This window comes from Gottfriedia sp. NPDC056225 (assembly GCF_042267765.1).
In the GTDB taxonomy this organism is placed as follows: domain Bacteria; phylum Bacillota; class Bacilli; order Bacillales; family Bacillaceae_G; genus Gottfriedia.
The window spans coordinates 1-57,671 of record NZ_JBHJTJ010000029.1; the positions used below are offsets into that span (position 1 = coordinate 1).

Sequence of the window (57,671 nt, forward strand, 5' to 3'; positions counted from 1 at the left end):
GAATAATAGTGTATTTTTCTACTATTAACCTATCTAATATGTAATAATATATAACAAAGATATTCTATTTACTTAAGATGAAAAAATAAATGAATTTATACTATAAATACAATAAATTTTGTATAATTGATAATGAGGTGATTTCTATGTTAGTAAAATCAAATCTACTTATTTCAAACTCAACTGATTTATTAGATGTAAATCAGAACGATTTTAGAGTAATAGAGTATTTAATAGATGAAACATACTTTCCTGAGCTATTACAAAGGAAGTTTGAAAATGAAAAAAATCATCGTATGATCTATGACGCTTTCACTGATTTAGAAATGATTTACTATTTTGTTCATCAAATAAAAGATATTCAAAAATCAAAGCAGCGAAAAGAAAGTACAAAAATAGAGTACATAAGAGAATTATTACAGTTTTATCGTTACTTATTAAAAAGTGAAGAATTTTTACGTAAAGACGTTGATTCATATATAGAGGAATCATTACTGAAAAATTTAAAACAGAGACATATCGAATCATATCAGCAATGGTTATCGAATTATCAATATGGTTCAAAGATGCAACAGTATCGAGTCACTACTCTCTCAAGGAAACTTGTCATATTAAAAAGTTTCTTTAAATTTTTATTTGATTCCAATTATGTTCAGGTTCCTCTATTTACAAGAATTTTGAACGCAAAAATAACAAAAGATGACTTACCAAATCGAGATTTAGAAGAAAGTGAAGTAAAATCATTACTGAATTTTTATAGAGGAAATATTTTAATCACTACTTTAATTAAATTACTGGCTACAACTGGTATGCGAATTCGTGAGTTAGCTGAGGCAAACTGGGGAAATGTTTCAAAGGATACAAATGGATACTGGCTCGAAATTGTCGGTAAAGGAAATAAAAAACGTGAAGTTAAACTACTAAATCATGTATTTATTGATTTATGTAAACTAAGGAGTCGACGTGGTTTTACAAATAGCATTTCAAAAACTGATATAAACCCATTTTTTCCAAACAAGCTAAATAAACATTATTCCTTCAAATATTTATCTAAGTATGTAATCGAAATTATAAAAGCCTCCGAATTGCAGTTTGTTTTAGATCATAATCGAACGAATAATATTAGTCCCCACTTCTTTCGACATCACTATGCATGTCGATCAATTGAAAAAGGTGCGAGCATTTATCAAGTAAGTCGAAGCTTAGGTCATGAAAGTATTCAAACTACAGAAATTTATTTAGCAAAAATGATGAATCGATCTCAGCATGCTAGTAATGTTTGGGATGATGAAGAGTATTAAATATAACCCCATTTTTTTAATGGGGTTATATTTAAACTTTTAGTTAACATAATAAAATTATATCAAACAATATTGAGCTAAATAGAAAAACAGACCCTTGGTCGAGTCTGTTCACTGGTCTAAATTTATTTGTGAGTCATCTATAATTAATACTCTCATTTCGATTATAAATTCTTCCTTTTGATGCGGAGAATAGTTATTATGTATTAATGACTCATAAATATTACTGTTAACGGTTATTTTATGATGCTCAATATATGTAATTAGTTTTTGTAAATTAGTAAAATAATCATTTGGCGTTAAACTTTTATACGTAATGCATATATAATTGCCTTCTGGAATTTTTGCAACTTCGGTATCTGGTAATAGTAATGTAGTTTGTTTTTTCGTTAAAACAGGTGTGAATAAATATTGATAAGATACTTCATTAACATGTTTATACGATTTATAAGGGTAAATTGCACCATAACCATTATTTCTAAATCCTTCTGTCGATGCAGCAAATTTTTTTAATTTACTATAAGAAGCATTTAAGATATTTTTAGGATCGATTCCATCTGCTTTTGTTTGAATGATCTGTATTTCTTCTTCATACGAAAAAAATACTTCTCCAAATTGAGGATACTGCTTCTGCCTCTGTATTCCTCTTTTAGCATTTGCTATGATTTTTTCAATTTCTGTTAAAGAATCAATTTTATCTTTTACGATGTTTTCTTGCTCCGTTAAAAAAGCATAAAACTCATCTCTCTCTAATCCTTGCACTTTTTTCATATCTTCTAAAGGAGTGCCAATATATTTAAGTGATTTGATTAAGTCAAGTAGATGGATTTGTGAGTCTTTATAATATCGATAATTAGTATCTGGATCGACATAGGCTGGTTTAAACAAGTTTATTTTGTCATAATATCGAAGTGCTTTTATTGAAATATTTACTAATTTTGAGACTTCACCTATTGTATAAAGTGTTTCTTTCACTTGATCACTCCTTATGTAGTATTTTTTTAAAGAAGCGTATTCTTTATTCGTTCTCAAAGAATACGCCTTTGCTTATTGATGATGTTCGATAACCCGGCATTTTCCAAGCAATTGTTAACCCAACACCGCTCGCAAGTAATACTGTTGCAAAATAGAATGGATAGTTTAAGTCAATATCAAATAGAATTCCACCAATTATAGGCCCTATTACATTCCCTATACTAGTAAACATTGAATTCATTCCGCCAACAAAACCTTGTTCATTTCCTGCAATTTTAGATAAATATGTTGTTACAGCAGGACGCATTAAATCAAAGCCTAAAAATACGGTAATTGTAACAAGTAAAATTGTAAAGTATGAATTCACAACTGTCATTAAAAACACTAGTATTGTAGAAAGAATTAAACTATATCGTATTAGGCCAATTTCACCAATCCATTTTGTTAAACGATCAAATAATGCGATTTGTGCAATTGCACCGATAATGCCTCCGCCTGTAATCATGATTGCAATATCCTTAGGTGTAAATCCAAATTTATGGTTAGTAAATAAAGAAAATAATGATTCGAAAGCTGATAAGCCAAATTGAGAAATTAATAAAACCATAAACGATATAAAATACATCGGAGCAAAAATTCGTTTAAAACCAGGTTTTTGTCCTTTAACCTCGATATTTTCTTGGTTACGTTCTGGTTCTGGAAGTATAGTAATAGATAATACACCTGCCAATATTGCTAATCCTGCCGCAAAGAAAAATGGTATGCGAGTACCAAACTCTGCTAAAAAACCTCCAATACCAGGACCAACAATAAAGCCCGTAGAAATGGCAGCCGACATATAGCCTAGTGCTTTTGCCCTTGTTTCAACTGTTGTAACATCAGCTATAAATGCAGTTACTGCTGGCATAATGAATGCGGCACTTATGCCTCCTAGCATACGTGAGATAAATAGAACTTCAACTGTTTTTCCCATACCAAATAAAAATTCTGAAAAACTAAAAATTATTAGTCCGATGATTATCATTCGTTTACGTCCGAACTGGTCTACCCAGCGTCCTGCAATTGGTGAAAAAAGCAATTGTGTTACAGCAAACGCCGCTACCATATAACCAACAATTGTACCGGATATATTTAACTCATTCATAATCGAAGGTGTGACTGGTACTACTAATCCTATCCCTAAGAAAATAATGAATAAATTCATTAAAACTAAAATCAACATTATGTTTTGTTTTTTCATTTTGTTCAACTCCCATTAAATACTCTACAAAACATAATGTAAAGCCTCCTCTGAGGGGAGAGTCAAACAAATATTAATCGAATTTTATTGTTTTAATTATGAATCCGTTTTCTTTTAAAAACTTTTCATGAAATATAAAAAGAGCTCCTTTTTGGGAAGCTCACAATTGTATTTTACATTCAACTAGTTTTAATAAAATTTTCAAGCATTCCGAGTTTTTCGAAACGAATTTAAAATGCTCGAAGTAACAAAACCAAGCACAAGCGCAAGCGATAAGTGCTGGTAAAGTCCAACGTTATCAGCTGCTCCCATATGATGCCATATATCGTTTGGTAGTGATTTCCATATAAACCAAAGAACTGTTGTTACGACTAATATAATTGTTGAAATTGTCTTTCGTTTCCCAAACGATGAAATAAGAAACATCATTAATGTTAAACCCAGGATCGGTGTACTTCCGAAAAACCATTGAAGTATATGAAAATCAATATGTTCCATTCATATCCCTCCTCATTTAAGTGTATGAGGAGATTTTGATAAAAAGAAATGAAGTTGAAAAAATAGAATGTTATTATTCTGATGAACATCTACTATAAAAAAATAAATAGTAAGTCTTAATAGTTTGACAATTAATTTCCAAGAATATCAGCGTAGTTGTGGGTATCCACTTCAGCCTGAAATGAAATGAGTATGTTATTAACAGCTACATGCTTATTTTTTCATATTTATGTTATTTTACTATCATGTGAACATTTCAAATTGATCTTAATTTAATTTTTCAATATTGAATAGGTATTATTTAAACACACTAAGGCAAGGGCCAAATGGCCTTGCCTTAGTTGTAGACAAAAATCTACTTAACAATTACTTTTCCTACCATTCCAACATTAGAATGGTACTTACATGTTAGGTCATATGTATTGGCTTGTTTTGGTAATACAGAAATAGTCGTTTCTTTTCCTGGTTGAACTTCTACATCAATATTAAGCATTTTCACTGTAAACGTGTGAGGATTAACTCCTTTATTTTTTAATAATAAAGTAGATTTTGTTCCATTCGGAATTGTAATGTTTTTTGGATTAAAGTAATTATCGTCCAACTCTACAACCATTACCGGTGCTCGATTATCACTTTGTGTAACCGCTGATTCTGCAAAAACTTTTATATTACTTGGTTTTGCCATCAATAAAAATGGAACAAAAGAAATAAGTAATACAGTTAGCCATTTTTTTGTTTTCACAAACAATCCCTCCTTTCCTATGCACTATTATTTTCCAATTATTGTATTATTATTAATTCAGATTAAATAAAAAAACTGCCTCCTTATTAGAAAACAGTTTGTTCCTTAAATTATTGATTATCTTCCCACTTCGCTAGTTCTTCTCGAACGATTGGTGCAACTTCATTTCCTAATAGCTCGATTGCTTTCATTACATCTGCATGTGGCATTGAACCAACCGGTACGTGTAGCATGAAACGTGTGATACCTACGTTTTTTCGAAGGTAGATGATCTTTTGTGCTACAAATTCAGGATCTCCAACATATAGTGCACCTTCCAAACTTCTTGCGGCATCGAAGGCTGATCGATCATAAAGCCCCCATCCTCTTTCCTTTCCAAGCTTATTCATTGCTTGCTGTGTTGATGGGAAAAATTTATCAGCTGCCGTGATTCTATCCTCAGCGATGAATCCATGCGAATGTGATGCAATCTGTAATTTATTTAAATCGTGACCAGCATGAGCTGCAGCCTTTTTGTATAATTCCACTAATGGAGCGAATTGAACAGGTCGTCCACCAATAATAGCAAGTACTAGAGGAAGTCCCAATAGTCCCGCACGAACGACCGATTCACTATTTCCACCACTTCCTATCCAAATAGGCAATGAATCTTGTACAGGACGGGGATATACACCGATATTATTTATCGATGGTCGATGTTTTCCATTCCAAGTTACGAATTCAGATTTTTGTAATGTTAATAATAGATCTAACTTTTCTTCAAAAAGTTCATCATAATCATTTAAATTATAGCCAAATAAAGGGAAAGATTCGATGAATGAACCTCGTCCCGCCATTATTTCAGCTCTTCCATTCGAAATGCCATCAAGTGTAGCAAAATCTTGAAATACTCGTACTGGATCTGCCGAAGAAAGTACAGTTACTGCACTTGTTAATCGAATGCGTTTTGTTTGTGATGCAGCTGCAGCTAAAACAATAGCAGGAGATGATGCAGCATAATCCTGACGATTATGTTCTCCAACACCAAATACATCTAATCCCACTTGATCTGCAAGTATGATTTCCTCAACGACTTCCCGTAATCGTTCTGCATGACTTATTGTTTCACCAGATTTAACGTCTGGTGTAGTTTCTACAAATGTACTGATTCCTATTTCCATTAATCTACTCCTCCAAAGCTTTAAAAATAGATGCAAATATTGACTTATATACTACCTTTTGCAACAAAAATTACTTTAGTTTTAATATACCTCAAATTCGAGATAAATTCTAATATTGGATTCCAATAGCTAAATTAAAGCAGAGTTGATAATCTATTGGGCCAAAACAATACATTTTCTGAATATTTCGAGTATAATAGAGTATTAGAATTTATCACGATTCCAACAGTGAGAAAGGAAGTTTAATGATGAGTCAGACAAAACTAACTGAAATAACAGTAGATGGATCCTTTAACAGACAAATAAATCGTTTTTCAACACCTTTTGGGAATAAGCCTGAAGAACTTCCTATAGAAGCTAATCGATATCGACTCATTTGGTCGGCAGCTTGTCCATGGGCACATCGTTCTGTTATTGTTCGAAAAGTCTTAGGTTTAGAAACTACTATTAGTTTAGGAACTGTAAGCCCCATGCGTCCAAGACTAGATCGTGTAGATTGGGAATTTTCGTTAGATGAAAATAGAGTAGATCCTATCTTAAAGACTCGTTATATGAGTGAAATTTATATTAATTCAGATCCAAACTATTCCGGTCGACCAACTGTCCCAGCAATTATCGATAGTAAATCAGGTAAAGTAGTTAATAACGATTATTTTAAACTAACAAACTATTTTGAAACGGTTTGGAAACCATTTCATAAGAAAAACGCACCAGACTTATATCCAGTTTCGATCCGTCAAGAAATCGACGCACTTAATGAAATTATTTTTACTGATGTAAACAACGGTGTATACAAATGTGGATTTGCACAATCACAAAAATCATATGAAGAAGCTTATGAAAAGTTATTCAATAGATTAGATGAGCTAGAGCAACGATTATCCAAACAACGATTCTTATTTGGTGATAAAATTACCGATTCGGATGTGAGACTCTATACAACACTTGTCAGATTTGATGCTGCCTACTTTTCTGCTTTTAATACAAATCGCAATTTAATTCGGGAATTTAAAAATTTATGGGGATATGTACGTGATTTGTATCAAACTTCAGGATTTGGTGACACGACTGATTTCGATGCGATTAAAAGACATTATCACTTATCTATTACAATTTCAACAGATAAGGAAGAACCAAAAGTTTTACCAAAGGGTCCTGAGCTTTCTTTATGGAATTCTCCACATAATCGAGAAAATTTAAGTGGACAAAAAGAGAAGTTCCTTATACATTAATTCAGAGGAGATGAGATGAAATAATGGTAAATATAGTAATTCAAAATGCAAAAAAAGAGATGTACCCATCCATTCGCCAACAAAGAATTGACGCTTATAATGAATATGCAAATGTTCTTCCTGTTGATCATTGGAACGCCTTAAAAAATTCAATTTCTTCAAAAGTTGATGAACAAGAAGGAGTCGAATTAATCGTTGCTACTATTCTAGGAAAAATTGCCGGAAGTGTTGCTTTATTTCCAGCAAAAACAAATGCCTATGAAGGATATGTTGAAGAACTTGATTATCCTGAAATACGTATGCTTGCTGTAGACTCAACTTGCCGTAGTCAAGGAGTTGCAAATGCGCTTATTTCAGAATGTATAAATCGTTCAAAAGAAAAAGGTTTCGATGCGATTGGCTTACATACTGGGGAATTTATGAAAAATGCAATTAGTTTATACGAAGGAATTGGTTTTAAAAGATTGCCAAAATTTGATTTCCAGTCAGCTGATGACGGTATTAACGTTAGAGCTTACCAATTGAAATTTAGATTAGAGGACTAAATTGTATATATAGGGCTATCTATCGTTTAGGCTTAAGATAAGATTCGCTTTCAATTTGTTTTGTTCATTTAATCATTTCAAATTAGTAATAAAAAGTACTTCTATCTAATCAAAGAAGTACTTTTTTTATTTTTAAATCATCTATACTTATCACCGTTGCAATGCTTAATCTGCAAAAAACACAGGCTAGAGTTATTTTCATAGGGTTTTTAATTTATTATCAATATGATCACCTGACAACAATCCGTTCAAATTCTATAACTATAAATGTTATAATTACTATTTCATTTGTTTCTATAACTGATACTTCTACATCCTTAATTTCAAATTTATTAAGGATACATTGAAATATTGCGTTCTATAGTAATTTTGTAATAATAAAACATAGTGTTATTTCAAGTAAGTTTTGCAGAACTTACTTTTTATTTTTTATAAAAGATATAAAAAAGGAAATAGCTCAATGTAACTAACACGAATAAAACATTTACAAATTTCCATTATAAAACTATTAGTTGGATTTAATCATCCGAATCCCAATCACTCTCATATGGATTTGCAAATAATTCTATTTCAATTGATGCTTCGATTTTTGAACAAAAATTAATGACATCTTGGTCATACCAAATGGCTGGACAACATCCATTTTCAATAATTGGAACTTGCATCAGAACAAATTCACATTCATATATTCTTTTAATCGCAATTAATTCATTTATTTTGCTTAAAAGAGACCCAATTATTTCCTTAGCTTGTTTATTTGCATCTAGTGTCTCAATGTAATTTGTGCTCAATTTCCAACTTGTATATGTTCTATACCGCCTTTTTATTGGGATTATTTTACGTTTTCTTGTTGTTATAATCTCTTCACCTTTACTATAAGAATTAGTTGGATTAATCTCTAACAATTTAGTTACATATTCTATTGGAAAGTTATCGCCTTTAATTTCAAAATATGTCATTACACTTGTATGATGCATATTTCGCTCCTCTATGTTATTTAACTCTAGTATACTTTTAAATTGGCACTTGAACTACTCACCACTTAATACCCCTACAGGTTGTTTGAAGTGGGAGTTTCTTGGGAACAGAGCATACTTGCTAGTGTATTTTTTGCCAGCAGTGGTTTCTCTTATTTACCAATCTACCCCCGTAGATTCCTACGGTTCTATGATTATTTATGCCAGAGCTAATGTTCGTAAGCCTTCAGCTAGAATGTTTTTACTGGCATTTATGTCTCTATCGTGATGTTCATGACAAATAGGACAGGTCCAACTTCTGATTTCAAGAGGTTTCTTGCCACTTTGGTGCCCACAATCGGAACAAATTTGACTGGATGGAAACCATTTACTTACTTTTATGATTGTTTTACCGTACCATGTAGCTTTGTATTCTAATTTCGTTACAAAAGCAGACCATGATACATAAGAAATTGACCTGGCTAATTTATGATTACGTAACATTCCTTTCGTATTCAGGTTTTCGATACAGATAATATCGTGGTTTTTGATAATTTCTGTATTCAACTTGTTAAGAAAATCGTCTCGTTGATTCATTACTCTTTCGTGTAATCTAGCAATTTTTCGTTTTTGTTTCTGATAGTTTTTTGCATCAAGAAGGTTAAACCCATTTTTTTTAGCTATTAACGCACGTCTTGAAAGTTTTCGCTGTTCGCGTTTTAGTTTCTTTCCCATTTTGGAAGTGAATTTATTGTTATCAATTTTGCGACCGTCAGAAAAAATTGCAAAATCAGTGTTGCCTAAGTCTATACCAATAGATGATTCAGTTTTCTTCAGTGATTGTACTTCTACTTCTACAAGAATGGATACAAAGTATTTACCACTTGGGTTTCGTCTAACGGTAGCATTAAGAATCCGTCCATCCACTTCACGACTTTTGGCAAAGCGAACAAGACCAAGTTTGGGCAATTTTATCTTGTTACCTACAATGGCAATATTTTCATTTGTATGCTTAGTTGTATAGGATTGTACATTGTTCTTTTTGGACTTGAAACATGGAGCATGATTTTGCTTGTTGAAAAAACGACTAAACTCTTCAGCAAGATTTTTGAGGGAGGACTGCAAGGATATGCTGTCCACTTCGTTCAGCCAGACTAGTTCTTTTTTTAGTTGCGTCAGCTCGGCAGAGCAAGTATTGTAAGTTAATCCTTGACCAGTTTCCTTGTATGCATCGTTCCATTTAGTTAAAAAAAGGTTGAAAACAAATCGAGAACAGCCAATAGTCTTTGCAATTAAGGTTTCTTGTTCCTTATTAGGATAGATCCGAAACTTATAGGCTTTGTTTATCACCACTGTTCTCACCTCGTTTTTTTCTTGTTATATTCTATATTTTACAAAATATTTAGGCTAAAGCCAACCGACATTTATCTCCACCTACCCACTGGGTTTTGCCCTTTACGTTCCTTGAGGAAAGGGTCTTCTGTCGGAAAAAGATAAAAAGATAATCATTAGTCTTTTTAGTGCAAAATAATAAAAGGACTGGTATGAATATAGCCAAATTTGATTAAGACACTATTTTGAAAAATCCACGTGGAAGCTGGCCCTCAAATAAGTAAAAAACCACAAAGGTTTGTCCAAAGATATTTCACTTTAAACAACCTATGTGATTTAATTATGTTTCTAATTCAAATACATTTCTTTTAATTTTTCACGATCTTTTGCAGTTAATCCAATGACTTTTTTGAAGTAATTATCGTATGAGCCATAATGTTCTTTAATTTGATCTAATGAAGCTTGTAGCCATTCTTTTTTTACTCCCATAATTGCTGTTACTACTTGCCTTTGTTCATCCGTTTTTAATAGAGGAGCCATTGCATCTAGTTGTTTTTGAATATAAACAGGGTTATTACTTAACAAATAGTCATCAAGTACTGTATTTTCTGGTACTCCAAGTGACAGTAATACAAGAGCAGAGCCAACTCCAGTGCGATCTTTGCCCGCTGTACAGTGTTGTAAAACAGCATCATTTTTTGATTTTAAAAGCAACTGAAATAATGTTCTGTACGCTTCTACATCTGGATCTTCAACCATTTCTCTTTGCATCTGTTTGAAAGTCTTGTCCAGTCCTGCCATGTCTAAATTAAAGATATCTAAAGTTGTACTGCCAGATTTTATAACTGGATCATTGATATTTGTTACACCCTTTATTACTGGATCAGGACTTTTTGCTATCTCATCTGCGCTTCGGTAATCGAGAATTGTTTTTAATCCAGAATTTTGTAAATAAGATATATCATTTTTTGTTAAGCCTACTAAAGCGTCTGAACGATATAATTTTCCCCATTGAACTGTTCTACCATCAACAGTTTCGTATCCACCTAAATCTCGGAAATTAAAAGTTCCTTGCAGAAAGACTTTACGCTCTGCAACAATTGTATGCATTCCATTTTCTCCAATAATATGAAAATACGGTCTAGCTTTTGGACTCGGATCGTCCAGCGTAATTGACGTACCAGAATTAACTTTAACTAGTAATTTCCCAATTTTATCTGGAGATGTTGACCAAAATATGCGTACTTTGTCTTTTTTATTTGATCCGTCCCATGAAAATTTCAATTTACCTTCCTGAGTACGTTCCACTTTAGCAATTAGTTGATTTTGTTGATTAATTACTGAAGTCTGTACTTGTTGTGATTTTACTCCATTAGTATTCATTACCTGAGCATGAGCAGTATTAGATAAAATTGATGAAGCTATGGCAAATGTTAAACTGTAACTAGCTAATTTTGACTTTTTCATATTCAGTTCTCTCCACTCTTTTATTCTATTAAATTTAAAGTTGTATTCACAAATCAGAAACTTTCACTTTTTTTGCAACTTGTGTTTCTTTCTTATGAATAATCCTTTACAAAAAAAGTATATAAATATTTCTTTAATCTCCTATATAAGTGGTGTAAAGAATGTGTAAAGAATATTTTTTAAAGTCAAAATTAATAGAAAACATTTTTTCAGTATGAAATCCAATTAAATGAAGAACTTCCCCCGATTGCACGTATTGACTGAATGAACGGATTCAAAACTAAATTGAGCTTTTTTCCGTCAACATAACGATCAATTGCCATAGAAAATCCTTCAAAAAAGAACTAACTAATCTAATTTGTGTTAATTAATTAGAAATAAAAAACAGCATTGGAATACTATCTTAATATGCATCTTTTAAATAAGAAATTTCTTAAAAAAGTTGGTGCGAATTAATTGTCAACTATAGACAAATCTACTATTCTGATCGAACCATGGAACGATGCAGATCTTAGTTTACTTATCTCCTTAAACACGAATAGAATGACTCAATATCTTGGTGGACTTGAGAGTTATAACCAAATTATGAGTCGTCACATGCATTATTTAGAAATGAGAAAAATGGGGACAGGTCAAATGTATGCGATAATATTACTTCCACATCGAACAAAAATAGGAACCGTTGGTTATTGGGATCGGAAATGGAATGACAAATGGATTTATGAAATAGGGTGGAGTATTTTACCTCAATACCAAAGAAAAGGTATTGCATCAATTGCTGTAAAAAAAGCAATTATAAAAGCTCAAGATGAATTAAAACATAACTATATTCACGCATTTCCTTCTATTAAAAATGTTCCATCTAACAAAATATGTGAAAAACTAAAATTCAAATTAATAAAAAAATGTAATTTCGAATACCCGATTGGTCATTTTATGGTATGCAATGACTGGCGATTAAAATTAAAGAAGAAAAAGTAAGTTAGTCTTATTAAGGCTTATTTCGGAATGTAGAAATATAAAATGTTCAAAAGTGAAAACATAAACAATTCTAGATATATGAAGTAAAGGTTATTTACTAGATTAATTAATTGCTTCTCTAATCTTTTTCAGAATGTAAAAATATTAATTGTTTGGTGAACTAATTCTAATAATTAGTTTATATCGATGTCGATTTTTAAAGATTTGCAAAGATGATGCGTATTTTATTGATATTTTTGCAAAACGAAATGATATTAATAATAATGTTTGTTCTATGCTTTTGTGTAAACGAAATTGATTGAAACGGAAGGTTCTCGACTCCTATGGGAAATGCGGGAAGGCTGAGACCCGACATGCTCGCCGAGGAGGATTAGGTCTCGCCCCTTGGAAAGCGAGAATCCTGTAGTGGAAATCAACATCAAATAGTTTCTTTTACATTGAAATATTGTTGACTAATTGAAAAATTCTTTATTCAACTGCGTGGTAAGTTAAGTCATACATTGGCTTAACTTTTTGTTTTAAAAATTCTAGTATTCTTAATAATTATTCATTATAATTAAAAAGTTACATAAAAAAGCCGAGCTCAATTTAACATTGGCTCAGCTTTATTTTTTAGTTTATTCAAAATAAAATAATGAATCGTGAGAAGTATTTGTCTGATAGTAGTTCATTAAATCTTCTACTGAAATTCCTCTAATTTCAGCAATATCATTAAAACTCATATCATAGTGATATGACAGTTCATGTAAAGATAATGCTGGATTATTTGCTAGTAACTCATAATCAGGTATATTTTCAAATTGTTGAGACATACTCATCACTTCCTTTTACAGTTTCTTACTATCCTTTCCTAAAAATTACAAATTTAGTCAAGATTGTCGAAAAGAAATGATGTGTACATAAAATTGATTAGTTAGGTGGTATTATGATTCAAACTATTTTACACGCAACTTTATTATCATTTGGTTTAATCCTACCTTTAGGGGTCCAAAACGTATTTATTTTTCAACAAGGTGCAACTCAAAAAAAGTTTATTAGAGCTTTACCAGCTGTATTAACTGCATCGCTCTGTGATACGTTATTAATTACATTATCGGTTACAGGTGTGTCTGTCCTTATTTTAACTTCACCATATTTAAAAACTGCGCTTTTAAGTTTCGGAATTTTATTTTTAACTTATATGGGCTGGCAAACATGGAAAGCTAAATCTTCTGAGATCACATCAAATCAAGACAATTTCTCAGTGAAAAAGCAAATATTGTTTGCTGCATCTGTTTCACTTCTTAATCCGCATGCAATCTTGGATACAATCGGTGTAATTGGAACGAACTCGCTTCAATACGATGGTAATGAAAAAAGTGCATTTGCGATTACTTGTATAGCCGTTTCGTGGATCTGGTTTATATCACTTGCAATAGCAGGTCGAACTGTCGGGAAAATCGATCAATCAGGTAAATTCATGATTATAATTAATAAAATTTCTGCGATCATCATTTGGTGTATTGCTATTTATTTATTAAAAGGTTTAATCATAGGCTAATAAATTTCTTTGTTTATTCTATAACATCAATAAAAAGCAGTATATAGATATTACTATATACTGCTTTTTTATCTCAACTTTCTTTACTACCTTTTAGAAATAATCCAAAGCAGTTAAAGTAAGAAATGCTTCTATTAATCTTAAGAGTTTTTCTTTTTCTTCGGAATTTAACATCTTATTCGCAGTACGTATCATGGTAGTACCTTCAATCCATTCATCTTCTTCGATCAAGGTTATTTTCTTTATAGACGACATCAAATTTTATATTACTATTTTTTTCATTCTTTGCGGGATTAAAAACTTCTTCTGAAATACTTTTAAATGGAACCTTCAATTCATCAGGTGCATTCACAATATAAGCACACCAAATTAGCTCCTCAGCATTACCACCTGTTACTTTTGCAATCGCTCTTGTTAATTTTTCTTCACGGGGGAGTTAGTTTCGCATTTTGCAGTTAATTTTCCAAAATAAATAAATTTGATAATTAAGTCTAAAGTACTAAAACCCGCTCAAAAATTTAAGCGGGCTTCTTTATACTCTAAAACGATTTTACCAATATTTATTTTTCGATTTGCTCTAACACTCTATTTTGAAGAATTTCAATTAATACTTCATCCATATACTGATAATCATCAGCGATATCTAGATTGACAACCGTTTTATGATTAAGCAAAATACCGAATTTTTCACGTATTCTTCTTAAATGCTTTTTCTCCATTACGAAAATGATATCTGCCCAGCCGATATGTCCTTCAGTCACCTTAGTTCTAGCACCAGATTCCGTACCAGCTGATCTTGCTTGATGTCCTTCATATAAGTGAAAGATTTTTTCAGCTGTAGGACTTCTCCATTGATTTTTACTGCATATAAATAGTAATTTGATTAGGATCACACCTTGAAAATTATTTGTTATTTTTTACTAAATAAATATGAGCTAAATGATGCTGACTATGCCAAGCATATAAAGCTAAAAGAAAATCAATGCTTATTTCTTGGTTCAGTTCAGGGTGAAAACATGTGCGTTTAAACTGTTCATCTGTTAATGATTCAAGTAAAACCACATATCTTTCGTGTATTCCTTCAATAATTTTTAAGGAACTTTGAAAATCATAATTTGAATCACTTAATGTTATCCAAGCATTTTCATCATAACCTTTGATTGTTGGGTTTTCTTCAGTTAATGCTAATTTTACTCTGATTAAGCTATTCATGTGGCTATCTGCAACATGATTTATAACTTGTTTTGGGGTCCATCCACCTTCACGATAAGGTGTATTTAATTGTTCTTCGTTTAGAGATGTTACTGCTTCCTTAAATTTAAAAGTAGCATCTTTTAACACTTTTATACATTCTTCTCTTTGTTTAGTAGTGTAGCTTGTTGGAACGTTAAATTTACCAATTGGATATTTCAAATTTTCCATTTTAACTCCCCCATTTACCTGTTATCTATAAAAAAACAACAAAGCCATGCAAGACTTTGCTGTTTTTTTTACTAAATTAAAGTGTATTAAATGTTTCAGTTAATACTGGAACGATTTGTTTTTTGCGAGAAACAACACCTTTTAATAATGCAGTATTGTTTTCTAAAGTTACATTGTATGCTTTTTCTACTGCATTTGTAGCAGTACCTTTTGCAACAGCAATTGAATCATTTGTTAAAATATCAGTTACGACAAATAAGAATAAGTCTAAACCTTTATTTGAAACGATCCCATCAAGTACGTTTTCTAATTCATCTTGACGTGAAAGTACGTCATTTGTATCAACAGCATTTACTTGAGCTATTTCAACTTTATAGCTACCCATTTGGAACTCTTTAGCATCAAGTGAAACTAATGATTCAATTGATTTATCAGCTAAATTTGCACCAGCTTTTAACATATCTAAACCATACTCATCTGAATTTACACCTGCAATTTCAGCAAGTTCCTTTGCAGCAACGATATCTTGTTCAGTACATGTTGGTGATTTAAATAATAATGTGTCAGAAATAATTGCTGAAAGCATTAAACCAGCAACTTCCTTTTTAATTTCAACATTATTTTCTTTATATAATTTATTTAAAATTGTAGCAGTACATCCAACTGGCTCACAACGATAGTATAAAGGATCGCTTGTTTCAAAATTTGCAATACGGTGATGATCGATTACTTCAAGTACACGTACTTGTTCAATATCATCTGCACTTTGTTGACGCTCGTTATGGTCAACTAAAATTACGCTTTTCGTTTCAACTGCAACTTTTTCCACTAAACGAGGAGCATCTGTTTTAAAAGTATCTAGTGCAAATTGAGTTTCTGCACTTACTTCTCCTAAACGAATCGCTTCAGCGTCTACTCCTATAGCTTTTTTTAATTCTGCATATGCTATCGCAGAGCAAATCGTATCTGTATCTGGGTTCTTGTGACCAAAAACTAGTACTTTTTCCATCATGATTCTCCTAACTTATATCTTGTTTTTCAATATTTTCATATGTATTTTTAATACCAAGAAATTGTTTTAATATAAAACGCTTCAATAATAATACCATATCAAAATAAAAAAAAATAGCCAAAATGGCTATTCTTTACAGTTTGTGGACAAAGTCTCTAAAACAGTTCTTTTCAGCTATTTATTAATTCGAATTTATTGAGCTAATTGTTTATACAAAGCATATAAAACGGTTACGAAAACAAAAAATAGCTTAAGTCATTCAACTGAGTTTTTGTATGACATCGTTTCAGTAATTGGTTCATTTTTTGGTAACCAATCAATTGGTATATCATCTGCCGTATTCATATCCTCAAGTAACATTTCATCAAAATTATGTTGATTCGGCTCAGTTGATTTCTTCTTATTAGATTTGCTCATCTTTAAGACCTCACTTGTCATTTGATTTTCAAGTTTAGTTTGTGTAAAAGATGACTGAGCTAATACTTATTTTACATTTTTAATGATAATTTCAGGAATTGATATATTTTTACGCGGTTTTATATTATCAATAATAATTTCGGCAATATCGTCCGGATTCATCATTTTTGAAGTTTTGTCTTCATCAAAAATACCAGCCCAAAAATCAGTATTCATTCCACCCATATATGCTGCAAATACTGATATAGGTGTTCCTGTTAATTCAACTACTAAACTTTCCGTAAATCCTTTAACGCCAAATTTACTTGCGCAATAAACTGATTCAGTAGCTTTACCAATTAACCCCGCAGTTGAAACGATATTAACAATCGTTCCACTATTTTGTTTTTTCATTTGTTTTAGTACTTCTTGCGAACAAAAAATGGTACCTTTTAAATTAATGTCAATCATATTATGTACTGCTTCTTCATTCAATTCATCTGCAAGGTCAAAAATACCAACACCTGCATTATTAAATAATAAATCAACATTACCGTATGTTTGAAAAATAGTATCGAATACTCGTTTTACATCATCGTATTTAGAAACATCTATCGTATGGATTGAATAATTGTTTGGTAATTGTTTTCCAACTTCTCTAAGTTTATTTTCAGTTCTTCCTAATAAACAAATATGTGCTCCATTTTCCGAATACTTTTTAGCTAATGACGCTCCTAATCCACTTCCTGCGCCTGTAATAATAACTACTTGATTACCCAATTTAAGACCAACTTTCTATAAATGATATTTATCCGAATAATTTCATTATAGCTATTAAACCAAAACATGATACAATTGTAAAAGTGTTTGTTTAGGAGGTCGTAAAATGAATACTACAAAAACGGGGAAAATATCACATTTTTTTAAACTATTGCTTCCGATTTTAATCACACAAGTGACATTATTTTCAATGTCATTTTTTGATACGATTATGTCTGGGAATAGTAGTCCAGGAGATTTAGCAGGTGTTGCGATTGGCGTAAGTGTTTGGGCACCAATCAGCACAGGTTTAACAGGCATTTTATTCGCTATAACAACCATGGTCGCCAATTTAAAAGGTGCAAAAGAAGAAGAAAAAATAACTCCGCTTGTCACACAAGCACTTTATTTAGCTGGTATTATTGCAATTGTTATTATTATTATCGGGATCTTTACGATTCATCCAATCTTAAATCAAATGAATCTGGATCTAAAAGTTCATCGAGTAGCACTTCATTTCTTATACGCTTTATCATTTGGAATTTTACCTTTATTTTTATATACGGTAATTCGTCAGTTTATTGATGGATTAGGAAAAACAAGAACTACGATGATCATAACAATTATTTCAGTACCGATTAATGTTATTTTAAATTTTTTCCTTATATTTGGTAGAGCTGGTCTTCCTCATTTAGGGGGAGTCGGAGCAGGAGTTGCATCTGCCATCACATATTGGATTATTTTTGGAATTGGCTTTTACATTATTAAAACTAAAAAGCCATTTAAGTCATATAATATTTTTAAAAAGCTTCCACCTATTTCATTTACTACTTGGAAAAGTATTTTAAAATTAGGTGTACCAATTGGACTTAGTATCTTTTTTGAAGTAAGTGTTTTTTCAGTCGTTACTTTATTATTAAGTGAATTTGATACGAAAACAATCGCTGCCCATACAGTTGCGATGAATTTTGCAAGTATGCTTTATATGGTTCCATTAAGTATTTCAATGGCTTTAACAATAGTAGTCGGCTTTGAGGTTGGCGCAAAAGATTTTCAAAGTGCGAAGGAATACAGCAAAATTGGTTTATTGATGGCTGTGTTGATCGCTTCAGTTTTTGGAGTAATCATCTACTTATTCCGCTATGATGTTGCAGGTTGGTACACAAATGATTCATCTGTACAATATTTAGCTGGTGGATTTTTAATTTTTGCTATTTTGTTCCAACTATTTGATGCAATTGCTGCACCAATACAAGGTGCATTAAGAGGTTATAAAGATGTTAATGTGACATTATTGATGATGATTTTAGCCTATTGGGTGATTGCTTTACCGATTGGTTATTTTCTATCTCAAACAAATCTTGGTGCAAAAGGATATTGGCTAGGTTTAATAAGTGGATTGGCCGTTTCAGCAATTACTTTAACTTTCCGATTAGTTCAACTTCAAGTAAAAAAATTAAAACTTTCTGAAGCATAAAAAAAGGATGGAAAAGCATTATGACTTTTCCATCCTTTTTCCATCCGCTTAATCATCTTGAATCGTCAAATGAGGATTTTCATCATCAAATTGATCAAGTAATTCGCTTGGAATATGTTTTGGTATGACATCAGCAGGGACTTCCCCATCTACACTTAAATAGTAGTGTCGAATCGGCTTTAAGTCATTATTTAATTCATAAACTAATGGAATGCTAGTAGGTATATTAAGTGAAGCGATTCCATCTGCTGAGATTTCATCTAAATATTGAACGATTCCTCTTAACGTATTACCATGCGCAGATATAATCACCTTTTTCCCAGATTTTAATGCTAGGGCAATTTCTTCATTCCAATATTTTAACACTCTTTTTTCAGTATCCTCTAGACTTTCCGTTAGAGGGTACTCGCCTTCTAATAAGTCTTTATAACGAGGCTCATTAATCTCGTACCTAGGGTCACCTGGCTCTAGCGCTGGCGGTCTAATATTCATTGATCTTCTCCAAATGTTAACCTGTTCATCTCCGTACTTCTTCGCTGTTTCTGTTTTATTTAGTCCTTGAAGTGCGCCATAATGACGTTCATTTAATCTCCATGTCTTATGTACCGGAATCCACATCTTATCAATTTCATTTAAAATAATCCATAATGTACGAATTGCTCGTTTAAGGACTGATGTATAAGCAATATCAAAAACAAAACCATTTTTTCTTAAAATAATTCCTGCTTCCCTAGCTTCAGAAAGTCCACTATTCGTTAAGTCAATATCAGTCCATCCTGTAAATCTATTTTCAACATTCCATAAACTTTGTCCGTGTCTGATTAATACAAGTTTAATCATATCGATCTCCTTTTATAGTCAAAGATATCATTAGGTTGCTGAAAAGTTAATCATTTGATTCAAAAATAGCCCATAGTTCCATCGTAAACTAAAACTTGCATCATCTATTTTATAATTGATTTAACAGAAAATTCAGTTTATAATAACTAAAATACAACTTTAAAATATTAAAACTACCATCCGAAAGTACGTTATCATATTTTAATACCTTCATTTTCAAAACCTTTTCATAGTTGTTTCCAATCAAATCTTTCCTTATCATTTTACTTTAAGCTTTCATATCCATATTGATTCTTCTTAATACTAATTAGTCTAAAAGATTACATCTCATCGTTAGTTCGATCAGTTTTTGTCTAAACTACATTATTATGAAAGAGGTGTTTTAAAAGTGGAATTTCGAAGTAGTGGTAGGCTCTCCAATTTTCTAGTAGTCATCTTGTTTTCAATTTGCTTGTCTTCGTTCATCTTTTACGTTCAAAAACATGGGTTTCCAAGTACACCTAAGTCTTATTGTATAATTTTCTTATTAGGATTAATGTTTTTAGCTTACGTCGGATATATTCGAAGTATGGTCATTAGGATCAATGAAAATGAGGTTACATATGAACATTGGGGATTCAAACGAACGATTCCAGCACAGCATATTACGCGAGTTAATCTGCAATATCGCTATAAAGAAACAGCTTCATATAGTGCATATCTTGTCATAAATCATCCTGAAGAGTCACTTTTTATCCCCTCTATGATGTTTCAAGGTCAAATCGACCGGATAACAAAAGCAATAAGAGACATTATGATTTATTAAATTTGCATCTCAAAAAGAACTGAAGACTAGCCTCAGTTCTTTATTTGTGATTAAATGATCGGCTTTATTGCATCAACTATTATTGAAGGAAAGAGTACTTTTTCTCCGTGGTTTCTAGGATCATATTGTTTTGAACGAAAAATAATACCATCCCTCCCATCCCATTCGTTAAAATGAAACGTTCCACCTTCATCACAGTATTCTAATAATGTCACCTCAAAGCCCGCTGTTTCAAACATAGTAATAAGCGTTTTATAATTATATACAATTTTATGGCTAGCTGCTGGATGATCTTTTGGCCCAGGGCCACCTACTTTTACAATATTTTGATAGGTTTCATCTTGAAAAAAACCATCTGGTACTGCACAACGAATATAACCTGATGGCTGTAAATATTCATAACAAATTTCAGCTGCTTTTATGCCTTCTTCATAAGTAAGATGCTCCCAAACATGTTCGGCTAAAATAGCTGAAATTGTATTTTTTTCAAATTTCCTTTCCCAAGTAGACTTTTCTAACAAATTAAGTTCTTCTTCTTGAGTTTGAATCCAAGTTGGATTATTGTTATATTCTCCAGCTCCTATTACAACTCTTAATTTTTCACGATTAATCGACATTCGATTCATTCACCTCAAACTAGATTTTAATCAACTAGTATATTTCTTTATCTGCACCTTAAATTCCTCTTTTATCCCATGGGAAATGTAAAATTTTAGTAATTTATCATATTTTTTCAAGTTTTCAATTTTAGAAACATGAATCATTAACCATTAACTTAATTTCCTAAAATATCTAATTTATTGGTTTAAATTCTTGGTCTATATCTTGGATATAATAATTCCAGTAAATGGAGGCGTTTAAATGACGATTGATCGAATATGTACGATTGGACCGGCTAGTTTTGATAAAAAAATACTATCTGAATTAATTGAACACGGAATGACGATTGCAAGACTAAATTTTTCTCATGGAACACATGAAAGCCATCATAGTGTCATCGAACAAATAAAATCATTAAATTTACAGACTGGAAAAAACATTAAGATTTTAGGAGACCTCCAAGGTCCAAAAATTCGATTAGGTACTATTGAAGGTGACAAAATTATTCTTGAACCTAATCAAACTTTTACACTCGTTATTGATGATAGTGTAGGTAATCTTAATCAAGCAAGTGTTGATTATAAAGGCATAATAAACGATGTGAAACAAGGAAATCGTATCTTAATAAATGACGGTGAAGTAGAACTGATTGTTGAAGACGTAAATAATCATAAAGTTGTCACTTCAGTTAAAATTGGCGGAGAAATATCTTCCCATAAAGGGGTTAACCTACCAGGTGTAAATACAAACTTACCTGCTATAACTGAGAAAGATCAAAAAGATATTGAATTCATCTTACAAGAAAATTTAGATTTTATTGCTTGTTCATTTATCAGACGTGCATCACATTTAAATGAAATTAGGAATTTTATCAAATCAAAAAATGGAAAAATTCCACAATTAGTCGCAAAAATAGAAACAATTGAAGCAATAAAAAACTTTAAAGAAATTAATAAAGAAGCAGATGCAATTATGATTGCTCGTGGAGATTTAGGAGTCGAACTTCCTTACCAATGGATTCCACTTTTACAAAGAGCAATGATTCATGAATGCAATTCCACTAATACTTATGTAATCACAGCAACTCAAATGCTTCAGTCAATGGTCGATCACTCATTACCGACAAGAGCTGAAGTAACCGATGTTTTTCAAGCAGTTATGGACGGAACGAATGCCGTCATGCTTTCTGCTGAAAGCGCTGCGGGGCACCATCCTGTAGAAAGCATTGAAACGTTGAAACTTGTATCGCAGTTTGCTGAAACTGTTAAAGCGAAATCGACTTTTGATTTTGGTGATATGCTTGAATTGATTAATTCTTCTATAAAGTAGATGTTAGAAATGAACAATCTAAAAACTCGGTTTCAAGACTTTAGTCTGCATATTCATGGGTTAGTCATACCGTTCAGGAGTGATGACTGTTCAGATTATTTAGCAAAAGGAAAAGATCATAATGTGGTCTTTTTTTGCTTTCGCCTTTTTTTCACATAAATGTTGATATAATACTTTAAAACTTGAAGCAAAGATGGGGTATCTGAAAGGAGTGAAGCTGATTTTAGATTCCTATTTGTTTGAAATTTAACAGTTTTCTTCTATCTTTATGCCGATTTGGATAGAATGTCCCTCAGCCTTATTTGTACTCCACTATTTTTATAACTAGTCTTTTTAAAGGTTCCAAATAAAAAAGAGGTAGCCCAAAACCAGGGACCACCTCATACTACTTTTCTTTTTTATAAAATCGTTCACCGCTATCTGGATTAAAATAAACTCTAGTTTTTTCACCAGTCACCGGGTCAATATTAACCTCGTTCGTTCGCTGAAATCCTTGTGGGGTTTGATTTCCATGGTTTCGATTGAAACGTTTATCATATACAAAATAGCCAAGTAGTAAACAAATAAGAACGATTAAAATCTGAATTCCATAAAAACCGAATAGAAATTTCATTATATTCTCTCAACTACAACTGCTGTTCCATAAGCAACGATCTCACTCATAATGTTCTTCATGTAAACATACCTCCTAAAAGCATTGATATTACAATACTAAAAAAAATCTTCTCAATAAAAATTGTACGTCAGTTTGTCCGTTATTTAGGGACATTACTAAAATTTCGCAGACATTATAAACCATGTATTGTTCAAATGTTCACAACTATTTTGAACTTGTAGAATAATAAGCATTTTAATTATTACCGCCGGATATATCAGATCACCTTATAAATTTGATTATATCAAGCATTTTTCGATAGGTCTATGTGAAACTTAATTTAATTAAAATGTATTCAATTGCTTTTTTTTTTTTGAATTAATTAATTTTGTTTCTAATTCGGTATGTGAAATTCCTCTTATTTCTAAATTCTCTAAATTGATGGCGCCAAGGGATACATATTCGCACAGTTGGACCAAATTTCCGTTTGCTAGGGAACATTTATTATGTATATACCAAATCAAAATATCCCCCCTGAACTTCCTGCATTTTTTTGCGATTGACGTAGAAGATAAATTTTCAAATAATTGATCCATATTCTCAGCTTCTAAATTAATACTCTATTTTGATATTGATAAAAGTAATTCAATTTGGAGTCGGGCTAAAGTATGTGCTATATTGCATAACTAAATAAAATATCAAAAACTTATACTCTTGTAGAAGTCAGTTTATATTTTCATATACATATGCTTTATTTAGACGGTTTTCTATTTCAGTGTTTTAAGTTATTTCTATACGAATTTTATATATTTAACTGTAATGACATGAAAAGCTATACTCTCGAATAATAAAAGAAGAGAAGCCAACGTTAGATTGCCTTCTCTTCCCTCTTAAAATTTTTTTTCTAATTTGATGTACTTTTTATCAAATATTAAAATTAGATTTATTGAATTCCTAATTCAGCCTTAATATCAGTAATTGATTTTCCTTTATATTTCTTTACAGGTTTAGGAGCATTATCAACAGCTTGATTTTGCATTAGGTAGTTCTTTTCTACATATGCAAAGTCTTTTGCGTCAACGGTTCCATCAAAATTGATATCCGCTACTCGTTTATTTGTTCCCCAATAAGTTTGGATTGCTAATGCATCTAAAAGATCGATGACATTATCTTTATTGATGTCCCCTGCAATTGCATCATCAATTGTTTCAGTTCCTAATCGCTTATAAATTCCATACATTTCTCCATCCATCGTGTTATACACATTATCAAATTCCCCATATGTCGTAAAATGTCCAGGAATATCAGTGATGACAGTAAACTTATCCTTCGTTACTGGTAAACCAGAAATATAAAATTGTCCTCTCGTATCCATTGAACCTGTGTATGTCTTACCTTTACTGTCAATTATTGTTACATTTGCCCCAAGTTTCGTAAAATCGACCTTTTTCGTTGTTCCATCCGCATTTTCGAAGCTTTCTGGATGAATATAACTTATTACACTTGAGAAATTTGGTAAAATTGCAATTGGTGCTATAAAAGTCAGTGGATTTGTCACCGTGTTATCGATACTAGTAAATGTTGATTTAACTGTGTTAAGACTAGCATACGGAGAAATATCTTGCATATTCGGTATTTTAAACGTTACGTCAACCATTGGCAGATCCCCTGAAACTTCTTGTGAACCGTCAAATAACACATCAACAGTTGATTTAACTGTCGTACTTGTTGGATTAGTCGTCGTCACATCTAATTGTCCGCCAAGTTTTTGCGCTTCGGGATTTAAAGAAATATTTAGGATATTCGTATCTAAAGTGCTTGTTGTAAAACTATAATTCGCTTGCTTCAATTTACTAACATTATCGGCAGTTAGTGTAATAGTAACCGTGTCACCAATATGTGCATTAGCAAAATTTAATCTCGTTGGAATATTTGGTTGTCCATAAACGTAAGGTGTTCCTTCTTTAACAAAGAAATATTGTTTTAGGCCATAATAATTTGATGCTTGGTCTCCTGCAACAAAACGGACATTTAACGCTGATAAGCTTGGTTTCATGGCAACTTCGTCTTTAGATTGTCCATTTCCATCTAATTTTAACGTTCCAGATGCAAACGCACTATTATAATAATAAGCAATTGTATTTTGGGATTGATCTGCTTTTAATCCTGCAGACTTCATTAGATCAACTACCTTGTCATTTACTTTAGCAGTGAAAGGTAGCGTTTGTTGATCTGCTTTATACTCAACAAATGGATTACCTGCTTTTTCTCCCTCGACTTGTATATCAAATAGATTTGGCATCGTATTATCAACAAATAAGTCTTGTGAAACCATATATTTCTTCTCGTTATCATCGTGTCCAATGAATTTTACTTTGTAATGCCCCTCGTTTGCTAACACCGCTTTTGAACTAATTGGATTCTTGGGATCATTTGTAAATGGATAATAAACCCCCATAAATGCTTGAACAGAATAAGGTGTACCTTCAGCGTAGTTCATTCCGTCAAAACTAGCTACAATACCTAGGTCCTGACCTGTATTCGCATCTGCTATTACAATATCAAAGTATCTCATATGAGATTTTAACGAGAAGTTAGCAAATACATAAGGATTAAATAATGGGCTAGATAAATTATTTCGATCAGATGACATCGATTGGCGACTAAGACTCAAGTCTTGAATACCTTGTTCCACAAAGTGTGTACCAAATGGAATTCGATACGTTTCAGATGGATTAGCCTTGTTTGTAAACACGACATACCCTTCGTATATACCTTTTTCAGCTGTTTTAGGAATATTTAATGTAACATTTATTTTCTTGTTACTAATTCCTTTTAATGTAACAGTTGAATCTGTCAGAACTGTTACGCCGTTTGTTTTTGCATCTTTTGAATTACGTAAGTTCGATTGATAATTAATATTTACATCAAAAGTTTTTTCCTTTTCTCCTCTATTCATTAAAGTAACTGAACGAGTATCCGAAAGATCATTTCCTTTAAAGACCTCATTCCCAAAGCTAAGCGCACCTGTATCAATATTAATTTGTTTCTCTTTTCCATTAATGATTGTTGGTGTTGACTCTTTTACTTTCATTTCAATAGTCGAATGAATTGCGCCATAAGGATCAATTCGTCCTGCACCTTGTTCAAATACACTGTATGGTTTACTTAATGAGTCTGCAGTATTCATTAAAATTGATTTTACATCTTCTGGTTTTAGGTCTGGATTCGCTTGTAATAATAATGCTGCAACGCCTGCTGTAAACGGTGTAGCCATCGATGTTCCAGACAAACGATCATAAGAGTATTGATAATTAGTCGGATCCTCTGGATTGTGAAGAAAACCTGGAACAGTCGATAATACACTTACTCCTGGCGCTGTAATCTCTGGTTTAATTTGATAATTTACACGAGTTGGTCCACGAGAACTAAAATCTGCTAAAGAATCACCAGCCGATGTGAATTGACCAATATCGCTAAATGAAAATTGAGTCTTTCCTGCTGTAATTTTTTGTTGTAACAAAAGCCCTTCAGCATTTGTTAAATTAAATGACGGGATAAAATCAGTTCCTTCTCCTAAATAGAACGGCATAAATCCTTCAGCTGCATTGTTATTGTACATAAGAATTGCCGCAGCTCCCTTTAGTTTTGCTTGTAAAATTTTATCATTAATTGTATTAGTTCCACGTGCGACTAGTACAACTTTTCCTTTAACATCTAGGTTTGTGTAGTTACTAGCTTGACCAACTCCAGGTATATTGACCATACTATATGTCTTGTCCATTAAAGTTGAAAGCTCATCACTAAATCCTTTTCCTAATAAACGCATTTCTGAGTTTATACTATCAAGATGTCCCTTCATCGTCGGAATTTGTTGTGGTACATCGCTAGCTCCGACTGTCAGTGCTAAAGCTGCTCCCCCAGGTGTACCAACAGTATACATACCATTCCCTGCATTTCCAGCAGCAACCACTGCTGTCACGCCACTTAATACTGCATTGTTAATCGCAATACTTTCTGGAAATAACGGGTCATTATAGTTAGATCCTAATGACAGATTCATAATATCTATTCCCTCGGCAACTGATTTATCAATTGCTGCAATAATACCATCACTTGATCCGCTACCACCTGGACCAAGAACACGATATACATATAAATCAGCTCCTGGAGCTATTCCTGTCGTTGCATAATTACTATCGTTTTTTCCTTGTCCTACAATTGTACCAGATACATGTGTTCCATGCTCTGTTACATATGTTAATGGGTCGTTTCCTGGTTTTCCAGCTTTTATCCAGTCATCATAGGTCGTTTCCATTGGATCATTATCGTTATCAACGAAATCATATCCACCTTTATATGCATTTTTTATGTCAGGATGATTGTAATCAACCCCTGTATCTAGTACGGCAACTTTAATACCTTTACCTGTATATCCCTCGTCATGCAATTTATTAATATTTAGATAAGCTCGTTCATCCGCCAACCCTTGTTCTTGAGCTTCTTTTGAAAGCTGTACCTTATTAATTGGTTGCTCTACCTTTACAGTCGAATCACTGTATATAGCTTGTACAGCACCCGATTTCATTAAATCCTTTATTTTATTTGCTGGTCCTTCTAGCGCAACCCCATTAAATGCATTTTTATATTCACGCTTAATCTTAAAGGTGCCATCTGATTTAGCTTTAAAAGTAGATTCCAAATCTGATTTAAACATTGTATGATCTGCGTTAACACGTTCATTTGCTTGAGCATCTGACAAGATTTTCCCTTTTACAGCTGCTTCTAAAACTGCAGCCTTATGTGGTTTATTTTTAAATTGAACAATGACTGACACATTTCCAGGACTTTCTAGATTTACATTAGAATTTAGAAACAAACCGGATTGTTCATCTTCAGAAAGTTTTTCCAAAGATTGTCTTTGTGCTGGACTTAAATTAGCTAAAATTGACTCCGCCTTTGAAATACCTTCCGCTTTAGTTACATTTGTTCCACATGAAAGTGGTGAAAATATTACACTTGATGTTAGGGCTAATAAGGTAAATCCTTTAATAAACTTACCTTTCTCATATTTATTACTCATTATTTTCCTCCTCCATTCTATAATTAAAGTAAAATCCAATGAATGCTAAATAAATATTTTAAAAGGCTTAAGTACTTTTTAAGATTCATATTTTTCTTCACTAAACTTTACTTCCTACTACTAATTATTAGGAATATTCTAAAAATGCACAATCGGGTTATCTATCTCCCTATTTCAGTACTTTTACCGATATTAAATTGGTTTTTCGATTAAATTCGACGTATTTCTACCGATTTGTTACGTAACAAGCAAAATTAAACAATAGTTTTTATATTGGAACAAAAAAAGTAATTAACTAACAAGTTATGTTAGTTAATTACTTTTTTAAAAGTTAAATCGTTGAACTAAATTCTAGCTCTAATTCAATTGCTTTTTTATACTGATTATTCTCAATATAATATGAATATAGTTTTTTTCCATACTGTCCGTAATAAGAGAGGTTATTTGTTGATTTAAACTGTGGAATGGCTATTTCACTCAAAAAATCAAAATATCTCTGTTTATTGCTTTCAAAGTTCAACTTTAAAAGCATAAATAAAGTACAATGTATTGTACTTTGACGTTTTTCAGCTTGCATACTACCTAAGTCGATTAACTCTAATAGTTCTTCTTTTTTTAGTAAATTTCCTTCAGTACAGGCTTCAATATAATTATAAAAACGCCGCAAATAATAGATTGAAGAATTTTCTGTTAAACTTAGAGATTGTTTAAAGTATGATGAGGCTTTTTCGTAATTTTTTCTTTTAAAATATATAACACCTAAATTATTTAATAATATCCCTTTTTGTAAATGAGCACCTACAATTTCACAAGTATGAATGATAGTATTGTATTTTTGGACTAACTCTTCAAAGCTAATGTCCTCATCATGATCGTGTTGAAATAATAATAAGGACTGGACATTTATTGCCTGATTATAGTTATAAGTCTTGTTAAAATAGTATAGTGCTTTTCTTGCATAGATATATGCTAATACTTTAGAGCCTGCAAAATGATGTGCTAGTGCTAGATGGTAATAAAATTCTTTATTTTTATATGTGCGACTATTTATTTGATTTAATACTCTTACAGCAGATCTCATATCCACGCTTACAGTAGTTCGATAATTACTAATGTAATATATACCTTTCACATGCAAAAGGAAATTTTTTTCATAATCGGTAAGATGTAAATATTCTCTTTCGACTTTATCAATTGTATTTTTAGCTTTTTTTAACATTTTCTTATGAAGATAAAATCTAGCCACCAATAATAAAGATTGAACTGCATATTTTGTTGACGTAACAAAGGGGATATTCTGAAGGTTGTTATAGATTTCATCAATTTGATCAGTTTTTTGCATTATAAGAGCTGTATTTAACTCATCTAAATATTTTTCAATACAATTATAAGAATCTAACTTTTCATTCAAATCAATACCTAATCGTTCAGATAATATAGTTATAATTTCAAGAGATAAAGTAGACTTTCCACTTTCAAATCTACTTAAATATGATTTAGAGCATATTCCTTTACATAACGTTGATTGACTAATTCCATTTTTAACACGGTAAAACTTAATTATTTTGCCGACTAACATGATTTGCCTCCATATTTAACTTACAGAAAGGGGTCAAATTGATTATTTACTTAGATCGATATCATAATCTATACCATAACCCATTCCTTCATAACCATTTGTTAATAAATTCATGCTATAAACCTCCATCGTATTTACTTTTTTAAAAAATTCTACAATTTAGCTGAAGAGTAAATTTATTATATATTCAATTTTTTAAAAATAAAATTCACTTTAATTTATGTTCACTTAACATAAACTTATATAATTAATCGTATCCAAACATACGAAAGCGACTCCACTATGTAAGAGTCGCTTTCGTATTGTTAAAAAAATTCATTAATGGATCAGTTTTATTTTTTACCAAATCCATCAAACTTATTAAATTAAGTTTTCATCAATCAATTATTTTTTCATTTAGAAATCAAGAATATAACAAAATGCCAACTAATTCAGAAAACATAACAACACGAGCCCTATCGACTCTGTCCGAAGTATTGGCCCCACCTACGCCAAATACGATGATAGCCACACATGCCATCCAACCTACTATTGAGTATAACAGAAAACGCTTACATTTTCAATTTTTAGAATATTCATTGAATAAATTTTAATAACTCAAGAATAACTGACTTTTATTTTGCTTCATACACCATCAATCACTTTGTAATTTTTATGTGATACAACTGTTCTGTTTCCTTCAAACACCAATTCCGTTTTATTATCAATTATATTTACAATAACTGTATTTTCATTGACCTTTTCAACAATGCCTTTAATTCCATTCTTAAAAAAGACATGTTCCCCTAATTCAGCTATCTTTTCTGCCTTGAATTTCATCTTCTTCTCCCCAATCATCATCATTATTTTTCTTAGTTTTACTTCGTTGTTATACTTTGATTTTTCTTATTTACAATTGAAAACTCCTTCATCAATATGTAGATGAACATTAATTCGTACCAAGTTAGCTAGATCCCTAATGAGTAATACGACTAAATCATTTTTGTAATTCTAACTTATACAAATAACCAAGTGGACATTTTTTTATTCGTTTCATACAATGATGAAAAATTAAGTAGTAATGATTTTAGTTACTTTTTCTTTCAAACTACTTTTTAATTATATTACCAAAATTTTAGATATAAAAATAGTATTTATATTGAATAATAAAATTTTAGGAGTGTAGCATCGTCTTTTCAATTTTAACCTTAAAGAAAGTACTTATGTAAGTATCCTCTAAAATGAAGGTTTTGACATCGAGAGAGATAGTAAAGAAACATAGTAATTTTTCAACTCTTAACCTTATGGCCATTGAGAATATGCTTGAATATAAAAAACATGACGATTTGACAGTTAAAAAAACGGCTAAAATGGTTGTTCAACTATCAAATTTACCAATTCATAATAACCTAGGGGATTATGAATTTCAATCTAAGCTAATGGGGATCTGGTTAATTCTAGAGTAGTGAAGGCATTACGGAGTATGAACAAAAGGCAGAGGAAAGACATGATAAGTTGATTATGGAAAATATTCGATTAAAGCTTTTTCGGAAATCAAATCACTAACCTGTATGAAAACAGCTTCCCACCAATCTATATATAAGAAAATGAAACGACGGTATTTTTGGGTATCGTCTTTTTTATTTAATTCGAACATATGCCCTATTGAAAGAATACTATAAACTACAATAAAGACCAGTCTCTTTTTTTAAAGTACTGGGAATATCTGTAGTGTAATTGCATTTTCGAGCTACTATATAAACTGGGAAAACACGAACTCGTATCAATTTTCACTTATTAAAATTAACAATCTTTTAGAGTAATAAAAAAGTGCAAGAAATTTTTACATCCCTACACTTTTCTTAATTGATTAATTATTTTTGTGATACAGTTATTGTTTTTGGACTTGTCGTCACTTTAAAGCCTTGTTTGCTAACCACTTCTGTTGATACTGTGTTCGTACCATTAGGCTGGTATTGTAAAAGGTTTCCTTTGTTTACAAATATTAAGCTTTTACTTTTGAAGAAGATTCATATAAATCTACCGCTTCATTTACTGTGAATCTCTTATGAACGATGGAATGTATCGCTTGGATCATTGCAAGAGGATGCTGAGATTGCCAAATATTTCTTCCCATATCCACACCAGCTGCACCTTGCTCCATAGCATTATACGTAATTTCTAGTGCTTCACGAATTGTATCAAATTTTGGGCCACCTGCAATAACTATAGGAACCGGGCACTTACTCGTTACCTGTTCAAAGTCGTCGCAGTAATAAGTCTTAACAATATCGGTACCCATTTCAGCAAGAACTCTTGAAGCTAATGCTAAGAATCTGGCATCCCGTTTTTCAAGCTCTTTTCCAACTGCAGTAATTCCAAGTACAGGTATTCCGTAATCATGAGCATCAGTTACAACATGAGCTAGATTTGTTACTGTTTGAGTTTCATAGTCAGATCCGATAAAAACCGAAACCCCTACACCAACAACATTATGGCGAATTGCTTCTTTTATTGAAGTAACGATCGTTTCATTCGCTAGATCCTTCCCTAACGTTGTAGGACCGCCCGAAACACGAAGAACCATTGGTTTTTCCGTATTTTTCGGAATACATGCTGCAAGTGTACCTCTTGTTAAATATAGCGAATCCGTGTATGGAAGTAATTCTCTGACAGTTTCCTCAGGCTTTTCTAGACCTCTTATTGGCCCTAAGAAATATCCATGATCTATCGCAAGCATTACTGCCCTCTTATTTGGTAATATTTTGTTTAATCGATTTTGAAATCCCCAACTCACTATCTATTCACTCCTTAACTTGATTACTGGATTCTTTATATTAACAACATCTCTCTCCAAAATATGCGGAGATTTAATAAAGAGGGCTTTAAAGGTTTTGTCAGTTTGATTGATAAGGTAATGAGCATCGCCTGGGTGGCATTGAATCATATCACCTGGTATTGTAGGAACTTTATTACCATTAATATAGAAATCTATCTGCCCTTCTAGGATATAGAAAATTTCTTCGCATACTGTATGATAATGGTTTTGGAAGTCCTGACCTGGTTTCAATACAACCACACCAATATCTATGTTCGGACCTTTTGTTAAATATTTCGGCCCGTTATCGCCAAACCGATAATCGAAGTCATTTTCGTGAACTTTCTTCATCCCTTCACCTTCTTTCACGTTATTCTAAACCAGGTGCCTTCCACATATGAGTGGTTAAACCACGATCTGCTAGTTGAAGCTGTTCTAAATATACACTTCTCCAATTTTCATAGATTTCTAGATATTGGTCATGGTTTTCATTATTAGGTATATGTGTCCTCTCCCACTTTACAACTTGGTTAACTGCTTGACAGATATTCTCATAAATTCCTATGCCAATCCCCGCAAATAATGCGGTGCCTAGCGCTGCTGCTTCTTTAACTACAGGTACTTTCACTGGTACTCCAAGGACATCGGCAAGTGTTTGACTCCAAAGCTTTCCTTTCGAAGCACCACCTGTAAAAATTACTTCACTTGGATAATAACCAGTTTCTTCTTCTATAATCTTTAAGTTCCCTAGTGTGATGAGCGCAGCATTTTCTTGAATAGATTTAAACATTTCTTTTTTACCAGTCTTTAGAGGATCTAGAGTGAGATTAATAAATGATGGAGATGCATGGCGCCAAGCGCTATAATTCATCGTATCTGAAAAGATAGGAATAATCCCATTTGCCCCGATTGGAACATTTTTTGACTTTTCTTCTAAAATTTCATACGGGTCACGACCGGTCACTTTTGCTTCTGTTTTTTCCAAATCACAAAATGCATCACGAAACCATCTCATTACAAGCCCGGGGAAAAAAGCAATGGTTTCTAGCTGCCATAATTCAGGCACTGCATGGCAGTTAACCCGGATACGGCCACTTTTGTCAACTAAAGACTGACTCACATTAACTTCCTGTTGCCAAAATGATCCACCTGATACAACGGCTTGCCCAGCTTTTACCGCACCGACACCAACAGAAGCCATTTGAGCATCTCCGCCTCCACAAATAACCGGAGTTCCTGTATTCAGACCTGTATACGCTGCTACTTCATCCGTCACATAGCCGATAACGGTACCAGCTTCATTTACCGGCGGAAATAAATTATTTTTTAGTCCGCATATTTTTACTACATCACTTTCCCAATTCCTTTTCTCAATATCAAATATCCCTGTAGTACACCCATTTGAAGGATCCACTTGTAGTTTCCCTGACAATTTATAAAGAATCCAATCATTAATCATAGTCATGACAGTGGCTTTTTCATAAATCTCTGGTAAATGATTTTTTATCCACAAAAGTCTAGGCAGTGCCCCTAATGCAAACATTTGACCTGATACCCTATAAATCTTGTATTCTAATTCAGGATCTAATTCCTTTAATGCTTTGACTTCATCCGAAGCTCGAGCATCGACATTTGCACAAGCCCAAATCTCCTTACCAGTTTCATCATAAAGGACAATTCCTTCCCTCATACTCGTGGCACTTATCGCTTTTATATTTTTGGCGTCAACTCCTGTTTCTTCAATAACAGACTGTACACACTGAACGACTAACGTCCAGTTTGTTTCCCAATCAAAATCCATAGATCCTGGATACTTTTCATTTGATAAATGGTTCCATTCTATTTGTGAAAACCCAACTTGATTTCCTAATTGATCAAACAAAACAGCGCGAATACTACCAGTACCAGCATCAAATGCCAGAATGTATGCCATTATTTTATTTCACCTCCATATTGAGTAATGAAATAGATGTAACTTCATCTGTAATAAACGCCGTAATATCCTTTCCTATTAAAGCTGGGTAGATGGCCTCAATTTTTTTCTCTCCGACAGCACGGCTATAACATTTAATACTCTTAGACTCTTCAAGTCCGTTCCGATTACCCTTTTATGGTGTGGCAAATCAATATATACGATCTTGGCTCATCTACTACTACACCCCTTAACGAAAGTTTCCCATGAAAAAAAATTGTTCACCTACTTATTAGAAATATATCCGTAATTTTAATATTAAGACCTTACAAAAAACTTTCCGAACATTCAAAATTCAATTCAGACTGGTAATATTTTTGTAATTTTTCCAGTTATAATTAACTACAGTTGTCGCAAATACAGAAGAATTATTCGTAATTTTTATCGGATGGTTTGTAAGCGTTTTCTATTTTTTTATTGGGGTAGTGACAAAAGTCCAATGAATCGTACCGAAGTGACTCTACTAGAAATAGATCAGGTATGGAAGCAATTTCTAGAATTTCTGTTTTAAGGGTGGCATCCGAAAAAGACTAATTTCTTGATGATTGAATCGATTTCACAAAGCAAAAAAAAATCAACTACAAATACGAATGAATTTCCAGAAAACATAATTCATATTTTACGATGTCCTTAACCACAAAAAAACTACCGCTTTACCTACGCTAGTTACCTCATTCTTTTTTATTCAACGATTTCACCTTTTTGCGTAATATAGATGCCTTTTCGGTGAACATAGTTATCCGAATCGTAAAAAATGAACGTTAGAACAGGAAAATGAATGGTTTGAAGAACCGTTGATATGGTTTTGATTTTTTTCATTTCGGTTTGACGTTCTGTTTCCGTCAGTTTAAACCAGTCACGATGCTGTTCAATCGATAAGACCCCTGAATACCCAGCGTCGTAATGAAGCGATTGCAAGGTCGGGATGTTCGGTCCGACCGCTTCTTCTAGTTTCCGTTCCAGTGTCAGTGTTGCATCTGGAAATAAGGAAGATATAGTTGCTTTGATTGGCTCCGCTTCGGTCGTTTTCCAAAATTCTACTGGATACAAATCCGCAAAGCCGCTTTTTTCATCTTGCGAGACGGATACGTCAAACTTGATGGTTGGACTCGCTTTTGGCGAAGCTGTTGCATAGTAACCTGCACCTTCTCCGTTATATTGAACGAGATCGATCGTGAATGGTTGATGATATTTTTGTTCAAGATACATTAACATCTGTTTCTTTTCTTTGAATTTCCCCACTGGTGTACCAGAAAACTTCGCAAACGTGTAGTACACAGTTCCCACGGCGACTAAGGCGATGATACTTAGTAATAGTTTCCACACTTTCATCCCGTCTCCCCCTTTGTTCCATCCTATTCCTTCTCAATCCTAGCTAGACTACTCTCCCAGTGTATCTTGGTATAGCTTGGATGTGTACTGTGTTCCCCTGTCGCTGTGGAGAATAACATTTTTCACATCCTTTTCTTTTTGAACTGCTTGGTATATTACTTTATAACGAATAAATGATATTGCTGATAAGTGTAATTTTTCTTCTCCTACTTGGAAGGTAGTTAAGGCTGTAAACCACTTTTGATTTGATTTATTAGCTGTAAAAACTCAGTTTAGTAGGTTTGGAGCAATGTTTTCTGGCTCTTTTAATAGATAATTATTATAGTTTGGATATTTTCTCTTTTTCCTAATGATTGATTGGATCTCGAGCTCCTTTAAAAGTCTGTATACTAGGCGTTTCTTAATGGGGATTTTTCGTCCGATTTTCTAGTAAACTTGTCCGCACTTTTTTTATTTATATTTAATTCTATAAAAAGTAAAATAAAAAAAACCTTGAAATTACAAGGTTTTTCATCATATTCTCTCAACTACAACTGCAGTTCCATAAGCAACGATCTCACTCATGTTTTGACCAATTTCTCCAGAATCGAAGCGCATCATAATAATTGCATTTGCATCCATTTCACTAGCATTTTTAGTCATTCGATCCATCGCTTCTTTTCGTGCATCCTCAAGCATTGCAGTGTATTGTTTGATTTCTCCACCAACAAGACTTTTTAGACCAGCTAAAATATCTCCACCTAATCCGCGACTTCGAACGATTACACCAAATACAGGACCTTTCACTTCTACTACTTTGTAGCCTTCAATGTTTTCAGTTGTAACTACCATCATAAATATCACCCCATAAAATTTTTTCTACGTATAAAGTAATAATTCGTGTACACGAATATAATCCCTTTATAAAATATTGAATAATGTATGTCATTCATTATTAAGAATAGCATTTTCTGTTAAAATTTGTAAGACAAGTTTTTCTACCTCGACAGGAGACTTCTTATTTACATTTATAAATTTAGTATTAAACTGCTTATACCAGTCTTTTTCATATAAATATAACTCCATATTTTGATTAAATGAATTTCTTCTTTTTGATAAATCATTTTGTTTTCTATATTGTAGTGTTTCTAAATCAGCATCTAAGTAGAAAATTAAATCTGATCTGCATTTCCTTAGTTCACCAAATTCATCTTTTAAACGATTTTCAATATCCCATAAGTAACCGTTTGCGATTGGAAAATACAGTGTGTAGAATTCGATATCCTCTGGACCTCGATCTAAAATGACAAGGTTATTATTTAATTGTTCAAAGCGCTTAATTTCTGTCTCAATAAACAATTTTTGGTTTTCAATAAACCCTTCTAAAGTATGTAAATCAAGTTTCAAATTATTCCTTTTATTAACAATTGGATATGGATTTTCATATATTACTTGAATGCGTTGGAATTGTTTCTCTAATGTTTTCGCTAAAGTTGTTTTCCCAACAGCCATTCCACCCTGAATTGAAATAATTTTGTTCATATTATCACCTACCCATTATTAAATTTTTTATGGATTCAATTATCATTCAAATTAAGCCAATCATATTTCATCATAATATTCTCGTCTTCTAAATACCAACAAATAACAATTTGGACTATAATAATACTATATTGTTATTTCATTTAAGAAGTATTAAGGAGAATATATGGTTAGATTTTTCATCACAATCGGAAGTTTACTAATAGTATTATTTCTTTTTTATGGTCCAATTCCGAGTTTGTTAACAAGGCTATTCAATTTGTTTTCAATTAATCAAGTTTCAAACCGAAAAAAACAAATCGCTTTAACTTTTGACGATGGTCCACATCCGGTTTATACGCCTTTACTTCTTGATTTATTAAGGTCCCATTCAATAAAGGCAACTTTTTTTGTATTAGGTTCCGAAGCAGAAAAGCATCCTGCGATTATTAGAAGGATACACGAAGAAGGGCACTTACTTGCTATTCACAATTATAAACATAAATGTAATTGGTTTCTTAGTCCGAATTCCTTAAAAAATCAAATAGATAAGACTGCTGATATTATAAAGAATTTAACTAACTATGATCCGATTTTTTATCGACCGCCTTGGGGACTTGTTTCACTACCGCTTTTATTCCAAAAGAAATACCGGCTAATTTTATGGTCTGTCATGGCAAATGATTGGAGCAGTAAACATGGAAGTCAAGGCATATTAAACCGTTTAATAAAACAAACTAAATCAGGATCAATTGTGTTATTACATGATAATGGGGATACAGTTGGTGCAGATGAGGACGCACCTAGCCATACAATCGAAGCTTTAGAAAGCTATATTTTACAATGTTTTGAAAATCAGTATGAGTTTGTACTAATTAATGAATAGTTTAAAAAGTCAAAAGAGAGTTCATCTGGACTCTCTTTTCATAATGTATAAATGATCCGAAATTCCCCATATTCTCACATCTAATCATTTAAAACTTTACTTGCATATTTTCCAAACAAAAAAAAGACCGAACTAGAAGTCATTTTACAGGACTTTTAGGACAGCCTTTTATTAAAATTTTTGGAAATTGAACTGAAAATATCATTAACAATTAACTGTGAACTAAATCCTTTATTTAATGTCGTTAATGAATATTTCATCTGTTCCAAACAATTTGCCTTAAAAAGAATTCGATTAATATAAAATGTTAATTCTTGAATTGATTTTACTGTTACAGAAGCTCCAGCATTTTCGAAAATTCGTGAATTTTCTTTCTCCTGACCAGGTGTTGGTTTGTATAGGATTGTCGGTAAACTACAAGCAATGCTTTCCGATAATGTGATTCCACCAGGCTTAGTAATTAACAAGTCAGATTTTCTATATAAATTACGAATATCGTTTACATAACCAAATACTTGTAACCGCTCTTCATATACTTCTTTCAAATTAATTAATTTATTATAAAGAATTCGATTATAGCCACAAACAACTGTAAGATTAAGTTTTGTATCAATCAGTAACTGCTTGGCCATTTTTTCAACATCTTTTAATATTCCAACTGCCCCAGCAACTATTAAAATTTGATGCTTAGACTTAGATATACTTGATTGTTCGTTTAAAACATCCACTTCTTTAAATTCTTGTCGGAGTGGAATACCACTTACAAATATTTTTGATAAAGATACACCTAGATTCACCATTTGCTGAATTAAGCCTTCTGTTGCAATATAGTAGCGATCAATTTCATTATGAATCCATGATCGGTGAATATAATAATCGGTAACAACTGTAAATAATTTACATGGATGGGAAGAATACTTTTTCCATTTCGCAACTGATCCAACAGGAAATGTAGTTATAATAATATCTGGCATCTCGTTTTGGAGAATACTTTTTATTTTCCTCCCACATAATTCCAATAACCTGTCAAAAATAACTGTGCTAAATAATTTTTCTGTCCCATAAAAGAACCATTTATAAATTGTTTGAGCATGTTGGAATAATTGTAAATGGATACTTTTAGCGAAAACATTTATTGTTGGATATGCTTCTTTGTATATATCTATAATTGTAACGTCCTTAAAGTTAACTTGTTCAAATTCACTTTTTAACGCATTTGATACTTGCTTATGCCCGTTTCCAAAACTTGATGTAACTACAAGTATTTTAGGCTGCACTCCCATAATGACCAACCTCTCGCAAAAAGACAATATATTTAAATGAAAGTATGAATTAACATTGAGATTACTACTGCAAAGGATAGAAAGTAATGCCAGTTTTTATCCTTACGTTTATATCGTAAAAATCCAAAAATACCTAATGGTAGTAATAGCAAATAGGTTATTACACCAGAAATATAAACAGCATCAGTTTTCCATTCAAAGAACGTCATAATAACAGAATGGACTGTGACTAAAGCAAAAGTAATTAGCGCGATTGGTACATGGATTAATTTGCACCATTTCAGTAATATACTTAAAAATCTCTTTAATCCTTTATAGTCCTTTAGTTTCTTTAATCTGATTAATAAATATAAAGGAAACAGAATAAATGCTGCAAATACTCCTAGCCTTCCAATGGATCCTTTATCTTTTGCATAAAATTTTAATGGATTCATTTCATGAAAACCATGTTGCAAACCATTTTGTATATGTGGACCTATATTCATTGTTAATTCAGATCGATGCATCGTTTTCCACGAAGCAAGAATAAAAATAACAATTGAAATTACTAATGCTATATAAATTAATTTTCTCTCAGATTTATTTTTTATCCAATTACTAATCATTTTGTTAATTCCTTTCAATTTGAGCAGAAAAAATAGAAAATAAATGATCCATTTTTAGTAAGCTTTCAAGGAAAAGCCAACTTATACTATTTCCGCTATTTTTTTATACTAAATGTACAAAATAAAAGTGAAAATTTAATGAAAATAGTATAAAAATTAGTTGAATTTATAAATTTTGTTTTAATTTACTTTCCTTACTAAATTTCTTAAATAAATCCACTATTATTGGTATTATTGAAACAAAAATTATGCCAATCGTTAATAAACCAAAATGATTTTTAATAACGGGAATATTACCGAAAAAGTAACCTAATGACACCATTAAACCAACCCAAATGGTTGCACCGAAAATATTGTACGGTATAAATTTGGAATATTTCATCTCGCCAACCCCTGCAACAAACGGTGCAAATGTTCTAATAATAGGAATAAATCTTGCTAATACAATAAACTTAGGACCTTTTTTGTTATAAAAATCTTCAGTTTCACGTATGTATTTTGAATTTATTTTTTTACTTTTAATTAATTTTCTTCCTAGTTTGTTACCAATTAAATAATTCAATGAATCACCTATGGTTGCTGCGATTATTAAAAGAATTAATAGCACATAAAAATTTAATAAATGTAAAGCTGACAGTGCGCCTGCTGTAAAAATTAATGAATCTCCTGGTAAAAACGGTGTCACAACAAGTCCGGTTTCCAATAAAATAATTACAAGCAAAATGATATATGTTAATGATCCATAATGTTGAACAAATGATAATAAATGCTGATCTAAATGCAAGATCAGATCAATAAAATTTTTAACAATCTCCATGTAAATCCTCCCAAATCTCTTTTTATAGCTTATCTATTTTTAATAACTTGGAATAATTTTGAAATAGGAATTTTAATCGTAAAAGTACTCCCTTTTCCAAGTTCACTATTCACTATAATTTCCCCATGAAAAGAATCAATAATCGATTTGGCGATTGATAATCCAAGTCCAGTGTTTCCCTCTTCCCTAGACCTATGCTCCTCTATACGAAAAAAACGATTAAAAATTTTCTCTTGTAATTCCGGAGCAATCCCAATTCCATTATCAATTATTTCAAAAAAGAAGTATTTTGCTTTTTTCTCTATCATTACATAGTAATTTAGTGAAATCGTACTTTGTTCAAATGAGTATTTCAGTGCATTATCAACAAGGATGCTAATCAACTGCTTAAAACTTTCTTGATTCGCCTTAATGATAAATTGTTCTTCATTCATCATGTGAATATGTTGTTTTTTCTCAGTTGCTTTGTATTGCCACGCCTTTTGTATTTGTTCAGTAAATGTATCAATCCTAAATTCTTCAATATTTACTTTGGCGATTTGTTTGTTATCGAGTCTTGCTAGAAAAAGTAATTGATGAACGAGATTACGTGTATCACTCAATTCCTTTTTTAAATCGGATAATGTCTCTTGTCCAAAATCAGATAGGCGGTCTTGTTCAGTATTTAGTACATCAATACCTGCTTGTAATACAGATAACGGCGTTCTTAGTTCATGCGATGCGTTTTCTACAAACTCTTGCTGTTCTTTATAAGATTTAATAATCGGTTCCATTGCCTGACTTGTAATTTTTTTGCCAAAGTAATACGCCATAAAACAAAAGATTATTGAAAGTAGAAACGAGATACTAATAAACTGTTTTATTAAATAAACAACCGACGACAAATCTTTACCACTATAAATCGTTCCGATGTAATGATTTGATGAATCGAATATTTTTTCCGTAACAATCATTAAATTTAATTCTTCTTTATCGTGAGGGGCTATTCGTTTTATTACTGCCTTATTTTGATTTGGGTTGATCTTATTTAAAACTTTTTCAATATCGATTGTATACCCAGGTGTCGTTTCATCATAGATTTCATATACATTATTTTTATTTAGAAAATAATTAAAATAAACTTTTTTACGATTATGTTTTCTAGGGGTAGTATTATTATCAGTAGTAAGAGATGAAGCATTTATTTTTACTTCTTTTACTTCTGCTTTTAAAACTGCAATTAGATCACTCTTTTGGTCTAAATAAATATAAAAAGACAATACAACCCCAACTGAAATATTAAATAATATAATGAAAATCATTAAAATTCTAAGATTAAAAAATGTTAATTGCTTGCTGATTTGTTGAAATAATGATGTTTCATTTTTCGATTGTATATCCAACACCTCTAACACTCTTTATATAAGTTTTCTGATTTGGTAGATCAATTTTTTTTCTAAGGTTTTTTACATAAGCATCAACTGCATTGCTTGTAACTTCTGATTCAATCCCCCAAACTCTTTCAAATATTATTTCTCTAGTGAGCACGATTCCTCTATTTTTCACTAATAAATCAAATAATTGTAACTCCCTTTGAGTTAAAATGATTTGTTCATTTCCTCTATTTAAACTAAAGTTTGTCCGATTATAAGTTAAGTCTTCAATCGTAATAAGTTCTTCTTGAAGTGGCGCAAAATTTCGACGGTTAAGCACTTTAATTCTTGCAGCAAGTTCACTAAAATCAAATGGTTTAATTAAATAATCATCCGCTCCAGCTTCTAATCCTTCAACACGGTGATTAATACTATCCCTTGCGGTTAACATTAAAATCGGCCCTTTAAACCCTTTGCTCCTTAACCTTTTGCATATTTCTAACCCACTAATTTCAGGTAACATCCAGTCTAAAATAAGTAAATCAAAATCATAGTGAATAGCTAATTCCAATGCTTGTTTTCCGTTAGTTGTCCATTCGATTTGAAATGGCGTTTGTGTTTTTAATAAATGAGTCGTCAGCTTTCCTAATTTTTGATCGTCCTCTGCAAATAAAATCTTCAATTTTGATCTCCTCTATTTATGTTCTTTAGTCATTAGAGATTAATTTCTTTCTTAGATTTAAAGGTAATTTTTTAATTATTATTTCGTAAAATCTCAATAATATTTTCATTAATGGTTCTGTAAATGACGTAGTTTTTAGTACGATTGTTGCCGATATTGCAGCTAAAATAAATGCTCCAATAATATCAAATGGATAGTGTACTCCTACATAGATTCGTGAAATTCCAACCAATATCGCCCATGCAAGTACATATTTAGCTAAACTATTTTTTCTAAGTAATAATATAATTGCAGTAGAAAATACCAGTGTCCCGTGATCACTTACAAAAGATGAATCAGAGGAATGTGTAATTAGTTTATTCACATGATGATTAACAAACGGTCTGGCGTGATAATAAAATTGATGGATTATAAAGTTACAACCAAGTGCTAGTATAAGAGTTAAAACAATATAAAAAGCAGTATATTTGCGTACATTACCTTTTTGAAACCATAAATAGCACAAAAGTGCGATTAGAATTAAAATGGCAGATTTAGATAAAAAGATCATCAAGTTATCTAAAATCGGCCAATTGCCAGCTAATCCATTGATGAGTTTAAATATTGTGTAGTTCATTTAAATTTCCTCCATTTTTTAGTTCGGAAATGATTATACAAAAGTTTTATGAAAAAATGATGAAAAAAAAAGAAAGATTATTGGTAAATGAAAAAGGACCTATTAAAAAATAGATCCTTTTTGTTTATTCATTATCATTTTCGAATACATGTTTATATATTACTTCTGCTAGTTCTTTTTCTACATCGAATCTTGTATTTTGTGTTAGATCGAATTGGCTTCCGTTTAAAATAAAGATGATGCCAAATTGTTTTTCTTCATGCCAATATAGATTGCTGATTAAACCGTATGCTTCACCTGAATGTCCAATCATTTCATTATATTCAGGAAGGAAGTCGTGAGTAATATGAAAACCAAGACCCATTTTACTAAAAAAATGATTCTCTTCTTCTCTTGACCATTGAATTGATTTCATTAATTTAGACGTTTTTGGTTCTAGAATTTGTTTTCCGTTTAGCTTTCCATTTAACATATGTGCTCTTAAAAATTTACTTAATTCAATTGCAGTTGTCCTTAGTCCACCTTGTGGTTCAAATAAGCCTCCGTGATTTCCTATTGTATAATCATCCCAATAATTTTCTGGATATTCATTTTGTTTAACATCTTCAATTGTTATTTTAAAGCTTTGCATATCATTATTATGTTCATAAAGGTTTGCAAGTTCATTGCTGCTATTAATATTTGAATAGGAAAAAGCTACATTCTTCATTTCTAAAGGATCAAAGATTGTTTGTTTAATGTATTGATCAAATCGTAACTTCGAGATTTTTTCAATAATTGCACCACAAATAATAGCTCCAATATTCGAATATACAAATTGACTTCCTGGTTTCCAGTCACCCCAAATTTCTTTCATAAAATATTTACCATTTTCAATAAGTAAATCTTTAAGTTGTAATGAAAAATTTGAATGACCTTCTCTTATAAACTTTGCATAAATGCTGTTGGATAGTTCGTCTGAGTTGAGAGATGATGTATGGGTTAAGATTTGTCTGATTGTAATAGCTTCATTTGGAAAATTTGGATTTCTTACTTCGAAGCCTAGATAGAGACTAATATCTTCATCTAATTTTAGTAAATTCCTTTCAAATAATTGCATAATTGCTGTTGCAGTAAAAAGTTTGGAAATTGAAGCAATACGAAACATCGTATTTTCAGTAACTGGCTCTTTTGTTTCTAAATTTCGATAACCAAAAGCATCTGCCCAAATAAGCTGTTCATTTAATACAGCTGCTGCCTGACAACCGACAATTTTATATTTTTCCATAACTATTTGAATATCTTTAGTGATATTTTTATTTTTTTGTAAATCAAATTTGTTTGGCAAATATACCATCTCCAGTCCTGAGAATTTAGTGAAAATTATGTAAAAAACTGTAAATTTTCGCTGTAGAAAAATATTTTTTAAATGAAGCGTTTACAAAATTATTTTAATATTGTAATAGGGCTTTCCTGTTGCTAAAATGAATCTTAGAAAATGGATTTAAGGGGATAGAACGAATGATTTTGATTGAGGTTTTTGTTTATGCAGGAATTATCGCTGCGAGCATTTCAGGTACTTTGGTTGGTATTCAAAAGAAGTTAGACTTATTTGGTGTTGTTTTTTTAGCTGCATGTACAGCATTGGGCGGTGGATTAATTCGTGATATTATTTTAGGTCAAACTGTACCGAATGCTTTTGCAAAACCTCAATACTTTATCGTAAGTGCAGTTGTTTCAATTGTAACATGGTTATTTTATCAACATACAAAGCAATTCCAAACAACTTTAATTCTTACTGATGCAATCGGTCTTGGTGTTTTTACTGCTGTAGGTTCATACTCAGCTATTGATCATGGGTTAAAAGGTTCTTTTTTAATTATTTCAATGGGATTAATCACTGGAATCGGTGGTGGAATTATGCGTGATGTATTCGCTAGAGAAATTCCATTTGTATTCCAAAAAGAAATTTATGCAATTGCAGCCATTATTGGTTCTGTGACAATTTTATTTACACATGGCGAATTTACGAAGCTTCAATCTTTATATATTTGTTTTCTAATTACAACAGCTATAAGAATTATTGCTGTAAGATACAAAGTTAATTTCCCTATTAGAAAAGTTAATGATAAATCATTTATAGCTTAGCATAATTGTTAAGCTATTTTTAATGGTCCTAATTAACTATCAATTAGGACCATTAATCATTTACTTAGAAACACAATTTGATTCTAAGAATTCTTTATATAAAATTTCTTTTTGTACATATTCTTTTAATTCATCAATTACATCAGCTACTTTAGCAAAAGCTTCAGGTTTTACGATTGTATCATTTTCGAAATCAACTGGATCTAAAATTAATTGTTTCGGTAATGCATTTCCATACACTCCACGCACTACTGTTCTCATATTATTTAAAGCATTGATACCGCCTTTTCCACCACCAGCTACTGCTAATAATGAAATTGGCTTTTTCTTGAATGGCTCAGAACCTAATAGCTCTACTAAGTTTTTTAAAGCCCCGCTCATCGCATTATTGTACTCTGGTGTACACATAATGATCCCATCTGCTTTTACTAATGCTTCTTTAATTGATTTAACTGAATCTAATTCTTTTTGCGCAAGCTCTCCATTATAAAGAGGAACTTGTTCAACAGCTAAATCTATAACTGAATAATTATAAGATTCTGCAATTTGTTTTGCTAAGAATCTAGTTCTCCCATTAGCTCTTGGTGTACCATTGACTACAACGATATTCATTTATTTTCCCCTCACATTGTCAAATATTAATTGTAGTTTTTTGACAAACTTCTTCAAATTCTTTGAAACTACATTTTATAGTATAAATGAAATTTAAACATTTGCCCAATATTTTAGGTGTGAATTTAAAGAATAATTAGACTTGAAATATTTTGAACAAGAATTATATTAATTAATAAGACCTACTTCCACCTTTTTTTTAAAGTACACCTATTTTCTATGATTGATATAATAATATAGATTAGTATATACTTATTTGACAGAATATTGAATTTACAATCGAAATGGATGTGAAGCGTATTGGGGAAAATGGCAGGAAATAAAAAGGCAACCATTAGTATAATGATCGCAATGGCTACATTTGGAACAGTGGGCTTCGTCGCACCTAAAACAGGACTAGAAGCAATTGATTTAGTGTTCATAAGATGTGTTTTTGCGAGTATATTTTTAATCTCTGTTTGGTATTTTTCAGGATTAGCGAAAAGAGAAATATTTAATAAAAAAGATATTACTCTCTCATTGTTTAGCGGTATCTTATTAGTATTGAATTGGGTATTCTTATTTAAGTCATTCGAAAATTTATCTGTGACAATTTCAATTTCAATTTACTACTTAGCTCCAGTTATTTTATTTTTATTAGGAAGCTTAATTTATAAAGAAAGAATAACATTAGTACCGTTATTGGGCGTTTTAAGTAGTTTTATCGGATCAATTCTTTTATCGGGACTGGCTTCTGATTTTTCAATTGATAAACTACTTTCTTCAGGAGTTATTTGGGCTTTTCTCGCTGCAATTTTTTATGGATTTTTATTGATTGTAAATAAAGGAATCACACAAACAAGCTCGTACTTTACTACATTGCTACAAACAACATTAGGCTTTCTACTATTAATTCCTTTTGTTAAGTTTGGTTCGTTTCAACACTTACATCTTGAAAACTGGAGTTTTATTTTAATAATCGGTTTTGTACATACTGGCATCATATATGCATTATTTTTTGGTAATATTCGATTTTTACCTTCTAATATGATTGCAGTATTAACATTCTTAGATCCTGCGGTTGCTATTGTGTTAGATACAGTAATTACTGGATTTAAACCAACAAAAACACAAGTAATTGGAATTTTTCTAACATTTTTAGGTATTGCCTTAATTTTACTACTGAATTCTCCGAAAAAAGTATCGCAAAATTCGAATGAAAAAATAGCAAATTAAATATTCATACTGCAAAAGAACTGTATCTACATTGTCAAATAATACTAAAAAGACTATAATAAAAATATATAGAATATAATAAAAAGGGATGTGCTGCGAACACACCCCTTCCGAGTAGTGATTGTAAAGTTGCTTTCCTCGGATCCCAGTGAAGAAATAATCACCACAACCAGTCGAGGGGTACGGTGGTTATTTTTTTTTGCTCATAGAAATGATAATACCGATTATGCTAAAGATTACAGTTGCAGTTATTCCAACACATTGAATAATTAAATTTGCAATCTCATAACCAGTCACCATATCACCTCCCTTCTTACCGAAGAAAGGCACCCACCACAACTCTACTCTACCTAATTTTACCATAATTCTATCTAAATTACCAGAATGTACGTTCTGTTTTTTGCTTTTAAAAATTGAACTGATATACGAATTTCTGAACGTTACTAGCTATATAAATAAAAAAACTCATCTGTAATTTTCACAAACGAGTTTTAGATCAAATTATTTTATTCTTTTTTAATTTAAAAGATATGTCATCAATAAAATTACAAATACCGATAAACCTGCTGATATTTTTAAGTTCCTACCTAAATTTAAATGATTCATCATATCTCCTACTTTCAAAAATATTATTTTTCTGATATAGTTACAACTTGTTGTTTTTCATAGATATTTTAGAAAATTCGTTAATTGCTACAAGTTCATCATACTAAATATTCTGTTTTATTACCATGAATAAAATGTGAACAATATTCTTTGAACGTTTTCCAACAATATTAACTGTTATATTGACATACTTATTTACTCGAAAGCATAATAAAAAACTCATTTCAAATTTACTTTGAAGATGAGTTTTTTTTTCGTTAATTATTTTGAATCAAACGTTGATATACTGCCATCATATCTCGTTTATTAAGTTCTCTAATTCGATTAAATATTGGAATATCTTTAACTTCCTCTGATAATTGGTTTTCAGGAACAACATCACTTACTTTACCAGTAAGCCACGTTTCAACCTCTACTTCTTCAACTAGCTGTTGACGTCCACTTTCATTGATTCCACTTGCTAAACAGCTAACACAAGGTATTGTTAATTTATATACTCCGTCATGAAGATTATCTTCAGAAATTACTTTCTTTCCTTTACAGAACGGACAAGGATTGCTTGCTTTTACTTTATTAATTAGTGTAACGATTTTTTTATAGCCAAATGCTTCATAAACATATGTTAGTTTTTTGAATTTACCATTTGTGAAATACTTGTCTATAATTTCTTCTCTAGTTTCATATATGTCTTTAAAATCAGTTAGCGTTACTAAGTTTTTACTGCTTATTTCTTCAATATTTGTTTTAATGCGATCCCAAAATGGTAATGCATTTTGTAATACTACTTCATATCCCACAAAACTTGCTTGTTTTATTTCTAGCATTTTTAAGGCAACTTGTTGTTCTCGAGAAAGCAATGAAACTTCTACAGTTAAGGCAGTTTCTCCACCAACGATTGATTTTATTTTTTCTAAGACTGGCAGTTGGCCAACTGTTTTGATCACTTGATCTACTGGTTGATTTATAATCTCACGAATATCAAATTCACCAAACATTAATTTTTTGCGGTGCTTTAATACTGTCCCTTTACAAATTGGACATAAGATTTGTTCTTTTGAAGTCTTCATATCCTCTTTAATAGATGATTTTGAAATTGACATATATCTTCCAATGATAATGTTAAAGCCTTCCCATAATCTTTGGGTTTTTCCTGCTTTGTCATAAAATGTTTGATCCCAGTATCCATATAAAAAAGTATGTTTTTCGGCTTCATTCATCTCATTATAACTTTTACTAATATCTTGACCTAGTTCATTTCTAATTTCATCAAAAAGGAATTGTAATTTTGGATATTGGTAATATTTTAACACTTCCATTACATCTGGATGTAATAACCCTTCCCAAAAAGGTACATCTTTATTTTGGATTACTACATTGATATCAAATTTTTCAATTACTCGACGACCAGAACATGATGGACAATGATTATCTTGACTATAAAAGTCAAAACTTCTTGTATCTTTGTTAGTCGGATGTGCCGCTACAATTTGATTGATTAGCCCACCAATTTCATACAAGAATGTATATTGACTATATAAATGTCTTTCTAAATCGATTGCTATAACAGGAACAATCGCATCTGATTCATATTCTCCATAAATAAGTCTTGCCATTGATGAAAGACTTTTTAAAATTCCACCTTTATAGATGTTTTCTGCATTTTTAAAATAATTTATCTGATTTTCTTGTATATATCGAACGCCATTTTGTACTTTAAGAGCAGATGAAATATGCGTATGACGCTCAGATTTATCTGTTTTTATATGATTAAAATGGTCATCATGACTAACAACATCCAGTAGTTCAACATGGCTAGTCTTTCTTTTGCCAAAATCTACAATATAATCCGAGCTTTCTAACATGTATGCATTATGTTCAATCATCATAATGGAGATCGAATCATCTTTTAGAATTTCTCGAACACTATCGATGAATTGATTTAAAATATTTTGCGATAAACCTTTAGAAGGTTCATCGAAAATGAATAGCGTATGCGGATTTCTTGAATTCGAAAATAATTCAGATACTAAATGGACACATTGAAATTCGCCTGTTGATAGTGTTTGTGTTTTTCTTTCTAGCGTAAGATAGCCAAGACCGAGTTTAATTAGTAAGCTTAATCGTTTATGTGCGATGTCTTCATTCGGTAGTTCCGGAAGTATATCTTCAATTGAGCGTTGAAAAATATCATCAATTTCATCACTATATTTTGTTAATTTTCTTTTAATATCTAAAAATGTAGCAACCGTTGATCGGCTCGTAATTGATTGGTTGCGATCCTGTCCAACCATCACTAATTTATCTTTTGGATATCGCTTTAAAAAATCTTTAGACATACACTCATTTACTAGAGTTGATTTCCCGCATCCAGACTCGCCTGTAAATGTTATCAGTCTATTTTTAGGGATTTGAATTTCAGCAATTTGGATATTACGACAATGTAGATCTTTAAATTCATAATACTCACTTGGCATAGCCTTATTTCGTTCCCAATAAATTGGCTTTGGTCGCGGAGATTCTTCTACGATTTTCCCACCATATTTACCACTTCCTGGTCCGAAAAATACTTGATCATCTGTCGCATTTAACACTGTATCGGAATGGTCAATTAACCAAATTTGGTTTTTAAATCCTAATTCTTTTATCTCATCTAAAATTCTAATTAAGGTTTCATGATCAAGACCAACTGAAATTTCATCAATGATAATAATTGTATTTTCACTAGTTGCCATAAATTCCCCTAGGTAAAGTCGCGTTAATTCTCCACCAGATAAAGTGCCAGTAATTCGATTTAATGATAAATAGCCAATATTCATTTTAATAATATTATTAAGTAAATGCTGTTTTGCCTCGCCAATATGTAATTCATCCGCAAGAGATAAGATTGTTTCAACACTTAAATTATTAATATCGGAAATAGAATGTGGCCTACCAAATAACTCTATTTTAAATTCCTCAACCTTTTGATTATAACGTTTTCCTTTACATTTTTTACATTCAATATTTTTCGTAATGCCACGGCCTTTACAATCAGGACACCAACCTAATTCATTATTAAACGAAAAAACTTCAGGTGATTGATGAAACAGTTCACCAAGTCTCACACGGATGTCTTTAAAAACACCAGTATGTGTTCCAAGGGTAGAACGTGGATTAGTAGAAATAGATGATTTACCAAGGAATAGTACTAATGGCATATCTTCCATATTAATCGCACTAAAGTTTGTTTCCATTATGTTTGGAAATAAATATTGATATTCTGCTTTAGGTAATAATGAAACCAATCTTTTCTTTGATTCCTCACCAATTGTTTGACAAAAAGTTGTTTTACCAGAACCAGATAATCCTGCAATTCCTAACGAATGATTCTCAGGTAAAATTGCATCTAATTTATTAATATTATTTGCAATTAATTGACTTATTTTCAAATTCATATCCTCTCTTGTCTCATAATATTTAATTTAATTATGTATGTTCATTCCTTATATGACCTTTAATTAATACAAATATACTTACATTATTTATTTTAACAATTTAAGACAATTCAATCTATATTCTGCAAATAATTAAATCAACTTTAAAAGTGGATTTTCACTAAAAATTCAATAAAACGAAATTTAATTTCTTGATTTTTTAGATTATTTTGAAATTTTGTTTCAAATTTTATAGACATAACTTTCCATTTTTGGTAGTTTTATATTATGTAAACGCTACTATTTTAATAGAAAGTATGGTGGAATACTTATGAAGAAAAGAAAACTTGGAAAATATGCGATTGCTGCTACTGTAGGTGCATCACTATTATTGCAACAAATCCAAAATGTTCACGCAGAAACTACTTCACAGTACTCAGTCCCGCCTAAGCATGAACTACGAGCAGCATGGATTGCATCAGTAACAAACATTGATTGGCCATCAGCAACTGGATTGTCTGAAATGCAACAAAAATCGGAGTTTATTAAACTATTAGATGACGTAGAAAAGATGGGAATGAATTCGGTAGTTGTTCAAATTAAGCCGACAGCTGATGCCTTTTATCCTTCAAATTATGGTCCGTGGTCTAAATATTTAACTGGTACGCAAGGTAAAGACCCAGGCTATGATCCACTTGCATTTATGGTTGAAGAAGCACATAAACGTAATATTGAATTTCATGCATGGTTTAATCCATATCGTATTACAATGCCACGTACGGAACCAGGTGATGCTACATTAGCTGATTTAAATACTTTAGCCGACAATCATCCTGCAAGAAAGCATCCTGATTGGGTAATTCCATATGGAAAGCAATTATATTTTGATCCAGGTAATCCAGATGCTCGTCAATTTATTATTGATGGAATTATGGAAGTTGTAAAAAAATATGATATTGATGCAGTGCATTTGGACGATTATTTTTATCCCTATCGTATTGCAGGGCAAGAATTTCCTGATCAGGCTTCATATGTAAAATATGGTAAGCAAAAATTTGCTAATATCGACGATTGGCGTCGTGACAATGTTGATCAATTCGTAAAACTACTTCACAATTCTATTAAAAAAGAAAAATCCTATGTCAAGTTTGGTATTAGTCCATTCGGAGTTTGGAGAAATATCGCCAAAGACCCTACTGGTTCAAATACAACTGCCGGTCAAACGAATTACGATGATCTATTTGCAGATACTAGAGATTGGATTAATAAAGATTACCTAGATTATATTACTCCTCAAATTTACTGGAATATTGGATTTGATGCTGCTGCTTATGATACTCTAGCCAATTGGTGGTCCAATGAAGTAAAAGGTAAGAATATTGATTTATATATTGGACAAGCAGATTACAAAATTAACGCTAACAATGAAGCGTGGGCGCAACCTGATGAATTACCAAATCAAATTGCCTTAAATCGCACTATTCCTGAAATTAAAGGTAGTATGCATTTTTCAATTAAAGACTTGAATCGTAATCCACTTGGTATTAAAGATCGATTAAGCCAAGATGTATATAAAACAAAAGCATTAATCCCATCGATGCCTTGGTTAGATGACCAAGCACCAAAGAAACCGAAATTTGAAAATGCTGTTCGTACAAAAGATGGAATTCAGCTTACTTTAAATACTCATCCGAATGATAAAGATGTTTCCTATTATGTTGTCTATCGATTTGATGGAACACATAAAGACAGTACAGATGATCCAAGAAACATTTTAACGACAGTTCGTAAATTAGAAAGTGGTAAAACAACTTATCTTGATACAACTGCAAATATAAATGAAGACTACACATATGAAATAACTGCGGTAGATCGACTTCATAATGAAAGTAAAGTAAGTAATCAAATAAAAGTGAAAGCTGGAAAGAAATAATCAAAAATTAAAAGAGCTTCCATTTTTGTGGAAGCTCTCATTAATACAAGCATTTTAAACAGTTGCAGACTTCATAATTACAGCTTTTATCATAAAATAACTAATTTCAGCAGGCAATTCATCCTTAATTGGTCTTAACTTCTCGCTTCCAACTATTTTAATTACTTCCTTAATTTGGTTTTCAAGATCACTTGGAACTACTTCATCCCAATCAAATTGATCATCTTCCATTGCACCTTGTAGAATATGATTTTCAACTGTAGTTGTGTTTAAACCTCTCTCATTTGCAATTTCAGCAATCGTAAGACCATTTTGATAAGATTCAAATGAGATTGTATGAGAACTCACTTTTTTTATGGTTTGAGTTTTCGGTCGCACTATTTGCTCTTCAATCTGATTATCTTCTTTATATTTCTGGATTACTTCTATAAATTGCTTACCAAATTTTTGTTGTTTTTGTAATCCGACACCTTTTGCCTGTAGAAATTCCTCTTCAGTAGTAGGTAATAAGTTACATAAATCTCGTAATGTACTATCAGAAAAAACAACAAACGGTGGTACACCAAGTTCGCTAGCAATTTCTTTTCGTAAACTACGTAATTGATTAAATAAATCATTATCAACATTAGTTGTTTCAACTACTTGGATATCTTCTTTTTTCATTACATTTATTTTATTTAATAAAACTTCTCTTCCACTATTTGTAACCGTTAATAATGGAAATTTGCCACTAGTAACGCCAATATATTGTTCGGATGTTAAATAATCGATTAAATCTCCAACACTTTTAAGCGTTCGACCTTTGAATAATCCGTATGTCGTTAATGTATGAAAATTAAAGTCTAGTAATTTTTTATTCGTAGAACCGGTTAAAACTGAAGCTACCATCGTTTTACCGAATCGTTCTCCCATTCGAATGATACAGGATAAAACAATTTGAGCATCAATCGTAATATCAATTGCAGTACGTTGATCGATGCAATTACTACATTTCCCGCAAACATGTTCACTTTCATCACCAAAGTATTTTAAAATAAAAGCCTGTAAACATGTTTCGCAATAGCTGTAATCTTTCATTGATTGTAGCTTTGAAATTTCTTGTTTCAGTCTTTTTGGATCAAAAGTAGACTGCTCAATTAAAAATCTTTGAATTTGTACATCTTGTGCACTAAAAAGTAATATGCACTCACTTTCTAAGCCATCTCGCCCAGCTCTTCCTGCTTCTTGATAGTAACTTTCCATGTTTTTAGGCATTTGGTAATGGATTACGTAACGTACATTACTTTTGTCAATTCCCATTCCAAATGCATTTGTAGCAACCATCACATTAATATTATCTTGTAAAAATGCGTCTTGTTGTTTTGATCGCTCAACATCGCTTAAACCTGCATGGTATTTACCAACAGAAATACCAAGATTCTTTAACTTAATTGTAATATTATCTACTTCTTTTCTAGTTGCAGCGTAAATAATACCAGATTCGTTTTTATTTTGTTTTATGTAATTATTTATATAATCTAATCGATTTTGACCTCTTATCACTTTAAATGACAAATTTTCTCGTTCAAATCCTGTAATAATCGCGGTTTCCTCTATAATACCTAGCTGATCACAAATATCAGATTTAACTTGCGGAGTTGCAGTTGCAGTTAGGGCTAATATTGTAGGTTTTGTAGGAAGCTCTTGAATTAAGTTTTTTATGCGTAAGTAGCTTGGCCTAAAATCATGTCCCCATGAAGAGATACAGTGAGCTTCATCTACAGCAACGAGTAAAATTGGCAATTTTTTCAACTCATTTATAAAACTTTCTGATTCCAATCGTTCTGGAGCAACATATAAAATTTTATACTCTCCATAGCTTAAATCCATCATTCTTTCATTTACTTCATTATAAGAAAGTGAACTATTAATAAATGTGGAAGGTATACCTACTTGATGCAATGCATCTACCTGGTCTTTCATTAATGAGATTAAAGGAGAAATGACGAGGGTAACTCCTTGGAGAATAGTCGCTGGAATTTGATAACAAATCGACTTTCCACCACCTGTTGGCATAATACCAGCCGTGTGTTTGCCTGATAAAACTCGTTCAATAATTTGTTCTTGTCCCGCTCTAAAATTTTCATACCCAAAATACTTTTTTAAGTTTTCTCTTGCAACTGTTAGCATGTAAACCTCCTTTTTATATTTTCTAATTACAACTCTATTTTACTATAAAGTAATTGATGTAAGTAGACTTCTTAACCCATTTTCAAAATTTGCATTATCTTCTTTTTGACGTTTTTTAGGTCCTTTCACCCTACCACCTGCATTTCGAATTTTTTTAGAAACATATCTAGTATGTAGAAGTGAATCGATATTTTCATTTGTATATTGAAAGCCATTCTGATTTAAAACATATGCCTGTTTTGATAAGACCATTGCAGCAAGACCATAGTCTTGTGTAATGATAACATCTCCTTTAGAAACTCGGTTGACTAACGCAAAGTCAACGGCGTCCGCCCCTTGAGAGATGACAATTGTTTCTGCACCTTCTCTTTGCATAATATGAGCAGTATCACATAATAAAAGGACATTAACATTAAATTCTGCTGCAATTTTTATTGTTTCTGATACGACTGGACAACCATCTGCATCAATTAAAATTTTCATTTTCTTCTTCCTCTTTCAATTGTTCTTTTAAAAGATTTAATTCTAGATCAGTTAAATGTCGCCATTTGCCTATTTCAAGATTTTCCAAATGGATATTCATAATTCGAATTCGCTGTAATTTAACGACATTATAACCAAAATTTTTTGCCATTTTACGAATTTGTCTATTTAAACCTTGTGTTAAGATAATTCGAAATGTGAATTCATCTATCATTGAAACTTTACATTTTTTTGTTAGGACATTCCCAATGAGTACGCCATTTGACATACCATTAATAAAATCATCGTCGATTGGTTGATCGACAGTAACAATATATTCTTTTTCATGACCATGTTCACTATGTAAAATTTTATGTGCAATCGGCCCATCATTTGTAAGAATAATGAGTCCTTCAGAATCTTTATCTAGTCTTCCAATTGGAAAAAGTCTCTTTGGATAATTTACAAAATCGATAATATTCCCTTCCACTGTGCTTAAACCAGTACAAGTAATCCCTACAGGTTTATTTAGAATAATATAGTCTTTATCATTTGTTAATTCAATTACTTCATCATTTACTTGTACAATATCTTTTTCTTCAACTAAGCTGTTTTTTTCAGCAATTAATCCATTAATTTTCACTTCTCCTGAAGCAACTAATCGTTCTGCCGCTCTTCTAGAACAATATCCTGAAGCGCTAATAAATACATTGATTCTCAATCCTTATTCCTCATTTTCTAGACTTTTTTCTTTATCATAACAAAAAGTGTTGTGAGAGAACAGATTCACAACACTTTTCAATACTTAAATCGACACTTCTTTAATGAAATTAATAAAATCTAAATTGCCGCGTTCTTCAGCAATTTCAATCGGTGTTTTACCAGAATTGTTATGTAAAAGTTTAGCTCCGTTTTTTAACAAAAGCTCAGCAATAGCAGTATTCCCTTCAAATGCTGCAATATGTAATGGCGTATGACCTTCTCTATCACAAAGATTAGGATCTGCTCCATTGGCTAATAGAAAATCAATAACTTCTTTCGATTTGGCACCTGCAATTGCTGCATGTAGAGCAGTATTTTTCGGTATAAAAGATAGCTTAGAGTTTGAAATTGCGTTAATTTCCGCACCATTTTTCACTAAAGTTTTCACGACTTCAAACTGGCCATAGTGTGCCGCAATTCCAAGTAGTGTTAGTCCATGCTCATTTTCATTATGAATTAAATCTTGATGATCCCCCAATATTTCATTAACCTCAGATACTTCTCCTTTTTCTGTTGCATCAAATAATTTACTAATCAAATCTTCCATTGCTATACCTCCTTATTTCTACATTCAATTTGTAAACATTTTAAAAATAAATGATGCTTTTTATTTAAAATTTTCGCCTCATCCAGTTTAATCGGTAATAATTGAATTGTATTTCCT

At 31.6% G+C, this 57,671-nt stretch carries 53 protein-coding genes (1 of these 53 running past the window's edge); 12 read left to right on the plus strand and 41 right to left on the minus strand.

The annotated features are described in order from the left end of the window. Positions 1–146 precede the first annotated feature (146 nt). Positions 147–1,301, plus strand: a complete 1,155-nt coding sequence (locus ACFCYN_RS17230) for a tyrosine-type recombinase/integrase (protein ID WP_375950599.1) — start codon at positions 147–149, stop codon at positions 1,299–1,301. A gap of 111 nt (positions 1,302–1,412) precedes the next feature. Here the strand turns inward: ACFCYN_RS17230 and ACFCYN_RS17235 are convergent, their stop codons facing one another. The 5 genes from ACFCYN_RS17235 to ACFCYN_RS17255 form a co-directional block, all read right to left on the minus strand. Continuing rightward, entirely contained in the window at positions 1,413–2,276 is an 864-nt protein-coding gene (locus ACFCYN_RS17235) for a MerR family transcriptional regulator (RefSeq protein ID WP_172444657.1), read from the minus strand. 43 nt (positions 2,277–2,319) lie between these two features. After that, entirely contained in the window at positions 2,320–3,516 is a 1,197-nt protein-coding gene (gene norA, locus ACFCYN_RS17240; RefSeq protein WP_375950601.1) for a multidrug efflux MFS transporter NorA, read from the minus strand. A 201-nt stretch (positions 3,517–3,717) separates the two neighbouring features. Further along, entirely contained in the window at positions 3,718–4,014 is a 297-nt protein-coding gene (locus ACFCYN_RS17245) for a hypothetical protein (RefSeq protein WP_098118397.1), read from the minus strand. Between the two features lie 355 nt (positions 4,015–4,369). Next, a complete protein-coding gene (locus tag ACFCYN_RS17250) occupies positions 4,370–4,699 on the minus strand; it encodes a cupredoxin domain-containing protein (protein ID WP_375950659.1) in 330 nt (109 codons plus the stop codon). 167 nt (positions 4,700–4,866) lie between these two features. Further along, a complete protein-coding gene (locus ACFCYN_RS17255; RefSeq protein WP_375950603.1) occupies positions 4,867–5,916 on the minus strand; it encodes an LLM class flavin-dependent oxidoreductase in 1,050 nt (349 codons plus the stop codon). A gap of 248 nt (positions 5,917–6,164) precedes the next feature. Here ACFCYN_RS17255 and ACFCYN_RS17260 point away from each other — a divergent pair, with 248 nt between their 5' ends. Together ACFCYN_RS17260 and ACFCYN_RS17265 are read left to right on the plus strand one after the other, a co-directional pair. Beyond that, positions 6,165–7,148: a glutathione S-transferase family protein gene (locus tag ACFCYN_RS17260; RefSeq protein WP_172444661.1), complete on the plus strand. Its 984-nt coding sequence runs from the start codon at positions 6,165–6,167 to the stop codon at positions 7,146–7,148. Positions 7,149–7,171: 23 nt separating this feature from the next. After that, the gene (locus tag ACFCYN_RS17265; RefSeq protein ID WP_375950605.1) at positions 7,172–7,693 is read left to right on the plus strand and encodes a GNAT family N-acetyltransferase; all 522 of its coding nucleotides are present in this window, start codon (positions 7,172–7,174) and stop codon (positions 7,691–7,693) included. Positions 7,694–8,211: 518 nt separating this feature from the next. Here ACFCYN_RS17265 and ACFCYN_RS17270 read toward each other — a convergent pair. From ACFCYN_RS17270 to ACFCYN_RS17280, 3 genes are all read right to left on the minus strand, one after another. Further along, entirely contained in the window at positions 8,212–8,670 is a 459-nt protein-coding gene (locus ACFCYN_RS17270) for a DUF4279 domain-containing protein (RefSeq protein ID WP_375950607.1), read from the minus strand. 198 nt (positions 8,671–8,868) lie between these two features. After that, positions 8,869–10,002, minus strand: a complete 1,134-nt coding sequence (gene tnpB, locus ACFCYN_RS17275; RefSeq protein ID WP_375950609.1) for an IS200/IS605 family element RNA-guided endonuclease TnpB — start codon at positions 10,000–10,002, stop codon at positions 8,869–8,871. Between the two features lie 327 nt (positions 10,003–10,329). Then, complete coding sequence (locus ACFCYN_RS17280) at positions 10,330–11,448, minus strand: tyrosine-protein phosphatase (RefSeq protein WP_375950611.1); 1,119 nt, start codon at positions 11,446–11,448, stop codon at positions 10,330–10,332. Positions 11,449–11,904: 456 nt separating this feature from the next. Here ACFCYN_RS17280 and ACFCYN_RS17285 point away from each other — a divergent pair, with 456 nt between their 5' ends. Further along, positions 11,905–12,429 (plus strand): GNAT family N-acetyltransferase, encoded by a 525-nt coding sequence (locus ACFCYN_RS17285; protein WP_375950613.1) that lies wholly within the window; start codon positions 11,905–11,907, stop codon positions 12,427–12,429. Positions 12,430–13,046: 617 nt separating this feature from the next. Here ACFCYN_RS17285 and ACFCYN_RS17290 read toward each other — a convergent pair. Beyond that, a complete protein-coding gene (locus ACFCYN_RS17290; protein ID WP_098118405.1) occupies positions 13,047–13,241 on the minus strand; it encodes a hypothetical protein in 195 nt (64 codons plus the stop codon). A gap of 113 nt (positions 13,242–13,354) precedes the next feature. Here ACFCYN_RS17290 and ACFCYN_RS17295 point away from each other — a divergent pair, with 113 nt between their 5' ends. Continuing rightward, positions 13,355–13,969, plus strand: a complete 615-nt coding sequence (locus ACFCYN_RS17295; protein ID WP_375950615.1) for a LysE/ArgO family amino acid transporter — start codon at positions 13,355–13,357, stop codon at positions 13,967–13,969. Positions 13,970–14,183: 214 nt separating this feature from the next. Here the strand turns inward: ACFCYN_RS17295 and ACFCYN_RS17300 are convergent, their stop codons facing one another. The 6 genes from ACFCYN_RS17300 to ACFCYN_RS17325 all read right to left on the minus strand — a co-directional run bounded on the left by ACFCYN_RS17300 (position 14,184) and on the right by ACFCYN_RS17325 (position 17,579). Next, positions 14,184–14,321, minus strand: a complete 138-nt coding sequence (locus ACFCYN_RS17300; protein WP_375950617.1) for a hypothetical protein — start codon at positions 14,319–14,321, stop codon at positions 14,184–14,186. 208 nt (positions 14,322–14,529) lie between these two features. Continuing rightward, positions 14,530–14,853 carry a low molecular weight protein tyrosine phosphatase family protein gene (locus tag ACFCYN_RS17305; protein ID WP_375950660.1) on the minus strand — a complete coding sequence of 108 codons (324 nt, stop codon included), beginning with the start codon at positions 14,851–14,853 and terminating at the stop codon, positions 14,530–14,532. A 19-nt stretch (positions 14,854–14,872) separates the two neighbouring features. Beyond that, positions 14,873–15,391, minus strand: coding sequence for a YfiT family bacillithiol transferase (locus ACFCYN_RS17310; RefSeq protein ID WP_375950618.1), 519 nt, complete (start codon positions 15,389–15,391; stop codon positions 14,873–14,875). A gap of 76 nt (positions 15,392–15,467) precedes the next feature. Next, on the minus strand, positions 15,468–16,400 hold the full coding sequence (locus ACFCYN_RS17315) for a manganese-dependent inorganic pyrophosphatase (protein WP_172444670.1): 933 nt from the start codon (positions 16,398–16,400) through the stop codon (positions 15,468–15,470). 258 nt (positions 16,401–16,658) lie between these two features. After that, a complete protein-coding gene (locus tag ACFCYN_RS17320; protein ID WP_172444671.1) occupies positions 16,659–16,820 on the minus strand; it encodes a hypothetical protein in 162 nt (53 codons plus the stop codon). Positions 16,821–16,886: 66 nt separating this feature from the next. Continuing rightward, entirely contained in the window at positions 16,887–17,579 is a 693-nt protein-coding gene (locus ACFCYN_RS17325) for an SDR family oxidoreductase (protein ID WP_172444672.1), read from the minus strand. 106 nt (positions 17,580–17,685) lie between these two features. Here ACFCYN_RS17325 and ACFCYN_RS17330 point away from each other — a divergent pair, with 106 nt between their 5' ends. Next, on the plus strand, positions 17,686–19,035 hold the full coding sequence (locus tag ACFCYN_RS17330; RefSeq protein ID WP_375950620.1) for an MATE family efflux transporter: 1,350 nt from the start codon (positions 17,686–17,688) through the stop codon (positions 19,033–19,035). A 48-nt stretch (positions 19,036–19,083) separates the two neighbouring features. On the opposite strand, the gene gpmA is transcribed toward ACFCYN_RS17330, so the two are convergent. Further along, positions 19,084–19,875 (minus strand): 2,3-diphosphoglycerate-dependent phosphoglycerate mutase, encoded by a 792-nt coding sequence (gene gpmA / locus ACFCYN_RS17335; protein WP_375950622.1) that lies wholly within the window; start codon positions 19,873–19,875, stop codon positions 19,084–19,086. 388 nt (positions 19,876–20,263) lie between these two features. Here gpmA and ACFCYN_RS17340 point away from each other — a divergent pair, with 388 nt between their 5' ends. Then, the gene (locus ACFCYN_RS17340; protein WP_375950624.1) at positions 20,264–20,680 is read left to right on the plus strand and encodes a hypothetical protein; all 417 of its coding nucleotides are present in this window, start codon (positions 20,264–20,266) and stop codon (positions 20,678–20,680) included. Between the two features lie 50 nt (positions 20,681–20,730). On the opposite strand, the gene ACFCYN_RS17345 is transcribed toward ACFCYN_RS17340, so the two are convergent. Next, on the minus strand, positions 20,731–21,297 hold the full coding sequence (locus tag ACFCYN_RS17345; protein WP_375950626.1) for a class I SAM-dependent methyltransferase: 567 nt from the start codon (positions 21,295–21,297) through the stop codon (positions 20,731–20,733). A 244-nt stretch (positions 21,298–21,541) separates the two neighbouring features. Here ACFCYN_RS17345 and ACFCYN_RS17350 point away from each other — a divergent pair, with 244 nt between their 5' ends. Then, a complete protein-coding gene (locus ACFCYN_RS17350) occupies positions 21,542–22,609 on the plus strand; it encodes a pyruvate kinase (protein ID WP_172444677.1) in 1,068 nt (355 codons plus the stop codon). 385 nt (positions 22,610–22,994) lie between these two features. Here ACFCYN_RS17350 and ACFCYN_RS17355 read toward each other — a convergent pair whose 3' ends face one another. From ACFCYN_RS17355 to ACFCYN_RS17400, 10 genes are all read right to left on the minus strand, one after another. Further along, positions 22,995–23,222, minus strand: a complete 228-nt coding sequence (locus ACFCYN_RS17355; protein ID WP_172444678.1) for a hypothetical protein — start codon at positions 23,220–23,222, stop codon at positions 22,995–22,997. Between the two features lie 925 nt (positions 23,223–24,147). After that, positions 24,148–28,287, minus strand: coding sequence for a S8 family serine peptidase (locus ACFCYN_RS17360; protein ID WP_375950628.1), 4,140 nt, complete (start codon positions 28,285–28,287; stop codon positions 24,148–24,150). Positions 28,288–28,618: 331 nt separating this feature from the next. Further along, a complete protein-coding gene (locus ACFCYN_RS17365; RefSeq protein ID WP_375950629.1) occupies positions 28,619–29,866 on the minus strand; it encodes a helix-turn-helix domain-containing protein in 1,248 nt (415 codons plus the stop codon). Between the two features lie 624 nt (positions 29,867–30,490). Further along, on the minus strand, positions 30,491–30,685 hold the full coding sequence (locus tag ACFCYN_RS17370) for a DUF2187 family protein (RefSeq protein WP_172444681.1): 195 nt from the start codon (positions 30,683–30,685) through the stop codon (positions 30,491–30,493). A 1,165-nt stretch (positions 30,686–31,850) separates the two neighbouring features. Beyond that, positions 31,851–32,642 (minus strand): 3-hydroxy-5-phosphonooxypentane-2,4-dione thiolase, encoded by a 792-nt coding sequence (gene lsrF, locus ACFCYN_RS17375; RefSeq protein WP_375950632.1) that lies wholly within the window; start codon positions 32,640–32,642, stop codon positions 31,851–31,853. Positions 32,643–32,645: 3 nt separating this feature from the next. Next, positions 32,646–33,014 (minus strand): cupin domain-containing protein, encoded by a 369-nt coding sequence (locus tag ACFCYN_RS17380; protein ID WP_375950634.1) that lies wholly within the window; start codon positions 33,012–33,014, stop codon positions 32,646–32,648. A gap of 19 nt (positions 33,015–33,033) precedes the next feature. Next, positions 33,034–34,596, minus strand: coding sequence for an autoinducer-2 kinase (gene lsrK / locus ACFCYN_RS17385; RefSeq protein ID WP_375950636.1), 1,563 nt, complete (start codon positions 34,594–34,596; stop codon positions 33,034–33,036). 720 nt (positions 34,597–35,316) lie between these two features. Then, positions 35,317–35,967, minus strand: a complete 651-nt coding sequence (locus tag ACFCYN_RS17390; protein WP_172444685.1) for a YfjL-like protein — start codon at positions 35,965–35,967, stop codon at positions 35,317–35,319. A 513-nt stretch (positions 35,968–36,480) separates the two neighbouring features. Next, complete coding sequence (locus ACFCYN_RS17395; RefSeq protein ID WP_098171986.1) at positions 36,481–36,801, minus strand: YbjQ family protein; 321 nt, start codon at positions 36,799–36,801, stop codon at positions 36,481–36,483. Between the two features lie 90 nt (positions 36,802–36,891). Further along, positions 36,892–37,488: an AAA family ATPase gene (locus tag ACFCYN_RS17400; RefSeq protein WP_375950638.1), complete on the minus strand. Its 597-nt coding sequence runs from the start codon at positions 37,486–37,488 to the stop codon at positions 36,892–36,894. 166 nt (positions 37,489–37,654) lie between these two features. On the opposite strand from ACFCYN_RS17400, the gene ACFCYN_RS17405 reads away from it, so the two are divergent. After that, positions 37,655–38,353, plus strand: coding sequence for a polysaccharide deacetylase family protein (locus ACFCYN_RS17405; RefSeq protein ID WP_375950640.1), 699 nt, complete (start codon positions 37,655–37,657; stop codon positions 38,351–38,353). A 155-nt stretch (positions 38,354–38,508) separates the two neighbouring features. Here ACFCYN_RS17405 and ACFCYN_RS17410 read toward each other — a convergent pair whose 3' ends face one another. From ACFCYN_RS17410 to ACFCYN_RS17440, 7 genes are all read right to left on the minus strand, one after another. After that, a complete protein-coding gene (locus tag ACFCYN_RS17410; RefSeq protein WP_172444688.1) occupies positions 38,509–39,636 on the minus strand; it encodes an MGDG synthase family glycosyltransferase in 1,128 nt (375 codons plus the stop codon). Between the two features lie 32 nt (positions 39,637–39,668). Beyond that, complete coding sequence (locus tag ACFCYN_RS17415) at positions 39,669–40,241, minus strand: hypothetical protein (RefSeq protein WP_172444689.1); 573 nt, start codon at positions 40,239–40,241, stop codon at positions 39,669–39,671. Between the two features lie 166 nt (positions 40,242–40,407). Continuing rightward, a complete protein-coding gene (locus ACFCYN_RS17420) occupies positions 40,408–41,058 on the minus strand; it encodes a VTT domain-containing protein (protein ID WP_172444690.1) in 651 nt (216 codons plus the stop codon). 29 nt (positions 41,059–41,087) lie between these two features. Continuing rightward, on the minus strand, positions 41,088–42,443 hold the full coding sequence (locus ACFCYN_RS17425) for a sensor histidine kinase (RefSeq protein ID WP_375950643.1): 1,356 nt from the start codon (positions 42,441–42,443) through the stop codon (positions 41,088–41,090). Continuing rightward, a complete protein-coding gene (locus ACFCYN_RS17430) occupies positions 42,418–43,092 on the minus strand; it encodes a response regulator transcription factor (protein WP_375950644.1) in 675 nt (224 codons plus the stop codon). Before ACFCYN_RS17430 ends, ACFCYN_RS17425 begins: the two co-directional genes overlap by 26 nt. A gap of 25 nt (positions 43,093–43,117) precedes the next feature. Beyond that, complete coding sequence (locus tag ACFCYN_RS17435) at positions 43,118–43,708, minus strand: undecaprenyl-diphosphatase (protein WP_172444693.1); 591 nt, start codon at positions 43,706–43,708, stop codon at positions 43,118–43,120. Positions 43,709–43,832: 124 nt separating this feature from the next. Further along, the gene (locus ACFCYN_RS17440) at positions 43,833–45,035 is read right to left on the minus strand and encodes a serine hydrolase domain-containing protein (RefSeq protein WP_375950646.1); all 1,203 of its coding nucleotides are present in this window, start codon (positions 45,033–45,035) and stop codon (positions 43,833–43,835) included. A 173-nt stretch (positions 45,036–45,208) separates the two neighbouring features. Between ACFCYN_RS17440 and ACFCYN_RS17445 the strand changes: the two genes are divergently transcribed. Then, on the plus strand, positions 45,209–45,835 hold the full coding sequence (locus ACFCYN_RS17445) for a trimeric intracellular cation channel family protein (RefSeq protein ID WP_172444695.1): 627 nt from the start codon (positions 45,209–45,211) through the stop codon (positions 45,833–45,835). 60 nt (positions 45,836–45,895) lie between these two features. On the opposite strand, the gene ACFCYN_RS17450 is transcribed toward ACFCYN_RS17445, so the two are convergent. Continuing rightward, positions 45,896–46,447: an NADPH-dependent FMN reductase gene (locus ACFCYN_RS17450; protein WP_098118429.1), complete on the minus strand. Its 552-nt coding sequence runs from the start codon at positions 46,445–46,447 to the stop codon at positions 45,896–45,898. A 309-nt stretch (positions 46,448–46,756) separates the two neighbouring features. On the opposite strand from ACFCYN_RS17450, the gene ACFCYN_RS17455 reads away from it, so the two are divergent. Beyond that, a complete protein-coding gene (locus ACFCYN_RS17455) occupies positions 46,757–47,662 on the plus strand; it encodes a DMT family transporter (RefSeq protein ID WP_375950662.1) in 906 nt (301 codons plus the stop codon). 863 nt (positions 47,663–48,525) lie between these two features. Here the strand turns inward: ACFCYN_RS17455 and ACFCYN_RS17460 are convergent. Then, positions 48,526–51,696 carry an ATP-binding cassette domain-containing protein gene (locus tag ACFCYN_RS17460; protein ID WP_375950649.1) on the minus strand — a complete coding sequence of 1,057 codons (3,171 nt, stop codon included), beginning with the start codon at positions 51,694–51,696 and terminating at the stop codon, positions 48,526–48,528. 316 nt (positions 51,697–52,012) lie between these two features. Here ACFCYN_RS17460 and ACFCYN_RS17465 point away from each other — a divergent pair, with 316 nt between their 5' ends. Beyond that, positions 52,013–53,614 carry a glycoside hydrolase family 10-like protein gene (locus ACFCYN_RS17465; protein WP_375950650.1) on the plus strand — a complete coding sequence of 534 codons (1,602 nt, stop codon included), beginning with the start codon at positions 52,013–52,015 and terminating at the stop codon, positions 53,612–53,614. 54 nt (positions 53,615–53,668) lie between these two features. On the opposite strand, the gene recQ is transcribed toward ACFCYN_RS17465, so the two are convergent. The 5 genes from recQ to ACFCYN_RS17490 all read right to left on the minus strand — a co-directional run. After that, positions 53,669–55,783, minus strand: coding sequence for a DNA helicase RecQ (gene recQ / locus ACFCYN_RS17470; RefSeq protein WP_375950652.1), 2,115 nt, complete (start codon positions 55,781–55,783; stop codon positions 53,669–53,671). Between the two features lie 42 nt (positions 55,784–55,825). After that, entirely contained in the window at positions 55,826–56,266 is a 441-nt protein-coding gene (locus ACFCYN_RS17475) for a YaiI/YqxD family protein (protein ID WP_172444699.1), read from the minus strand. After that, on the minus strand, positions 56,250–56,966 hold the full coding sequence (locus ACFCYN_RS17480) for a pseudouridine synthase (protein ID WP_172444700.1): 717 nt from the start codon (positions 56,964–56,966) through the stop codon (positions 56,250–56,252). Before ACFCYN_RS17480 ends, ACFCYN_RS17475 begins: the two co-directional genes overlap by 17 nt. An 84-nt stretch (positions 56,967–57,050) precedes the next feature. Then, positions 57,051–57,554 carry an ankyrin repeat domain-containing protein gene (locus tag ACFCYN_RS17485; protein ID WP_172444701.1) on the minus strand — a complete coding sequence of 168 codons (504 nt, stop codon included), beginning with the start codon at positions 57,552–57,554 and terminating at the stop codon, positions 57,051–57,053. Positions 57,555–57,556: 2 nt separating this feature from the next. After that, on the minus strand, positions 57,557–57,671 hold the 3' end of the coding sequence (locus ACFCYN_RS17490; RefSeq protein WP_172444702.1) for a 5-oxoprolinase subunit C family protein. Its footprint extends 830 nt past the window's final position; 115 of the gene's 945 nt are visible here — the last part of the coding sequence; its start codon lies beyond the right edge, outside the window; its stop codon occupies positions 57,557–57,559.

Excerpts from the sequence above, each read along its gene's own strand:
- ACFCYN_RS17230 (WP_375950599.1), top strand. The coding sequence starts at position 147 with ATGTTAGTAAAATCAAATCTACTTATTTCAAACTCAACTGATTTATTA.
- norA (WP_375950601.1), bottom strand. The coding sequence starts at position 3,516 with ATGAAAAAACAAAACATAATGTTGATTTTAGTTTTAATGAATTTATTC.
- ACFCYN_RS17245 (WP_098118397.1), bottom strand. The coding sequence starts at position 4,014 with ATGGAACATATTGATTTTCATATACTTCAATGGTTTTTCGGAAGTACA.
- ACFCYN_RS17250 (WP_375950659.1), bottom strand. The coding sequence starts at position 4,699 with ATGGCAAAACCAAGTAATATAAAAGTTTTTGCAGAATCAGCGGTTACA.
- ACFCYN_RS17255 (WP_375950603.1), bottom strand. The coding sequence starts at position 5,916 with ATGGAAATAGGAATCAGTACATTTGTAGAAACTACACCAGACGTTAAA.
- ACFCYN_RS17260 (WP_172444661.1), top strand. The coding sequence starts at position 6,165 with ATGAGTCAGACAAAACTAACTGAAATAACAGTAGATGGATCCTTTAAC.
- ACFCYN_RS17265 (WP_375950605.1), top strand. The coding sequence starts at position 7,172 with ATGGTAAATATAGTAATTCAAAATGCAAAAAAAGAGATGTACCCATCC.
- ACFCYN_RS17270 (WP_375950607.1), bottom strand. The coding sequence starts at position 8,670 with ATGCATCATACAAGTGTAATGACATATTTTGAAATTAAAGGCGATAAC.
- ACFCYN_RS17280 (WP_375950611.1), bottom strand. The coding sequence starts at position 11,448 with ATGAAAAAGTCAAAATTAGCTAGTTACAGTTTAACATTTGCCATAGCT.
- ACFCYN_RS17290 (WP_098118405.1), bottom strand. The coding sequence starts at position 13,241 with ATGTCTCAACAATTTGAAAATATACCTGATTATGAGTTACTAGCAAAT.
- ACFCYN_RS17295 (WP_375950615.1), top strand. The coding sequence starts at position 13,355 with ATGATTCAAACTATTTTACACGCAACTTTATTATCATTTGGTTTAATC.
- ACFCYN_RS17310 (WP_375950618.1), bottom strand. The coding sequence starts at position 15,391 with ATGGAAAATTTGAAATATCCAATTGGTAAATTTAACGTTCCAACAAGC.
- ACFCYN_RS17315 (WP_172444670.1), bottom strand. The coding sequence starts at position 16,400 with ATGGAAAAAGTACTAGTTTTTGGTCACAAGAACCCAGATACAGATACG.
- ACFCYN_RS17320 (WP_172444671.1), bottom strand. The coding sequence starts at position 16,820 with ATGAGCAAATCTAATAAGAAGAAATCAACTGAGCCGAATCAACATAAT.
- ACFCYN_RS17330 (WP_375950620.1), top strand. The coding sequence starts at position 17,686 with ATGAATACTACAAAAACGGGGAAAATATCACATTTTTTTAAACTATTG.
- gpmA (WP_375950622.1), bottom strand. The coding sequence starts at position 19,875 with ATGATTAAACTTGTATTAATCAGACACGGACAAAGTTTATGGAATGTT.
- ACFCYN_RS17345 (WP_375950626.1), bottom strand. The coding sequence starts at position 21,297 with ATGTCGATTAATCGTGAAAAATTAAGAGTTGTAATAGGAGCTGGAGAA.
- ACFCYN_RS17350 (WP_172444677.1), top strand. The coding sequence starts at position 21,542 with ATGACGATTGATCGAATATGTACGATTGGACCGGCTAGTTTTGATAAA.
- ACFCYN_RS17355 (WP_172444678.1), bottom strand. The coding sequence starts at position 23,222 with ATGAAATTTCTATTCGGTTTTTATGGAATTCAGATTTTAATCGTTCTT.
- ACFCYN_RS17360 (WP_375950628.1), bottom strand. The coding sequence starts at position 28,287 with ATGAGTAATAAATATGAGAAAGGTAAGTTTATTAAAGGATTTACCTTA.
- ACFCYN_RS17365 (WP_375950629.1), bottom strand. The coding sequence starts at position 29,866 with ATGTTAGTCGGCAAAATAATTAAGTTTTACCGTGTTAAAAATGGAATT.
- ACFCYN_RS17370 (WP_172444681.1), bottom strand. The coding sequence starts at position 30,685 with ATGAAATTCAAGGCAGAAAAGATAGCTGAATTAGGGGAACATGTCTTT.
- ACFCYN_RS17380 (WP_375950634.1), bottom strand. The coding sequence starts at position 33,014 with ATGAAGAAAGTTCACGAAAATGACTTCGATTATCGGTTTGGCGATAAC.
- lsrK (WP_375950636.1), bottom strand. The coding sequence starts at position 34,596 with ATGGCATACATTCTGGCATTTGATGCTGGTACTGGTAGTATTCGCGCT.
- ACFCYN_RS17390 (WP_172444685.1), bottom strand. The coding sequence starts at position 35,967 with ATGAAAGTGTGGAAACTATTACTAAGTATCATCGCCTTAGTCGCCGTG.
- ACFCYN_RS17395 (WP_098171986.1), bottom strand. The coding sequence starts at position 36,801 with ATGATGGTAGTTACAACTGAAAACATTGAAGGCTACAAAGTAGTAGAA.
- ACFCYN_RS17400 (WP_375950638.1), bottom strand. The coding sequence starts at position 37,488 with ATGAACAAAATTATTTCAATTCAGGGTGGAATGGCTGTTGGGAAAACA.
- ACFCYN_RS17405 (WP_375950640.1), top strand. The coding sequence starts at position 37,655 with ATGGTTAGATTTTTCATCACAATCGGAAGTTTACTAATAGTATTATTT.
- ACFCYN_RS17410 (WP_172444688.1), bottom strand. The coding sequence starts at position 39,636 with ATGGGAGTGCAGCCTAAAATACTTGTAGTTACATCAAGTTTTGGAAAC.
- ACFCYN_RS17415 (WP_172444689.1), bottom strand. The coding sequence starts at position 40,241 with ATGATTAGTAATTGGATAAAAAATAAATCTGAGAGAAAATTAATTTAT.
- ACFCYN_RS17420 (WP_172444690.1), bottom strand. The coding sequence starts at position 41,058 with ATGGAGATTGTTAAAAATTTTATTGATCTGATCTTGCATTTAGATCAG.
- ACFCYN_RS17435 (WP_172444693.1), bottom strand. The coding sequence starts at position 43,708 with ATGAACTACACAATATTTAAACTCATCAATGGATTAGCTGGCAATTGG.
- ACFCYN_RS17445 (WP_172444695.1), top strand. The coding sequence starts at position 45,209 with ATGATTTTGATTGAGGTTTTTGTTTATGCAGGAATTATCGCTGCGAGC.
- ACFCYN_RS17450 (WP_098118429.1), bottom strand. The coding sequence starts at position 46,447 with ATGAATATCGTTGTAGTCAATGGTACACCAAGAGCTAATGGGAGAACT.
- ACFCYN_RS17455 (WP_375950662.1), top strand. The coding sequence starts at position 46,757 with ATGGCAGGAAATAAAAAGGCAACCATTAGTATAATGATCGCAATGGCT.
- ACFCYN_RS17465 (WP_375950650.1), top strand. The coding sequence starts at position 52,013 with ATGAAGAAAAGAAAACTTGGAAAATATGCGATTGCTGCTACTGTAGGT.
- recQ (WP_375950652.1), bottom strand. The coding sequence starts at position 55,783 with ATGCTAACAGTTGCAAGAGAAAACTTAAAAAAGTATTTTGGGTATGAA.
- ACFCYN_RS17475 (WP_172444699.1), bottom strand. The coding sequence starts at position 56,266 with ATGAAAATTTTAATTGATGCAGATGGTTGTCCAGTCGTATCAGAAACA.
- ACFCYN_RS17485 (WP_172444701.1), bottom strand. The coding sequence starts at position 57,554 with ATGGAAGATTTGATTAGTAAATTATTTGATGCAACAGAAAAAGGAGAA.